Origin of the sequence: Acinetobacter pittii ANC 4050, from assembly GCF_000399685.1 — a bacterium.
Classification (GTDB): Bacteria; Pseudomonadota; Gammaproteobacteria; order Pseudomonadales; family Moraxellaceae; genus Acinetobacter; species Acinetobacter pittii_E.
Genome location: NZ_KB976987.1, coordinates 2,027,647 through 2,085,317 on the forward strand (window position 1 = coordinate 2,027,647; position 57,671 = coordinate 2,085,317).

Below are 57,671 nucleotides of genomic sequence, written 5' to 3' on the forward strand. Positions count from 1 at the left end.
TAATCTGGGTCGTGAGCTGATCTTTTGTATTATTTAACTTGGTGTTGGTGTCCGTGATCTGGTTGCCCAAATCTTTCTTGGCATCATTCAAGTTCTTGTTGGTATCAGCAATCTGGTTACCCAAATCAGTTTTTGTATCATTAAACTTTTGATTTAAATTCGTAATATTTTGGGTATTTTGATTAACACGGCCATCCACATTTTTAAGCTGACGAACTGTAACCGCATCTGAGTCTGCTGACCCATCTTCAACATTGGTAACACGGCGCTCTTTTCCTGCGGAACCAACAGAGATCACACCATTAGACATAGATGCGTCGCGATTTGTAAGAAATGAATTTCCTTTAGCTTGGGTTGCAACAGCATCTTGACCAAGCGCAACACTATTTTCAGCTTCTACTCGGCTACGTGCACCTAACGCAACACCACCACTCACCATAGACTGAGCATTTTGGCCTACAGCAACAGCGTTTTCTTGATCAGCAATTGCACCACCACCAATTGCGGCTGAGTTTTTACCTGCAGCTTTAGCATTTTTACCAATAGCTGCTGCATTGTCACCCGTTGCTTGAGCACCACTACCAATTGCAGCTGAGCTATTTCCAGTTGCTTTCGCCCCTTCACCAGGATTATTGCCTGAACCAATTGCTGTTGAATTTATACCTGAAGCAAATGAGTTAATCCCCATTGCCGAAGCACCATCACCAGTAGCTTGTGCAACAGCACCAAATGCAGCTGCACCTTTACCAGAGGCATTTGACATGACACCAAATGCAGAGGAAGCATCACCAGTCGCTTTAGAAGTCATACCAAAAGCAGAAGAAAATGCACCTGTACCTACAGCCTGAACACCAACAGCTGTTGAACCATGATTGGCTTCTGTTGTCGGATATTGACCAGCTTTAAGTACACCACCCGTAATTTCAGTATAAGTTTTACTTAATTCAGCATCACGTGCGATTTTATCAACATCATCACCACCAATTGCTACAGATGAGTTACCACGGGCAATCACGTCTGCACCAATCGAAATAGACTGATCTCCAATTGCTTTGGTCTGATCACCAATCGCAATCGATTGATTACTATTGACCCCTTCAGCACCTTTAGTCGATGCGTTACGGCCAATAGCTACATCACCACGACCTACGGATTGGCTACTACTTCCCATTGAAATAGCACCAGAACCTGAAGCTTGTGCATTCCCACCTACTGCTACTGCATCACGCCCCCTTGCAGAAGCATTAACACCCACTGCAATAGAATTAAGTCCAGTAGCGCCATCATTTTCAAAGTTGCCGCCTTGCTGACCATAATCATTAATACTGACATAGTGGGTACGAGCAGCTTTTAGCTGACGAATTGTAGCGGCATCTGAATCAGCTGCACCATCCGCAACATTCTGAATACGGCGTTCATTACCAACATCACCAACAGACAATACACCAGTTGGTGCAGGTTTTTTAGTTAAAAAACTTGCGCCAGTTGCTTGAGTTGCCTTTGAATCTTTACCCAGAGCAATACTATTTTCTGCTTCTGAACGAGCCCCTTTGCCGATGGCAACCCCACCTTCATAAGCTGCTTCAGCTTGGTCACCAATTACAACGGCATTATCTTTTTGAGCTTTTGCCCCAGTACCAATTGCTACTGACTTTTTACCTTTTGACTCTGAAAAAGCACCAAGCGCTAAAGCATTTTCTTCTGTAGCAACAGCACCGCCACCAAATGCAATTGAATCTTTACCTGTGGCTTTCGTTGCCATTTTAGGTTGATAAGCTGCGCCAGCTTGCCCCGCCACAGCATCTGCATTTTCAATATCAGGTGAACCAATAGCAATTGAGCGATAACCTTCTGCTGTTGCAGAGTGGCCAATCGCTAATGACCCCTTACCTGTCGCTGCTGCTACGTTACCAATTGCTTGTGAAAAATCAGCAGTTGCAGCTGACTGACGCCCAACTGCAAGAGCAGTGTTTCCAGAAGATAATGCTCCAGTGCCAATGGCAACCCCTGAAATACCTTGAGTCGTTGCATAAGAACCAATTGCGGTTCCCAAGCCTTTCTCAACTACGGCTCCCGTACCAACACTCACAGATCCCCCTTGTTTAAGTGCTCCTGCATAAGGACCTGTTGTGTTGTTATATGGGTTATTACGGTTTGCAATATTTGAGCTTGTTCTATCTTGAGTTTGAGCTCCACAACCAATAGCAATATCTTTTGTATTTGCAGTATTAGCACCACCCTCACGACAAGAAGTAGTACCGGAAATAGAAGTTCCGGCCCCAAGTCCTCCCTCTGTATTTGTCGCTGCAAAAGCAGTAGCAGAAAAACTAATTGCTCCCACAAAAATAGCAGCCGATACATTTAAAGTTTTTGATTTAGTCTTTGTTTTACCTTTCGCAAGTTCAGATGTTGCAACCCATGCTCCGATCGAAGCATTCCAAACTACTTTATATACTTTATTCATAAAACTTCTCAGACAAATATCAAAAACAAGGACTCCTAAAAATGTTGTTAAAAAACATTTTTAGTTTTTTTGTGAGCGGAAAAAAGAGGCGGCATCCTAATGGAATAATTTTTTAAGGTAAATGTAGAGTTGGGGAAATTGAGCAAAAACGAGAAACATATCACAAAATAATAGAATTAATACAAATATTAAGCATTTGATTATTATTAAAAAAAGAGAAATAAAGACTAAAATGTATCTAAATGTTCATATTAAGTAACATTGGGTAACTATAGAATATATACTCTAAAAAATAAAAATTAATAACTATAAATTAGTTTATATAAATAATTTATTTTCCAATTAATATACAAATGCTCTTTTAATTAAAATATTCAATTTTATTTATTAATAAAAAATAAAAAGCTAACAATATATGCACTAGAGATGGTTTATTATCTCACCACATTAGAATATATACTCTAAAAATTATTAATTAAGTTTAAGCAAAATAATAAATTTTAAATACGCTATTTTAATGATTGTTATAAATTACCCAAACACATCTATAAACTTTTATCTTAGCATTAGCTACTTTCTTCTATAGCGTTTTTTTCATTCAATAAAAACTATTAAATAAGAACTCTAAGCACATGACTTTAATAAAAAATATAGATAAGATTATTAAATTTAGATGCTTTATTGATATCAAAATAATTTTATTGTTCAACTCTATTAAACCAATGATTTTCTTATTTTTTCAAAAAAAGTTGACTAAATTAGTCATTTTTTCCACATTTTCTCTAGTAAGGCCCTTGTAATTTTTAAAATACACATCACTATAAAAAACATGGCAACCTCGTTGTCACTCATTAGGAGTGCCCATGTCTGAACTTATTATGAATGAAAAAACTGACTTAGAGCCTCAGGTTCCAAGTGTATTACCACTTTTAGCGTTGCGCGATGTCGTGGTTTATCCACACATGCAAATTGCGTTATTCGTGGGTCGTGAAAAATCGATCAATGCAGTTGATGTGGCTCGTAACAGTGACAATTTAGTATTTGTAGTTGCGCAAAAAGATTCGCTTACAGAAGAAATTGATCACGATAACCTTTATCAGTACGGAACTGTCGCTAAGATTGTTCAAGTCGTAAATCATGAGAATGATGAAAACTGCATTAAAGTACTTATTGAAGGTTTACATCGCTCTAAACTTGAAAAAATTATCGATGAAGATAGTCATTTGACTGCTGAGCACAGCTTAAGTCCAATGACAATTAACGTAGATAAAGCTACTCAAGAAACTCGTTTGCAAGAGTTACGTACTTTATTTGCTCAATATGCTGAAGCAAAATTACGTAATGCGCGTGAACTTGTTGCTGCGGCTAATAAAATTGAAGACTTGCTACAACTCATGTTCTTCGTAGCAACACGTGTGCCTCTAAATATTGAAATTAAACAGAAGTTTTTAGAGTACGATGAGTTTGAAGCACATTTGCAAGAGCTGATGAACTACTTGGTAAATCAATCTGCAGAACAGCAAATTGAACAAACTTTGCATGACAGCGTAAAACGCCAAATGGAAAAAAACCAACGTGAATACTTTCTAAATGAAAAAATGAAAGTCATTCAACGTGAACTTTCCGACATGAATGGCGGTGCTGAAGATGACGTTGCTGAAATAGAGAAACGTCTTGCTGAAGCTGATTTACCTGAACACGTACGTAAAAAAGCTGAAGCTGAGTTCCGTAAGCTTAAAGCAATGCAACCTGCCTCTAGTGAAGCTGCTGTTGTACGTAACTATCTAGAAGTAATTTTAGATACGCCGTGGAATAAAGCGAGCAAAGTAAGTATTAACCTTGCGAAAGCACAGGAAATTCTCGATACCGATCACTACGGCTTAGATGACGTTAAAGATCGTATTGTTGAATACTTAGCTGTTCAGTCACGTGTTAAAAAGCTCAAAGGTCCGATTCTATGTTTAGTAGGCCCTCCGGGTGTAGGTAAAACTTCACTTGGTGAGTCTGTAGCGAAAGCAACAGGTCGTGAGTTTGTTCGTATGGCACTCGGTGGTGTACGTGACGAAGCTGAAATTCGTGGTCACCGTCGTACTTATATTGGTGCGATGCCAGGTAAAATCGTGCAATCTTTAACAAAAGTTGGCGTGAAGAACCCATTGTTCTTACTCGACGAAATTGACAAGATGGCGCAAGACTACCGTGGCGATCCTGCTTCTGCATTGCTTGAAGTATTAGATCCATCACAAAACAATAAGTTCAACGATCACTATTTAGATCTTGATCTTGACCTATCTGAAGTGATGTTTATCTGTACTGCAAACAGTATGAATATTCCAGAAGCATTGCTAGACCGTATGGAAGTGATTCGTCTACCGGGTTATACCGAAGATGAAAAAGTTAACATTGCTGAACGTTACCTTGTTCCAAAAGCAATTAAGAACAATGGACTACGTGCAAAAGAGTTAACAATCCATGAAGAAGCGATTCGTGACATTGTTCAACGCTACACACGTGAAGCTGGTGTACGTAATTTAGAACGTGAAGTGTCTAAAATTGCACGTAAGGTAGTAAAAGAAGCCGTAAGTAAAAAGTCTAAAAACTTACAGCTTGATGTGACTTCTGCCAATCTTCCAGAATACTTAGGTCCACACAAGTTTGACTTTGGTATTGCAGAAGATGAAGCTCAAGTAGGACGCGTCAATGGTCTAGCTTGGACATCTGTAGGTGGTGAATTACTTACTATTGAAGTTGCAGCTGTCAAAGGTAAAGGTAAATTCATTACGACCGGTTCACTCGGCGACGTTATGAAAGAATCTATTACTACCGCAATGACTTTAGTACGTACACGCGCTGATGAATTAGGTATTGAAGCTTCTCGTTTTGAAGAAACTGATGTACATGTTCACTTACCTGAAGGTGCAACACCAAAAGATGGTCCATCTGCTGGTTTAGCATTAACAACTGCGCTTGTATCAGCATTTACAGGTATTGCAATTCGTCCTGATATTGCAATGACTGGTGAAACAAGCTTAGGTGGTCGTGCAATGCGTATTGGTGGCTTAAAAGAAAAACTTCTTGCAGCACACCGCGGTGGAATCAAGCTTGTCTTTATTCCTCAAGATAACGTTCGTGACTTGGCAGAAATTCCTGCGAATGTTAAAGAAGGTTTGGAAATCAAAGCTGTGAAAAGTATTGATGACATCTTACCTTTAGCATTAGTTTCGATGCCAAAGCCTTTGCCTAAAACACCGATTGTGAAACCGGTGGAAGGTTCAAAAGCAGCACGTCACTAATTAAAAATAAAAAAGAGAGAGCTTCGGCTCTCTTTTTTTTGTTACACAATTTGATTGAAAAATATCCAACCATCCTCATAATAGGTATTAAGAGTATTTAATTACTTTAAGTATTCTTCGTTATCTCTTCTTTTATAGATAACCTTGTTTTTATTCTCTATGATCATCTGAACTCCAGACAGATGATCATTTGATCGCAGTCCAACACAGTTTTTTGGACTGCGTTTTTTATGCCTGTCTTTTAAGATCATCAGTTGCTTTCATTCCTCAGGTATAATGCGCCAGCTGTTTTTGAATGAATAGACAATATGAAAATTCGTATTCTGACCATTGGTCAAAAAATGCCTGCTTGGGTTCTTACTGGTTTTGAAGATTATTTCAAACGCATCCAACCTTTTGTTCAAACCCAAGTCATTGAACTGCCTATGGCCAAACGTAGTAAGAATGATTCAGAAGCAGATATTTTAAAATATTGCCAAGTTGAAGGTGAAAGTATTTTAAATGCTTTGAAACCGAATGAAACTTTAATTGCTCTAGAAGTTGGTGGTCGTGAACTCAGTACAGAAAAATTAGCTGAGACAATGAAACAGTGGATGCTTGAAGGTAATGATGTAGCTCTCGCAATTGGCGGCCCAGATGGTTTATCAGATCAAGTACGTAAAGCTGCCGCATGGCATTGGTCACTTTCAAAACTTACGATGCCTCACCCTTTGGTACGTGTTTTATTAATCGAGCAACTATATCGGGCGATGAGTATTAATCATAATCACCCTTATCATCGTGCATAAAAGGAACAAACGTTTCATTTTAAGAACAATCCGTTGAAATCTGGATACTTTTAACATGTCCTGATTTTGGCATAATAACTATTATTCTGCTTTTCAAATCAGGTGTAATGAAATGGAACTACAAACGCTTCCCGGATTGTTTATTTCCCATGGCTCGCCCATGCTTGCACTTGATCCGGAACAGGTGGGACCTGCTCTACACCGTTTAGGTATAAATTTGCCTATACCAAAAGCAATTATCGTGATGTCTGCTCACTGGGAAAGTAAAGCACTTGAAGTGAGCATTTCAACTCGTCCTGAAACGTGGCATGACTTCCGCGGATTTCCTAAAGAGTTATATGAAATTCGCTATAGTGCACCTGGCCAACCAGAACTTGCAGAAGAAATCTTAAAATTATTGGCAGATGCACACTTTGTTGCACATGCCAATAGTACACGTCCTCGTGATCATGGCGTATGGATGCCTCTATTACATATGTATCCTGATGCAGACATTCCCGTGGTTGAAATTTCTTTGCCATCAAATTTAAGTTCGCAAGAAATTTATCGTATAGGACAAACACTAGCCCCTTTACGTGATAAACAAATTTTACTCATTGGTTCGGGAAGTATTACTCATAATCTTGCAGAGTTATCTTGGCAAGGAGACCACTCTAAAGTTCCTGAATGGGCATCGACGTTTAGAAATACAGTAGTTAATAAACTTTCACATCAAGATTATGATGGCGTATTGGAATGGCAATCACTGCCGTATGTAAAACGCAATCACCCTAGTCTTGAACATTTTGCACCTTTGTTCTTTGCTATGGGGACAGGCAATCGTTTTACGATTGTTCATAGTAGCTTCACAATGGGTTCATTAGGAATGGACATTTATCGTTTTGATTAATTATTAGCAAATACCCGTTTTCGGGGTATACCATTATTTTTGTTGAAAATTCGAATAATTTACAAACTTATACATTTTAAAAACCGAAACAATCAAATGTTTACATTTTCTTTTTTTAAGAATGTTTTAAGCTTATTACTGTTGTTTTTTTACTTGAAGTTTTTAAATGAAAATTAAATATTTAATTCTTGCGTTGTTACCTTTTTCTTTGATGGCGTGTCAAACAGTTACTAATACTCCTGCTCCAATTGTATCTGAGCAACAACAAAACCTTGCAAGCACTTTAGGTGAATATGCATGGACTTATCAAAATGTAAAAGCTTCTAAGCCACTTATTCTTAACTTTAGTGCAGATGGTAAATTAGCAATCAATACAGGTTGTAATGGCCAAGGCGGTACTTGGAAAGTTGAAGGTAACCAACTTGTTACTTCAAATCTTGTTTCAACGATGATGGCTTGCCAAGATGATTTAATGAAACAAGAGCAACTTTCTACTAGCCTCTTTAATGAAGCGAAATTACCAATCGAAATTAGCAACAATAATGGTCAGGTGATTTTAAGCGTGACAGATAAAACTGGACAAAAGCACATTTTCCAAGGTCAAAAAGCAGTAAATACTCAAGCTTTAACAGACTACTCTTGGTCATATCAGCCTGAAAATACTAAAAAACCAATCGTTCTTAACTTTACAAATGACCGTTTATCTATCGCAACGGGTTGTAACCGCCAAGGAACAACTTGGAAAGTTGAAAACAATACCATCGTAACAGCTGACGTAATGTCGACGATGATGGCGTGTGAACCTGCTTTAATGAAACAGGAACAATTTTCTAGCAGCCTATTCCAAAAACGTGCAATTCCGTTTGAACTCAATACAACAAATGCTGATCAACCAACATTGACAGTGTCTGATGCTCAAGGCCAAAAATATACCTTTACTGGTAAAATGACACCTGAAGCAAAATATCAATCTGAAGGAAAAACTATTTTCCTTGAAGTAGCTCCACAAACTAAATCTTGTACGGGTGTTGCACCACAAACTTGTATGCAAGTTCGTGAAGTCAAATATGATGACAAAGGCGTTAAAACTTACGCTGACAAAAACTGGTCATTATATTACGGTCAAATCGAAGGTTTTGAACATAAACCAGATCAACGCGTAATTTTACGTGTAAAACGTTTTGACGTAAAAAACCCAGCAGCAGATCAATCTAGTCAAGCAGATGTATTAGATATGGTTGTAGAGCAAGAGTTAGTTAAGAAACCTAAAAAATAAGTTTTTAAACTAAAAAAATCCGATGCTTTTGCATCGGATTTTTTTATTTCTATATTTTAATAGATGCCTTGTGCAAGCATCGCGTCAGCAACTTTTACAAAGCCAGCAATATTGGCACCGTCTACATAATTCACAGTACCGTCTTCTTTGGTACCATATCTTACACAGTTAGCATGAATATTTTTCATAATTGCATGTAGACGCTCATCGACTTCAGCATGTGTCCAGCTTAAACGAATTGCATTCTGAGACATTTCTAAACCAGATGTTGCTACACCACCCGCATTTGAAGCTTTTCCTGGTGCATACAAAATTTTAGCTTCGATAAAGTGTTCAACTGCTTCAAGGGTAGACGGCATATTAGCCCCTTCAGCTACACAAACTACACCATTTGCAATAAGCGTTTTAGCATCTTCACCTGTTAATTCATTTTGTGTAGCACATGGTAAAGCAATATCAACAGGAATATGCCAAGGTGTTTTTCCTTCAAAATATTCAAAACCATGCTTAGAAGCAAACTCGGAAATACGACCACGTTTAATATTTTTCAGTTCCATGACTTCGGCAAGTAACTCATCTGTAAAACCATTTTTTACATAAACTGTGCCGTTTGAGTCCGACAAGGTAACCACTTTTGCCCCTAAGAACATGGCTTTCTCTGCTGCATATTGAGCAACATTACCAGAACCTGAAACTGAAACAGTTTTACCGGCAAAAGATTGTCCACGTGCTTTTAGCATTTCTTCTGCAAAATAAACCGTGCCATAGCCTGTAGCTTCTGGACGCATTAAGCTACCACCAAATGAAATACCCTTACCAGTAAAAACACAAGCGGTGTCGTTACTCAGCTTTTTCATCATGCCCGCCATATAACCGACTTCACGTGCACCCACGCCAATGTCACCCGCAGGGATATCCGTATTTGATCCTAAATGACGATAAAGCTCAATCATGAGTGCCTGACAGAATCGCATAATTTCAGCATCAGATTTACCTTTAGGGTTAAAATCTGAACCACCTTTACCACCGCCCATTGGTAAGGTAGTAAGTGAATTTTTAAAAGTCTGCTCAAAACCTAAAAATTTTAAAATAGATAGGTTGACCGATGGATGGAAACGCATACCACCTTTGAATGGACCAATTGCTGAATTGTATTGAACGCGGAAAGCACGGTTAACTTGAGTCTGACCTTGATCATCCATCCATGAAACGCGAAATTGAATCACACGTTCTGGCTCAACCAAACGTTCTAGCAATCCCTGCTCTGCATATTCTGGATTTTTTTCAATAAATGGCCACAAACTTGTCATCACTTCTTCGACAGCTTGCAAGAACTCAGGTTGATGCGGATCACGCGCTTGCACGTAATTCAGGAATTCATTCAGATTGTTGTATTTCAATGCACGGTCCTCAGCATAGTAATGAATTAAATTGGTGCAATACATTTTTAAATGCATCATTTAGCAGCAAAATATTAAATCCCTTTCCATCAATTTTAACAATACTTATTTTAAATTATTTTATTTACCTTAATTATCAAAAAGTTATTTTTAGAAAAACTACTTAAAAATAAGAAATATTAATTTATCTTTTCATTTTTATTGATCTATTATTGTGCAATATTAGCTACATTTTAGGTCAATCAAAAAGCCAATAAATTCGTTAAAATCCATTGACCTTACTTAGGTTTTTCTTCATTATCGCATCGTTTTAACCAAGCTATTTGCCCACTATGAATTCATCTATTTCTCTCATACGCGAGATTGATGCGTTATTGCCACAGACTCAGTGTGGTTTATGTGGACATCGTGATGGATGTCTACCCTACGCAAAGTCGATTGCTGAAGGTGAAGAAGCAAATAAATGTGTTCCAGGTGGCCAACCTGTAGCCGATGCACTCGCAAATCTATTAAATCGCCCTGTGTTAACCGCTGAAACTAGCGTATGGCCTGTACAAGCCGATGGCCGCCCACAGCGAATGAAAGCAATTATTCGTGAGGATGAATGTATTGGTTGCACCAAGTGTATTAGTGCTTGCCCTGTAGATGCTATTATTGGAAGTGGTAAGCTCATGCATACCATTTTGACGGATTTATGTACGGGTTGTGAGTTATGCATTCCACCTTGTCCAGTCGATTGCATTGATTTGGTCGAAGACACCCAAGCATTACCAAATGAACAACAGCGTATTGCTGAGCAAAATGACTTAAGACAACGTTATTACGCACACATTCAACGAGAAGAAAAGCGTCGTACTCACCGTAAAGGGCCTGTAGTACGTGCTGAAATTGATACCCAATTATTTGCTCAGTTTTCTCAGGCACTTGATGAAGTACCATCAATTGAACTCATCGAGAAACCCAAAGAAGTTGTATTGACTGATGCGAAAACTACAATTGAGTTAGCGAAAATTCGTACACAAATTAAGAAACTGGAAAAACAGCTCAGTGTTCGTGAAGATGCTAAAAAGCGTCTTCAACTTGAAGAACTGCAACAGCAACTCATGCAATTACAGGAGGTCTGAATGGCCGTCAAGAATATGACGAAAAAGCAGATTCAAATTTTCTTTGAACGTCTTCGCGAACAACGACCTTCACCTCAAACCGAATTAAAATATTCCTCTCCATTTGAGCTACTTATTGCAGTTATGTTGTCAGCTCAAGCGACCGACGTAAGTGTTAATAAAGCAACAGATAAGCTCTACCCCGTGGCGAATACCGCCGAGAAAATCTATAACTTAGGCGTAGATGGGTTAAAAGAATATATCAAGACAATTGGCCTCTATAACGCAAAAGCCGAAAATGTCATTAAAACCTGTAAGATTTTAATGGAGCAGTTTAACGGTGAAGTGCCAAGCAACAGAAAAGACTTAGAAGCTTTACCGGGTGTGGGGCGTAAAACAGCCAACGTGGTTTTAAATACAGCATTCGGACAACCGACTATGGCTGTCGATACCCATATTTTCCGTGTGGGGAATCGAACTGGTTTAGCAATAGGTAAAAATGTTCTTGAGGTTGAGCACCGTTTAGTAAAGGTCATTCCTAAAGAATTTATTATAGATGCACACCACTGGCTGATATTACATGGCCGTTACTGTTGTATTGCCCGTAAACCTAAATGTGCGGAATGTGTAGTTGCAGATGTCTGTAACTGGCCTGATCGCTTTGAATTTGGCGCACAAAAGCAAATTGCCATTAAAAATATTGAAGCTTAAAAATATGGTTGGGTATAGGGACATACCCAATCAAACTTACTTTAGACGCTTTTTCTCATTGCGCTCTTCTTTCGCTTGTTTTTGTACCTGTCTTAGCATTTTGTAGCTTTGAAAAGCCAAAAATATTAATAGTGCTAGACTCAGCAATACCACCAAAATCAATATGACTTTCATATTGTTCTCCTGCACTTAAGGAAAGAAAAGAGCCCTCACAAAGAGGGCTCATTATCACAAACAATATTAAATTATTTGTCTAAGATGTTGAACAAATCTTTTTGTACATCTTCAATTGTACGCAAACCATCAAGCTTGTCATAAGTTGGCGCATTTTCACCAGAAGCAGCACGGCCTTGGTAGAAACCAACCAATTGCTCTGTTTCAGTGTGATAAGACGCTAAACGCTTACGGATTGTTTCTTCTTGGTCATCTGGACGTTGAACAAGGTCTTCACCAGTTTCATCATCTTTACCTTCCACTTTAGGTGGATTGTATACAGTGTGATAAACACGACCAGAAGCTGGATGCTGACGACGACCAGAAAGACGTTTTACGATTTCTTCATCAGGAACATCAATTTCAATCACGTGATCGATGCTAATCCCTTCTTTTTCCAGAGCTTCAGCTTGTGGAATAGTACGTGGGAAACCATCGAAAATGCAGCCATTTGCACAGTCAGGTTGAGCAATACGTTCTTTTACTAAACCGATAATAAGTTCATCTGAAACCAAACCACCAGATTCCATTACACTTTTAGCTTTTAGACCTAATTCAGTACCTTCACGAATCGCAGCACGGAGCATATCACCGGTTGAAATTTGTGGGACATTGTAGCGCTTACAGATCAACTGAGCCTGAGTCCCTTTGCCTGCTCCAGGTGGTCCGAGTAAAATAATGCGCATAAAAAACATCCTCATTTAAAACAATGAATATGAAGTCCGGCAGAAAAAGTCTCGTTAATCTTCAATAGATCCTGCCTGACATCGAATTATAAGAAAGCCACAAACAAATGTATTGTACCAGCAATAAATCCGGTTACCCCACCTAGTACAATAAGAATCCATTCATCCTCCTGAAATGCAGGACGCAATAAATTCTGAAATTCTTTTGGTGTCAGTTCGCGAATACGCTCTTTAAACATTTGAAAAATCTTCTGTGCCCGGCTTGCGTTCAGTGCTGGGTCACATACGGGTCCCATCGTAATTTCAATTGAACGATCAATCAAGTCCGTCTTTAATCTTGCGTACTCTCTTGGCCCTAAAGAAAGCTGTAAAGAGGTGCGAACTAATGGTGTTTCCATGATTTCGTTAATATGACGCTTGACAATACGACGGGTTTTATCTTTACGCGGCCCATACATCATTTCGGTCATAATTGATTTTAACGTAATCAGATCTTCTGTAACCACACTAGAAAACACATCTGAAACTTCCTCTTGACGCTTCATAAAAGCACCTTGGACATTATAGGTCCCAATTCGAAGAACTGGTACAATCCAAGGAAACTTACGATCTTTTGTTAATCTAAAAATTTGTGGGTAACGAATATAATGCGGTTCAATTGGGTTAAATACCATCCAGATTGCGATCCAGTTGGTTAAAAAGCCCCAAATTGCAGCCCAAAATGGTACTGTCCAGTGCCATGGTACGACAAACCAAACCACCATTTGGAAAATACCAAAAAACATTCCAATGAGTGCACTAATATGCCAAATAAAGTTAATTTCTTTTTGACCAACCTTTAAGAACATACGTACCATTAAACGGCGATCACCTTCCATCTGGCTCACCACCATTTCACGCATGTTAACCAGTGACTCAACGTTCATGGTCAGCTCAGTCACTAATTCTTTTAACACACCCGGCAATTGTTTATGTGCTTGAGCATAAATACGGCGTTTAATTGAATAGGGTAAGTTTTCCCAAAGTACAGCATTACGGTCGATCATGACTTCATCAATGAGATGTTCAAGTTCAAAACCAACTTGTTCACCAATAATGCGTGCCATATCTTCAGGATCCATTGCTTCTAAAAATTCACGCAATGAACCTAATTTAGATAAAGTGTTATCGGTAATAATACCTGAGATACGTCCTGCTTTACGTGGCACGATACCTTGCCAACCTACTGGCAATGGTCCTAAATGGAATCCCCAAAACTTAATTGGGTAAAATACCATTTTTAAAGCCATCCACACATGTGCCCATGTGACAAAAGCCGTTACGGGAATAATACTCAAAACGGCCCAAAAATCAGGTCTGTGTAAAAAGATCTGCCACAATCCACTGACGTACTCTAACATGTAAGACTCTCGTATTTATTTGTGCTCTGCTTATGGCGAGTTAACGATAAACTGCTTTGTTTTATAAACCAAAACTTAGAGAATAAGAAAATTGAATTTGTGGTTTAGTATCTGCAGCAACATTTCCGTTCTGGTCCGTTAATTTTTCAGCCGCACCGATACCTACACTAAAAGTGCTAATTCTTTCCGAATTTAACCACACATAGGCCAAATCAACACCCGCACCTAAACGGGATTTAAAATCACCATCGACTTCTTTACTATCAAGATGCCCAGCATAGAAACCGATATAGTAACCATTTTTGTCTGTGCCAGTAAGATAATAAGGATATCTAAAACCAACTTGTCCACCGACAGTTTTGTCACCATTCAAAAATGCACCGGCTTTTGCATAAGCAATCCCATACGGGTTTACCCATTCACCATTAAGATGTAATAATTTTTGAGTAACTCCGGCACCCACATTCCAAGTAGATGCTTTATGATCTGCTAATTTTGCTTCTGGAAGAAACGAGTAGTCTTGAGCATAGGCCCAATTACTTACCGTCAAAACTGCAAGTAAGGGATAAATTTTTCTCATTATTTTCTCCATTTTCCCTAATCGTATGGTGAGAACAACCCTATTCTATTGAATGAGAGACTTTAACAGAATTATTTTGCTTCTTATATACAAGTATCTAGAATTTTGTTGTCTGCAAAGTCAAAAAGTATCTTATTAAAATACAATGAAACTTTGAAAATTATGCAATATTTTAAACGCTCTTGCGTTAGAATAAGCAGCTATTTTTCTTACCCTATGTCATTAAGTCGATCCTTATGAAGCAGCACTTTCCTTTAAAAGATATCCAGCAAGAAAAGCGCATTTATCGAGGACGAATCTTTTTTGCCGTAGGTCTTGTTATCGTTTGCTTATTAGTGCTGATTAGCCGATACGCTTATCTGCAAATTTTCCACTATGACGAATTCTCAACTGCATCCGACAAAAACCGAATTCGCTTGCAGCCACTTCCACCTGCTCGTGGTTATATCTATGACAGAAATGGTGTCTTACTGGCAGATAACTACCCTGTTTTTACAGCAACTTTAAGTAAAACAGACGTAGAAGATGTTGATGGCGTGGTTGAACAACTACAACCTATTTTGGATTTAACACAAGAAGATATTGACCGTTTTAAAAGTCGTATAAAAACTGCCCGTAAAACTGAACGTGTAGCAATTAAACTTAATTTGACTGAAGCAAATATTGCCAAATTTAGTGAAGCTAAATATAAATTTCCGGGTGTAAGAATTGAGACACAAATGACCCGTTATTATCCACATGGTGAATTATTTGCACATGTGATTGGTTATGTCGGGCGTATCAACGATAAAGAATTAAAAAGTATTGATAAAGACTTATATGCTGGAACCAACCTGATTGGAAAGATTGGTGTTGAAAGAAGCTATGAAGATTTACTGCACGGTACACCGGGTTATGAATCTGTTGAGGCAGATGCCCATAGCAACGTATTACGCCATTTAGGCCGTAAAGACCCTACCCGCGGTAATGACCTCTATTTATCTTTAGATTACGGTTTACAAGTTGTCGCATCTCAACAGCTTGCAGGTCGTCGTGGAGCTATTGTAGCCATCGACCCTCGTACTGGCGAAATTCTAGCATTAGTGTCTAGCCCAAGCTTCAACCCTAATTTGTTTGTGACAGGAATTAGCCATACTGACTATAGTTCACTGCGTGATAATTTAGATCAACCGCTTTATAACCGCGCTGTACAGGGTGTATATCCGCCCGGTTCTACCATTAAGCCAATGGAAGCTATGGGTGGTTTACACTACGGCATAGTGGACTGGTCAACGGCAATTTCTGACCCCGGTTATTTCCACCTACCAGGTGATTCACATAAATTCCGTGACTGGAAAAAATCTGGTCATGGCATCGTCAACATGCATAAAGCCATTATTATGTCATGTGATACCTATTTCTATATTCTTGCCCATCAAATGGGTATTGATCAAATGAACCAATGGATGCGTCAATTCGGGTTTGGTCAAAAAACAGGTGTCGATTTACCAAGTGAAAGTGAAGGTCTTTATCCAAATCCTGAATGGAAAATGCGTACGCGTAAAGCGAAATGGATGAAGGGGGAAACTATTTCAGTCAGTATTGGTCAAGGTGCTTTTACAGCCACTCCGATACAACTTGCCATGGCAACTGCGATTACGGCAAACCATGGTTCCCACGTTACGCCTCATGTTTTACGCGCAACTCATGGTGCAAAACCATTTACTGTGCGTAATGCACCTGATGGGAAAATTAACTTTAACGGAACCGACGAAGATTGGATTCAAATGCGCGATGCCATGATTGATGTAATTCAGTCAGGTACTGGTAGAGGTATTCGCACTCCTCTATATCAAATTGCAGGAAAAACAGGAACAGCACAGGTTAAGAGTATTGCGCAAGGTAAACGCTATAACGAAGCAGCCTTGAGCGAACGTCAGCTTGATCATGGTTTATTCGTTGGATTTGCCCCTGCCGATAAACCTGAAATCGCGATTGCCGTGATTTGGGAGAACGGCCGTCATGGTGGTTCTGCTGCACAACTTGCACGACCTGTATTTGATTACTGGCTATTAACGCGTAAGAAAAATCCGATTCGCCCAGCAAATCACCAAGTCAATGGTGGACTAATGACAGCAGGAATTAAACCTGGTGAACTGCCAAGCGGTGGGGAAAGTTCTAGTCCAGCACCAGTGACTTCAAACAAGCCTGCAGCAGCATCAACACCACAAACGATTCCTGCTCGTCCTGCTACCAATGAGGTCGATGAATAATGAAAAATCAATTACGCATTATTGGAGGCGAATGGAAAAGACGAGTACTTCCCTTCGCTAGCATTGATGGTTTACGTCCAACTCCGGATAGAGTACGTGAAACTCTGTTTAACTGGCTCATGTGGGATATCCAAAATGCTCAGGTTCTCGACATCTGTACAGGCTCTGGTGCATTAGGTTTTGAGGCATTGTCACGCGGGGCTGCTTCGGTTTATATGATTGAACCCGATAAGACGCAGGCAAAATTTTTAAAAGATAATATTGAACTCTTAAAAGCCCAAAACTGTCATTTGATTAATGCAACTGCTCAACAAGCTTTACCGCGTTTAAAAGAACAATTTGATGTGGTTTTTTTAGATCCACCTTATAGCCTTGATTTATGGCAAGAGCTATCTAACTTGGCCGAGCCACATATTAAAAAAAATGGATATATTTATGTTGAAGCTGACCGAGATTTATCTCAGCTTCATCTTCCTTCAACATGGCAACAGGTTAAAACAACAAAAGCTGGTACAGTTCACGCAGGGCTTTACCAAAAAATAAACCAATAAAAAGGTAGCGTTAAGCTACCTTTTTCGCTAAAAGCTTTAATTAACTCAAACCAATCACTGCAACAACTGCTGCACAGGCACCAACAATTTTTTTGCCATATGGCACATATCGTGTAAGCGCAGCACCCAATGCTAATCCACCACAATAAATTAAAGCCATAGCTGAAATCATACCAGTTACTAATGCCACGATATGCCCTGCGTGTGCTAACTCAACCCCATGAGCAATACCATGGAAGCTTGCAAGTAATGCCGCCGCTACAGGTAAAACCTTATTCGATTTTGTCCATAATGCAATTGCTGTAACCATTAAAGAAGCTACAATACCGTATTCAGCAACATTTGCAGGGACTAAACCTTGAGCACCTACTAAGAACCCTACAATTAAGGTCACGCTTAAAGTAATAACTCCAGCAATTTTCCACTGCTTAGCTGCTGACCACAATAAGACACCGAAACCCAAGGCCATGACTAAATGGTCTAGCCCAGTAAAGGGGTGAATAAAGCCTGCCATGAATCCTGAATGTACGTGATCATGTCCTGGATGGGCCATTGCAAGTGCTGGCAATAAAGCAAGTAACCCTATGCCCCATTTTTTTATGAAGTTCATAATGTCTCCTTAAGCTTTAAACAGCCCTTGTTTCTCAATAAATTGGATAATTTCCTCAAGACCATCTTGTGTTTTCATGTTTGAAAATAAGAATGGTTTTTCTCCGCGCATGCGTTTTGCATCTTGATCCATCACATCAAGATTTGCACCTACCATTGGCGCAAGGTCAGTTTTATTAATAATGAGTAAATCTGACTTGGTAATACCCGGCCCACCTTTACGAGGAATTTTTTCACCACCAGCCACATCAATCACATATAAAGTTAAATCAGAAAGTTCAGGGCTAAATGTCGCTGCCAAATTATCACCACCACTTTCAATGATAATGAGCTCTAATCCTTCGAATTTTTCACACAAATCATCAATTGCAGCCAAGTTAATTGAAGCATCTTCACGAATAGCTGTATGCGGGCAGCCACCAGTTTCTACCCCCACAATACGATCTGGTGACATCGCCTCATTGCGGGTTAAGAAGTTTGAATCTTCTTTGGTGTAAATATCATTTGTCACCACGGCCATATTGTATTTATTACGCAAGGCTAAACATAAATTAAGTGTAAGTGCTGTTTTACCCGAACCTACTGGTCCGCCAATTCCAACTCGTAATGGACTACGCTCTGTCATGATTTTTATCCTTTTTTCCTAAACTTAAGATCTGAATAACCGTGAATATTGTGTTTCGTGTTTCATACTCAGCATGGCATAACGAGGTAAAGCGCTGCTCAATTGCTCATCTTTGAGTTTCAAAGCTTTCTCTACCGCCTGCGGAACCAAACCATGCAAATGCCATAAAATTCTTTGTCCAGCCATTTGGCCTAATGGGACAGTTTTTACTGCTGCTAAAACCTGATTTTCTAACACAGTAAAGGTATAAGCCGTAAGTACATCCATGTCGTTGAGTTCGAGTCGGCCACAGAGCTGTGCATAGACTGGCACGAAACCAAATTGTTTTTTAACCTCAACTGTTTTCTTTAAAACATCTTTAATCCATGCATTTAAAGAAAATGCTAATTGCTGAGATTCAGCGAGCAGCTCTTTACTTTCTCGGCTGGCCTTATACAAATTTGCCCAAACCACGAACTCTTCTAAGTCATCATGATGCTGCATGAGACGTTTTAATATAGGCAACTCAAACCTCACCAACAGCATCTCAAGCACTTCTTCAAAGTAAGCAATCGCCGAGGTTTCATCATGTATTAAGCCAATATCAATGGCTGTTTCTACACCTTGTGAATAGCAATACGCTCCAACTGGCAATGCCGTAGAAGACAGTGTCAGTAATTGAAGTAATTGTGCGGCACTATGAATGGACATGGTGCAAAGCTTTAATTGGGCTTAAACGATGGTCATGACTATGCTGTGCATAGGCACCGCTTTCAGGTTCAAACGGATAATCAGTTTCTGTCACCGTAAGTCCTAGACCTTCTACCATTTCTGCAAGGACATGATCAGGCTCAAAATACAAAGCTGTAGGTGTCAACATTAATGGTACATGTCTATTACCTAAGTGATAGGCAGCTTTAAGCAAATCAAAATCGGTTTGAGCAGTGACTTGCATCAAACGCTCAGGCTTGGCATCAACACGCAATACATCACCTTCTTGCGTTGCAATATATGAGCCACTACGCAAAATACCAGTACGCGGTAAGTCAGCACCAATATCTACGCCACTTGTTAAAGCTGCCCGAAACCGTGATTTTTGACGTGTATCAAAAGTCAGTTCAACCGTTTCAAATGTCTGATCAGGAGAAATATCTTCAAGACGTTGGGTATAGATTTTCATTTAACTTCTCTCTCCTTATTTGTTTCTTTCACATCTAAAGTCATGAGGAAAATTACCTCGATGAAACTCATCAAAATAAGAAATAGCGCTGAGCCATGGGTAACACATCAGCAGGTTCACATGTTAATAACTCACCATCTGCCCTCACCTCATAAGTCTCAGGATGAACCTGCATAACCGGACAATATGTGTTGTGCTTCATATCAGCTTTGCTAATGGCACGAGTGTTTTTACATGGGCTAATTAACTTTTTAAGATTTAATTTTTCAGCAACTTTTTCATCGATTGCTGCTTGGGATAAAAAGGTAATACAGGTGTTATGTACACCACGTGGATAGGCGCCAAACATAGGACGATAATGCACGGGTTGAGGTGTCGGAATTGAAGCATTAATGTCACCCATCGGTGCCGCTGCAATCATGCCTCCTTTAATAATCATGGAGGGTTTCACGCCAAAAAAGGCAGGCTTCCATAACACCAAATCAGCAAGTTTCCCAACCTCAATCGAACCGATTTCATGACTTAAACCATGGGTAATGGCTGGGTTAATTGTATATTTGGCAATGTAGCGTTTAACGCGATTATTATCATGGAACTCATTATCACCCTCTAAAGGGCCACGTTGAATTTTCATTTTATGAGCAGTTTGCCAAGTACGTATAATCACTTCACCCACACGGCCCATCGCCTGAGAGTCAGAGGACATCATGGCAATCGCACCTAAATCTTGCAAAATATCTTCAGCGGCAATGGTTTCACGGCGAATACGGCTTTCCGCAAAAGCGATATCTTCAGCAATTGCCGGGTCTAAATGATGGCAAACCATGAGCATATCTAAATGCTCATCAATGGTATTAATCGTATAAGGTCGCGTTGGATTAGTAGAGGACGGTAATACATTACTTTGTCCGATTGCCTTTAAGATATCGGGTGCATGTCCACCACCCGCACCTTCGGTATGGTATGTATGAATTGTACGATCTTTAAATGCAGCCAGAGTCTCTTCTAAAAAACCACCTTCATTTAAAGTATCGGTATGAATAGCGACCTGCACATCAAACTCGTCTGCCACACTCAAGCAGTTATCAATGGCTGCCGGTGTTGAGCCCCAATCTTCATGTAGTTTTAACCCGATTACCCCAGCTTTAATTTGCTCACGAATTGGGTCTGGCAAACTCAAATTACCTTTGCCCAATAGACCAATATTCATAGGTAAATCATCAATGGCTTGCAACATGGTTGCAATATGCCAAGGCCCAGGAGTTACTGTCGTTGCCGAAGTTCCTGCCGCAGGTCCCGTACCGCCACCGACCATTGTTGTTGTACCCGACATAAGTGCAGTTTCAACTTGCTGCGGGCAAATCCAGTGAATATGAGTATCAATACCACCCGCCGTTAAAATTTGCCCTTCACCTGCAATCACTTCTGTTGCAGCGCCTAAAGGAATGGTAATGTCAGGTTGTATATCTGGATTTCCAGCTTTTCCTATTTTCCAGATGCGACCATTTTTTAAACCAACATCCGCCTTTACAATCCCCCACCAATCCACAATCAGGGCATTAGTAATGACTGTGTCAGCAACTTCATCAGCTAAAAGTTGAGATTGTCCCATTCCATCACGAATGACTTTGCCACCGCCAAATTTAACTTCTTCACCATAGGTCGTTAAGTCTTGCTCAACCTCAATAAAAAGCTCTGTATCAGCCAAGCGAATACGATCACCAACCGTTGGACCAAACATCTCAGCATATGCGCGACGTGACATTTTCATAACTTATTACTCATCTCTTTCATTATCGTTGTTATGTCTAGTCCAGCTTGCCCATGACTCGGCCTGCAAAACCATATACTTCTCGTTTACCCGCTAAAGCAACAAGTTCTACTTCCCGACTTTGTCCCGGTTCAAAACGTATTGCTGTGCCTGCCGCGATATTTAATCGAAAGCCTTTCGCTATTTCGCGATCAAACTGTAATGCATCATTTGCTTCATAAAAATGAAAATGCGACCCTACTTGAATCGGCCGATCGCCAATGTTGGCAACTACAACTTTTAAAGTTTGCCGTCCAACATTCAATTCAATATCAGTATCTGGAGTAATGATTTTACCGGGGATCATAAACGCTCCTTTTATACGATTGGTTGATGAACGGTGACTAATTTTAAACCATCAGGAAAAGTTGCCTCGACCTGAACCTCGGCAATCATTTCTGGCACACCATCCATCACATCTTCACGCTTTAATAAAGTTGTTCCGTAATGCATTAAGTCGCTCACCGTCATGCCATCTCGTGCGCCTTCCAGCAAAGCAGCAGAAATAAAAGCTATCGCTTCCGGATAATTCAGTTTCAAGCCACGAGCTTTACGACGCTCAGCAACTAAACCAGCGGTAAAAATAAGTAATTTATCTTTTTCTGTTGGATTGAGTTCCATATCTCTTTCCTAAATTGCATTTATATTCTTTAAGCAAAATGCATGCTCAAAAGCAGCATACGTGTTTTAACTGTTTTTTAAATACGCAATTTAACGTAACTTAGGTTTTCCAAATCCTTGGAAATTCTTCATCTAAATCAAACCAATAACGTCTTAATCTTGCTCTTATAGCCGCAAAAGCATCATGGCAATGTCGAACATCATTTCCCAAGAAACGCGCACAAACCACGTCGTCTAATAGTGTTAAAGTTACAGGTGCTTGCATACGCATCATTAATTCACGAATGAGTTCGAGCTGTTGTTCTAAATAAAATGAAGACCGATATTGCTCAGGCGGCACAGCCCAAAAGCTTCCCATCACGGCTTGATTATTCATACCTAAACATGAACGAAGCCAGCGATCTTCGCCTTCAAAAAAAAGTGTGTCTGCGACCAATAATTTTTGCTCTCGCCACAACTTAAATTGGTTGTGGTAGCTTCCCTGCATAAAACGCTCAGCACGTGCCTGCCGCCCCAGTACCAACATATCCCATCCAATAAAACTGGCAGCATGGTCAAGATGAACATGAGTTTCTGAGTGTGCTAGAGCCCCATCAAATAACATAGATTCCTGCGGAACCCACTCCAAAATAGACTGATTTCGTACATGAAGATGAATATGCTGAAAGGCCTGCTTTCCATTGGTTTTGTACCATTTTCCCGCACCTGGAGTAGTTACTACCGCATGAGCTTGATCTTTGGTTTCGATTTGAAAAGTAAGATGATCTCCCCCAGCAATACCAGCGGGTGGATGGACAATAATGGCGTGGCATATACCTGTTTTTTCAGGCCAGAGCATTTTTTGCACCCTTACAGGGCCATAATGCTTTCTATGATTCATTATGGTGCGTGAATTTTCAAAACAAAATCCGAGCTCTAATTGCGCATACCAAAATGGTGCTAAAGAGTTTTTTGAAAACGTTTGTACCTGATTCATTCTGGTTCATATGTTCAAAATAAGTGCTTAAACTTATAAGCAAAATACGCACCAAATATAAAAATAAGCCCAATGATAAAATTAGATACAATTTTTCGATTTTAATGAGTTAAAAAACCAGCAATGTCTAACATAAAACCACATCAATTCATGGAATTATTTATACAATAGCGCCCACCGTTGCTTCCATACTTGCTCTCCATGAAACTTTTTTTCGTGTTAACGCCACTTGTCTTTTTAACTGGGTGTATTTTTGGCCAATCTAGTGAGGTCAAACGTGCAGAGAAAATACTTCATAATTTTGAATGTAAAAATGTTGAGACAAGCCAGATTGCAACAAGTTCTATTAATTCTTATTACCAACAATCTTTAGCGGTAAGCAAAGAAAAAGCAACTTCATATGTAGAGAGCTACAAGAATGGTGAAGAACTATTCGACATGCCACTAGATGAAGTTTTAAAGCAACAATATCAACTTTATAAATCAGCCTGTGATTCTTTAGGTGGAGTTTCTTCTCAACCTTAATATATTGGGGTATCCATTAACTTTTTTCGTGGATACCTTGTTTTTCTTTTTAACCATTACTTCCCGATCAAAAATTACTCACTTTACCTTTTATTATAATTAAATTACATACTTAAACTTTTATTTAGCTCTTATATTTCATAGCCTGTTTACTTGTTTTTTATTTATTTTCCGAGGTTTAGATCATCATGAAAAAAACATTATTATCAGTAGCACTCTTAAGTATCCTCCTTGCCGCTTGTAGCAAAAATGAAAATAAAGCCGACACGACTCAAGCATCTACTCCTGCACAAACAACCGAAGCAAATAACAATGCTGTAGATAGCGCGCACACAGCGGAAAACTCACTCGATTGGGACGGCACATATAAAGGTACTCTCCCATGTGCAGACTGTGAAGGTATTAAAACTGAATTAGAACTTAAAGATGATAAAACCTACGAGCTGACTGAAACTTATATTGGTAAAGGTGATACGAATCCATTTGAAACCCATGGTACCTTTACTTTCGACAAAGATAATACGTCAGTCATTACCTTAGATGATAAAGGTCAAAACCGTAAATTCTTTATTGGTGAAAACACTGCAACTGCTTTAGACATGGAAGGTAAGAAAGTTGAAGGCTCTTTAGCTGAACACTATGTTTTGAAAAAATAATTTTTAATAATTAAAAAAAACCCGCTCATTTGAGCGGGTTTTTTGATGAATCAATTCTTAGTGAGCAGCGAATTGGTTCATTGTGTTTTTAGCATCGTCATGCGCTTTAAGAGCGTTGTCACCAGAGAAGATTTCTTTGTGATCATCACCGATGTCAGAACCCGCCATTGCTTGGTGTTTAACACAAGCGATGCCACCGCGGATTTCTTTACGTTGTACGCCAGCAACATAAGCCAACATACCTTCAGAACCGAAGTAACCTTGTGCAAGCTCATGAGTAGAAAGAGCCGCAGTGTGGTAAGTCGGAAGTGTGATCAAGTGATGGAACACACCTGCTTCGCGAGAAGCATCTGCTTGGAAAGTACGGATCTTGTCATCAGCATCAGCAGCTAATTCAGTGTTGTCATATTCAGCACTCATTAATTTAGCGCGGTCATATGCAGAAACGTCTTTACCTTCAGCAACCCAACGGTCGTAAGCTTGTTGACGGAAGTTTAAAGTCCAGTTGAATGATGGGCTGTTGTTATAAACAAGCTTAGCATTTGGAACAACTTCTTTAACACGGTTAACCATGTGTGCGATTTCTTCTACGTTTGGAGTCGCAGTTTCGATCCAAAGAAGGTCAGCACCATTTTGAAGGCTAGATACACAGTCAAGTACAACACGGTCAATTTGAGTGTCAGCACGGAACTGATATAAACCAGAAGGTAAACGCTTAGGACGGTGTAATTTACCATCACGCTTGATTAAGATTTCGTCTTCTTGAGCATCAGCGATGTCAATTTCTTGAGTATCTAAGTAGCTGATGTATTGAGAAGCAATGTCACCTGGCTCTTTAACCACTGGGATTTTTTGAGTCAAGTCAGCGCCTTCAGAGTCAGTACGTGCAACGATGATACCGTCATCAACACCCATTTCTAAGAATGCATAACGTAATGCATGGATCTTAGCGATGAAGTCTTCGTGTGGAACAGTTACTTTACCAGCTTGGTGACCACATTGTTTAGCATCAGATACTTGGTTTTCGATTTGAAGCGCACAAGCACCAGCTTCGATCATTTTCTTAGCAAGTAAGTAAGTTGCTTCTTCGTTACCGAAACCAGCATCGATGTCCGCAATAATTGGCACAACGTGAGTTTCAAAGTTGTCAATTTGAGCTGTGATTTCAGCTGCTTTAGCAGTATCACCAGCTTCTTGTGCTTTCTTAAGTGCACGGAATAAATCGTTTAATTCTTTTGCGTCAGCTTGACGTAAGAAAGTGTAGATTTCTTCGATCAATGCAGGAACAGAAGTTTTCTCGTGCATAGATTGGTCAGGAAGTGGACCAAATTCAGAACGAAGAGCAGCAACCATCCAACCAGAAAGGTAGATATAACGTTTGCTTGTAGTACCGAAATATTTTTTGTTCGCAATCATTTTTTGTTGTGCGATGAAACCATGCCAGCAACCTAATGATTGAGTGTATTTGCTTGAGTCAGCATCGTATTCAGCCATATCACGACGCATAATCGCAGCTGTATACTTAGCAATATCTAAACCAGTTTTGAAACGGTTTTGAAGTTGCATACGAGCAGCATCTTCTGGGCTAATGTCTGCCCAAGTGTTGCCGAATTTTGCTTTTAATTGACGTACTGCATCAATCGCTGTTTGATATGTAGTCATGATATTGTCCTGTATTCATTTTAGGATTTCATCGATCGAAGCCTAGAGTCACGTTACTTAAATTTCTTATGACACCAGCTGCTTCATCATGAGCACAGCTTAGACTTAGCCAATCAATTAATCCAATATCCTTTGTTAATCTTCAGTATTTATTTAAAAAATATACCAATAAATCGATATTATAGATAAAACCAAAAACCTTAACACTCTGTTTATAAAAATAAAATTATCCTAAAGGAGTATAGAGTTTTATTCTAAAAACTTAGTAAGTCTTATTTTTATACAATTTTTGGAGATTTTCCACTCATTTTTAAATCTAAAAGTCAATTGTAAATTAGGCTATTTTTGCCAATGTAAAAAGTCAATTGATATGCTAGAAATTGAAGATATCTTCATAAATAAAGTGAATTTATATTTATTGACTTTGAAATAAGACAAATACAATAAACATATGGCCTTAAAGCCCTTCTCTCTCCTACTTAATTCCTACAAAAAATGTCGCTTTTCTCATCATTTTTTCACACAATAGTTATTAAATATGGCATAATTTGAAACAATTTCAGGGTTTTATTTTCGGTATTTTTTTTATGAATCTGGAGCGAGTAGATCTTAATCTATTAATATATCTTGATGTACTTCTTCGTGAAAAAAATGTTACACGCGCAGCCGAACAGCTTGGGGTAACTCAGCCTGCAATGAGTAATATTTTACGTCGTTTACGTAATTTATTTAATGATCCGCTTCTTATTCGTTCTTCTGAAGGGATGACTCCAACAGAACGTGCACTTGAATTACAACCTCGTATTCGTGATGCCCTTTCTGATCTTTCCATGATTTTGGAACCCCGCACCGAATTCCGCCCTTATACCAGTAACCGCGTTTTCCGCATTATGACATCTGACTATGCCGAGGCAACTTTAGTCCCGCGCCTTGTCAAAGCTCTACGCTCTGAAGCTCCAAATGTTGTACTCGACTTTCTTACACCAAGTGATGTGTCTTATAGAGATATGGAACAAGGTAAAGTTGATCTTGCGATTAATAGATTTAATGAAATACCGCAAAGTTTCCACCAAGTTTTAGTTTGGCGTGATAGTTTCAGCTGTATTCTTAACGACAAACACCCTGCTGTAACTCATTTGAACCTAAAAAGTTATTTAGATGCACAACATATCTGGGTTTCTAAAACAGGTATGGGCGTAGGTTTTGGTGTAAATCCAGACAAACAAGGCGGTTTAGGCTGGATTGATCAGGCATTAGAACGTATTGGTCAACGTCGTAAAATTTCTGTATTTACCCGTCACTACCAAATGCCGGCATTACTTGCTCAAAATGTTGACTTGATTGCCACCCTTCCAACTCGGATGGCGCGCCTACAAACTCAAAATCCTAAACTGGTTATAAAGGATCCTCCTTTTTATATTCCAGAATTTGAACTCAAAATGGCTTGGTGTCCGTTATTACATCATCATCCTGCTCATCGCTGGTTGCGCCAACTTATTTTATTTGTTGCTCGTCAAATGATTGAAGAAGAAAACCGTGAATTTCTAACCAACAATTCACAATTTTCTCACTATTAAATAAATTTTAATTTAATTGTCGATTTTAGACATTATCTTCAAGCGCTGAGCAATCAATCTGATTACCTCAGCGCTTTTTTGTGTTAAAACATAGTCATAATAATGATGAACCTCGGGTGATTTGTGAGTCTCTTTCAAAATATCATTATCATCGCACTGCTCATCATCGCAGCAGGCTTTTTATCTTTAACTGAAATTGCCTTGGCTGGTGCCAGAAAAGTAAAGTTAAAGATTTTAGCCGAAGCTGGCGAAGAACGTGCCCAACAAGTACTTGATCTACAAGAACAATCTGCTGACTTTTTTGCAGCTTCTCAAATTGGCCTAAATGCTGTTGCAATTTTAGGCGGTATTTTAGGTGAAGCTGCTTTTCGTCCCTTTTTTGTCACATTAGTTGACCGTTTTTATGAAGGTCCTTGGACACAGACCATTGGTTTTGCCCTCTCCTTCACCTTAGTAACTTCTCTATTTATTTTATTCGCCGATCTCATGCCAAAGCGCCTGGCCATGATTGCACCTGAAAAAATTGCGATTAGCGTTATCAACCCAATTCAAGTTTTTATTAAGGTGTGTAAGCCCTTAGCTTGGGGAATAAATGCAATTGCCAACTTGCTATTTCGTTTGTTTAAAGTGAATACAACACGAGAAGATAATATTACTTTTGATGATATTTCAGCAGTTATGGATGCAGGTGCACAAGCTGGCGTACTTCAAAAACAAGAACATCACTTTATTGAGAACGTTTTTGAACTAGAAGAACGTACTGTACCATCAAGCATGACTACACGCGAAAACGTCGTTTATTTCACCTTAAATGAACATGAAGACAGTATTCGTCAAAAATTAGCAGAATATCCTTATTCAAAATTTTTAGTATGTAATGAAAATATTGATCAGGTCATTGGTTATGTTGATGCTAAAGATTTCTTGGTGCGTATTCTAAACAATCAATCTCCAACACAATTGAATGAAACAACCATTCGTACTGTCCTGATGATTCCTGACACCCTAACTCTCTCGGAATTACTTGATCGTTTCCGCTCTACAAAAGAGAAATTTGCGGTAGTCATAAATGAATATGCACTCGTTGTAGGGGTAATCACCTTGAGTGACATTATGATTACAGTTATGGGGGATTGGGTTACTCCTATCGAAGAAGAGCAACAAATCATTAAACGTGATAATAACTCTTGGTTAATTGATGGCAGCACACCGATTGATGACCTAAGACATGCACTTGAAATTGATGAAATGCCTGATGAAGAAAATTATGAGACGCTTGCAGGCTTCATGATGTATCGCTTACGCAAAATTCCACGTCCAGCAGATTTTGTAGAATTTGGTGGATATAAATTTGAAGTTGTCGATGTTGACCATTTTAAAATTGACCAACTCCTTGTTACTCGAATTTTAGAACAAGCCGAAGTACACTCATCAATTGATGAAAATTAAATTATATTAATTTAAATACCCCATGATTTTAGATGGGGTATTTTTTTAATCTAAATAAATTTTTTAAATATATGTAATAATTATTTTAGATCTATTTATTCAATTTGCTCTTTTAATTTAAAAGTATTATTATTTTACTTAACACCCTTATTAAAGCTTAAATACTGAAAAATAATAGAATAATCTATACATCTCAATGACTACAAAAAGATTAAGTCCCCTTTATATTGTAAATAAGCTTGTATATCTTGACTTAAAGTATAGTTTTAAATGGTTCTTCTTCTCATTTCACTCATCAAAACATATATAATTAAAAAAAATGCCATATAATTTTTATTTTTATATTACCTTTATGTCATTTTATAATAGTATTTATTTATTATAATACCATTATAATGTTAATATATATGTTCAGTATTTCGCCTATATATACCCTTTTAAATGAATATATATTAACCAAATAAACTAAATATATTATTTGTCTTTTTAATAAAAATTAATAAGAATAACCAAGGTCAGAGTTTTGAATAAACTTGTTCAGTAAAACTATAGGCAAAGGATTGATTGTATGCTGACATTACTTGGTGTTGGCATGATTTTGTGCTTCATGTACTTAATCATGTCCAAACGTTTAAGCCCTATTATTGCTTTAATTCTCATCCCATTTATTTTTTCTCTCATTGCCTGGGGCCTAGGTCATTATTTTGAAAGTTTGAGTCATATTGAACTCAAAGGTCTCAGTGAGATGATGCTTGATGGCATCAAAAAATTAGCGCCAACTGGCGTAATGCTTTTATTCGCAATTTTATATTTTGCCTTAATGATCGATGCAGGTCTCTTCGATCCACCAGTCAAATGGATTTTGAAAAAAGTTAAAGGTGATCCTTTAAAAATTACATTAGGAACCGTGTTCTTAACCACCATGGTTTCTTTAGATGGTGATGGTTCAACCACCTATATGATTTGTGTGGCAGCAATGCTTCCACTTTATCAACGTTTAGGGATGAACACCCTAATCATGACAGCTCTTATGCTACTCTGTAGTGGTGTGATGAACTTAACGCCATGGGGTGGTCCGACTGCTCGTGCTGCGAGTGCCCTTCAAGTTGATCCGAGCCATATTTTCGTACCAATGATCCTTCCTATGGTTATTAGTATTGGCTGGTTATTCTTCTTGGCATACCTATATGGTCGCTATGAACAAAAACGTTTAGGTGTGATTGAGCTTGAAACTCATCATGGTGACAATATTACAGTATCTAAAGATCCTGAAGCGACGCGCCCACATTTACGTAAAGTGAATATGGTGTTGACCATTATTCTCATGATTGCATTAATCAAAGGCATTTTGCCGATGTCAGTGTTATTCATGCTAGCGTTCTGTATTGCAATGCTCATTAACTACCCTAATGTTGATATGCAGAAAAAACGTATTGCAATGCATGCAGATAGCGTTTTAGCTGTGGTAGGCTTAATTTTCGCTGCGGGTATTTTCACAGGTATTTTATCTGGTACAGGTATGGTTGAGGCGATGTCTAAAGAGTTCGTCGCAATGATTCCTCCAAGTATGGGTCCATACCTTGCACCGATCACTGCTTTAGTCAGCATGCCATTGACCTTCTTTATGTCAAATGATGCATTCTTCTATGGTGTACTACCAATTCTTGCTGAAGCTGCTTCACATTATGGTATTAGTGCAGAAGCGATTGCTCGTGCATCAATTGTAGGTCAACCTGTACACTTGCTATCACCTCTTGTTCCATCAACCTATTTGTTATGTGGTCTTGCTAAAGTCGATTTTGCCGACCATCAAAAGTTCACTTTAAAGTGGGCATTCATAACTTGTATGGTATTAATGGGTACTGCTTTAGTGATTGGTGTTTTCCCACTCTTTAGCACGCTTTAATTATTCATATGCAATAAAAAGCCCCAAACGGGGCTTTTTTTATTTCTGTACATATTCAATTAAGTGATCTAACACAATGTGAAAATGCAAGGTAATGTCTTCTTCTAAAATTTTATAAGCATTATCAAACTGAACCATTGGCCAACCTTCTTTCCAAAATGGAAAAATATTGTGTAGACCTTCAGTCACGATCGCATCTTCACGACTAATCGCTTGAGCAACTTGAGCTAAAACCTGAGCGGTTTCTGCACCATCAATAGCTAAATAATCAATACCACGTGCTTTAAAAATACGGATACGGTCTTTTTTATAACGAATCTTTTTTGCCTGACCTGAATTCAAGCCTAATGCCAGCGTAGCAGCTTCTACAAACTTTTCTTCAAAGTTTGCATTCAATGCAACTAAAGCCTGTTTATGTGCTTCTTGACGCCCAGCTTTCCCCCCATTACGGATAATCTCATTTGCTTCCGTATCCAGCTTATCTTTTTTCATAGACTGTAAAATGTCTAAAATTTCGATATCGCTTAAAGATTCAGGAGATTGCTCAATCATGGGAGTCCTAATACACAAAAATAAAAAAACATTGTCTCATAAAAGCGATATCAAAGCAGAATAAAATTTTAAATAGCCTATTATCTTGACTATTTTTATAGTTCTAACTTCATAGACTACACTCATAAAATCAAATAATTCTTTGGTTATAATTTTATTATTTGCCAAATTAATTTTACCCTGATAATATTATTTTACCCAGATAAAAATATACGGCTAAAATGAATACTAAAATCACCTATACTGCTTTTAGTGGAAGCACGCTTATTGCGAGTGACTCCCTAATTGAACTTGCAAAAAAACTTAAAGATCTTCCGAAAACAATGGAAAATATTCTGATTTTTAATGATCAAACAGGTCAACAAATTGATCTTGATCTTTCTGGTTCGGAACAAGAATTTCAACAGCGTTATGCTGAACCGGAAGAAATTAAAAAAGTTGGACGACCTAAACTTGGAGTAATTTCGCGTGAAATCACTTTACAGAAAAAACATTGGGATTGGTTGGATCAACAAAGTGCGAGTGCATCAGCAATAATTCGCAAGTTAATTGATAAAGAATTAAATAACCCAAATTCTGAAGGTAATATTATGCTCGCTAAACAAGCCATCGACCGTTTTATGTCTGCTATGTTGGGTAATATGCCAAATTATGAGGAAGCAACACGCGCCTTATACCAAGGTGAGCGAGATGTATTTTTAAAGATGATTCAGAGCTATCCTAAAGATTTGAGAGAATATTTAACTTTAAAAACTCAAAATATTTTCTAAACCCAATAAAAAAACCCGCTTACGCGGGTTTTTTCAAAATCAATTCAGTCTATTAAAGACGGACTAATTCCACAACTTTTTCAACTGCTTCTTCAACGGTTTCAGCAGTAACTTCTGTATCTGTGCCATCCACAGCCGTAGTGATAACCACAACACCTGTCTCACGCAATAACGTGATTTGCTCAGCAGTTAAGTTGGCTTTTGCAATCGCAACTACACCTTGTTGGATCAATAAACTTTCTAAAACTTGAGCTTTCTCGATTAATTGTGCAGAAATCCCAATCACCGCAGGTTTTTGACCTAAACGCGCAGCACGATCTTCAGCTGTTACAGGATTGCTATGCGCAGTCCATTCAACAGCTGCTTCAACCATACCCGCACCAACAGTCACGTTGCTTAAGCGATCAATAAAGATGAATGAGCCTGTATAACGAGAATCTTGATATTGATCAAATACAACCGGCGCATCAAACTCAACCACAACATCTGCAATTGCATTTAACTCAAGCTCTTCAACGTGAGTATGTTCAAGCGTATTCACATTCACACGATAGTGAATATTAGTGACTTTGGCAGGAACAGTCTGAGTACCAATCTTAACGTTGTACAACTTACCTTTCACCAGCGGATGTTCATTCATCCATACCACTGAAGCGCGAACACTACGCGAAATTAATGGTTGCTCGCCAGCACGTACCAAAACGTTACCACGGCTAATATCAATTTCATCATTCAACGTTAATGTAACCGCTTGACCTGCTACAGCTTGCTCAAGGTTTCCATCAAAAGTAACGATTTCTTTAACTGTTGAACGCTTACCTGATGGAAGTGCAACAATCTCATCACCAACGTTGATTTCACCTAAAGCAATCGTACCCGCAAAACCACGGAAATCGAGGTTTGGGCGATTTACATACTGAACCGGGAAACGGAATTCGTGTTTATTCGATTCACGACTAATTTCCACCGATTCAAGAATGCTCATCAAGGTTTGACCTTTGTACCAAGGCGTATGAGCTGATGGATTTACAACGTTATCGCCATTTAAAGCAGAAATTGGTACAAACTGAATATTGGCTGGACGACGATCGCCCAACTGGCTTACGAAAGCATCATATTCAATCTGAATTTCAGTGAAACGTTCAGGTGAATATTCAACTAAGTCCATTTTATTAATGGCCACAACAATATTCTTAATACCCAGTAAACTTGCAATAAACGTATGACGACGAGTTTGAGTTTGCACACCATAACGCGCATCAATCAAGATAATTGCAAGATCAGCAGTTGACGCACCTGTTGCCATGTTACGTGTATATTGTTCATGCCCTGGGGTATCAGCAATAATAAACTTACGCTTTTCTGTTGAGAAATAACGGTAAGCTACGTCAATGGTAATACCTTGTTCACGTTCTGCTTGCAGGCCATCTACCAGTAATGCCAAATCTGGTGCATCACCCGTAGTTCCTACTTTTTTACTGTCACGTGTTACCGCTTGCAATTGATCTTCATAAATCAATTTTGAATCGTAAAGTAAACGCCCAATAAGCGTACTTTTACCATCATCTACGTTACCGCAAGTCAAAAAGCGTAGAAGGTCTTTTTGTTCGTGTTGCTTTAAATAGGCCAAGATATCTTGACTGATTAATTCTGATTGATGAGACATTGCTCAAACTCCACAAATTTAGAAATTGTCTTAGAAATAGCCTTCTTGCTTTTTCTTTTCCATTGAGCCCGCTTCATCATGGTCAATCATACGACCTTGACGCTCAGAACTCGTGGCTAAAAGCATCTCTTGGATAATTTCAGGTAACGTATCTGCTTCAGACTCAACTGCACCAGTCAATGGATAACAGCCAAGCGTACGGAAACGTACAGACTTCATCTGTGGAACTTCACCCTCTTTTAAACGCATACGTTCATCATCAACCATGATTAACGTACCGCTACGCTCTACTACTGGACGAACAGCAGAGAAATAAAGAGGAACGATTTGAATATTTTCTAAATAGATATATTGCCAGATATCTAACTCAGTCCAGTTAGATAAAGGGAATACACGAATACTTTCACCTTTATTCACTTTACCATTGTAAAGGTTCCAAAGTTCAGGACGCTGGTTTTTAGGGTCCCAACGGTGTTTACTATCACGGAATGAATACACACGCTCTTTCGCACGTGATTTTTCTTCATCACGGCGCGCACCACCAAAAGCAGCATCAAATTGATATTTATCCAAAGCCTGTTTTAAAGCTTGGGTTTTCATGATATCGGTATATTTTGAACTACCATGATCAAATGGGTTGATTCCTGCTTCACGACCTTCTTTGTTCTGATGAACAATTAAGTCAAAACCATGAGTTTTTGCCATGTTATCGCGAAACGCGATCATGTCTTTAAACTTCCAGCCCGTATCTACATGTAATAATGGGAATGGAAGTTTAGCCGGATAAAATGCTTTTAAAGCAAGATGAAGCATAACAGCCGAGTCTTTACCAATCGAGTAAAGCATGACTGGGTTTTCAAATTCCGCAGCAACCTCACGAATAATGTGAATACTTTCAGCTTCAAGTTGCTTGAGATGTGTGAGTCTTGATTCAGTCATGAACACGTCCTTCTCTATCCATTTTGCCCATAAAATCTAGAAGCGGTATTAAACCACCACCTAGAAGACCATGTGGAGGAACGAGTGCCATAACAACTCCAATTTTTCGTGATAAATAATCCAACCACAAGCCTTTATATGGCTTATAGCATTAGTTATGCATTATAGTGATTTAAAACCGATTCCTTTTGCTTGTTTTTTCATATTGATATTCGATTTAATCATATACATATAATATGCTGATTCACTTGCATAACTTCACAATCGTAGCTTGCGCAATTAACTTAAGCAAATTACGTTCTAGGCTTTATTTTCTCTAAAAAATCATAAAAAAAGAGAAGCATTAAAGCTTCTCTTTTTAAACATAATTTAATCTTAGAAACCAAACATTTTACGTTCTAATGGAATTTCAATACCGATAGAGGCACCTGCATCATTGCCTTCCAAATCAGAATCACTTACCCAACCATTAATTTTTAATGGAAGATCAGGTTTGATGAAATGTGTCCAAGTTAAATCAAGTGCTTTAATTTCATCATCTTTAGGAAATACTTTATTGATTGCCAAATTAGATTGGTTAACTTTAACTACCATAGCACGACCACTTAAACGGTTCATGACATCAAAGCGGATATCACCACCCACTGAATACATTTGTCCGTCACCCCCCATCGCGTGTCCTAACGGGAAACCATGTTGATAATAACCATCTTTATAAATGTAATGATTATAAGAAATGCCTTTTACATCACCATTGGTTCGTGTGTCAGCCCATTCCGCATAAAGTTGATATGGCATGTCATTATAGCTTGATGAATAATCCACACCAGCTAAGTACATTTTCTTAGAAGGAAGTAGTCCAGCTTCATCTTCACCTACATATTGACCATAAATGCCAACAGGGGTATTTATAAGAGATTGTAGATTTAAACGAGCATCAAAACCTGCGATTTGGTTAGATCTATCTTCAGCTGCGTCATAAACATTATCATTACCCTTGATCGCATTCCATAAAGAATCCCAACTTTCAGAGCGCCCTTCACCACCCCATTGTAAAGTTCGAGAAGCACCTAGCTCTAAATAGGGTAATGGCTGTGCAGTTATGCGTAGACCTAATAATTTAGCATCTGGAATTGCTTTATAATCATCTAATTGACCAGCAAATGCTTGATATTGCCAAGGTCCAATCCAAGACAACCATTTTGTTTCAAAAGCATTTTGTACAGCACGTTGTGCAGTCACACCATAAACTGGGCGACTCGCATCACCACGAATTAAGCTGCCATCGTGTCCTGGTCCCCACCATGTTGGAATTTGACCTGCAACTACCCACTGATTCCAAAGTTTACCAGCGACATATGAACCTTCAACATTAACGTCTTGTCCATTATCAATTTGCGGATCTTTTTCTGCATTTACACGGATTTTTGCATCCCAGTTTTCGCCACCGGCATTAAACTCTAACGAACCTTGATATTGAGCTTTTTGATTATCACCAAATGCTTGAGGAATATTTTTTATATCAGTTTCAGCAAAAGCACCCACTTTAACTGTGCTGTTATCTGCTTTTAATGCATTAAGAACTGAGTTAATAACTTTTTGTTGAGCTGGATGAGATACTTTTGCCTGAGAAAGTGCTCGCTGTATTTCATCACCACTTAATGGCCAAGTTGAGGTGCTGATATTAATAACACCTTGTTGGTTCAACCAATTTAAGTCAGTACGTAAGTCTTCATTATTTAGCACTAAACCTTGTGCAAAAATAGCGGATGAAGCGGTTGCCAATATTGCGATCGAAAGTGTTCTTTTTAGAAACATGCCAGCACAATTCTCAAAGTTATTTATGAGCAACACCTTAAATTTTTTATCACAAATTTGCAATTGTTAAACTGTGCAATTACATTTTTTAACGCTATTTTAAGATACGTATAAGTAGGTAAGTTTCTAGATATAAATGGTAATAAAAAAGGCAGTATAAATACTGCCTTTTGTACCTCAGAAGATTAACCTTCTTTACGGCGCATATGCGGGAATAAAATTACATCGCGGATACTTGGGGCGTCAGCAAATAACATAACCAAACGGTCGATACCGATACCTTCACCTGCTGTTGGAGGTAAACCATATTCAAGCGCTTCTACAAACTCTGCATCATAATGCATTGCTTCATCATCACCTGCGTCTTTTTCCGCTACCTGAGCTTGGAAACGTTCAGCCTGATCAATCGGATCATTTAACTCGCTAAAGCCATTTGCTAATTCACGACCACCAATGAAGAATTCAAAACGATCTGTAACATGTGGATTGTCATCATTACGGCGAGCCAATGGAGAAGTTTCCGCTGGATAATCAGTAATAAATGTTGGTTGACGAAGTTTAGTCTCAACAGTTTCCTCAAATACGATCGTTTGAAGCTTACCTAAACCAAAACCAGGCTTAACTTCTTCTTTCAACTCTTCACGGATAAATTTTGCAAGAAACTCGCGGTCACCTACATTTTCAGGCGTGAACTGCGGATTATTCTCTAAGATCGCATCGAACATAGAGATTTTCTTGAATGGACCTTTAAAGCTAAACACTTCACCTTGATAAGGAACATCAGTTGTACCTAGAATATCCAAAGCCAACTTTTCAAGCATATTTTCAGTCAATGCCATTAAGTCTTTATAATCAGCATATGCCTGATAAAACTCGATCATCGTAAATTCAGGGTTATGACGTGTTGATACCCCTTCATTACGGAAGTTACGGTTGATTTCAAAAACACGTTCGAAACCACCAACAACCAAACGCTTCAAATAAAGCTCAGGTGCAATACGCAAGAATAAAGGCATATCCAAAGCATTATGATGTGTTTCGAATGGACGTGCAGAAGCCCCACCTGGAATCACATGCATCATTGGCGTTTCAACTTCCATGAAACGTTCGTTGTTTAAAAATGCTCGAATACCTGCAACAACTTTGGCACGAATTTCAAAAGTTTTACGTGTTTCTTCATTCACAATTAAGTCAAGGTAACGTTTACGGTACTTAACTTCTGTGTCATTTAAGCCATGAAATTTATCTGGTAACGGACGAAGAGATTTTGTAAGCAGTTCAAAACCTTCAAGGTGAACATATAAGTCCCCTTTGCCTGAACGTCCGATATAACCTTCGGCAGCAATGATGTCACCAAGATCCAAACCTTTAATGGTTTCAAGAATATCTTTTGGTAAACCTTTACGGTCAACATATAACTGAATACGACCTGTCATATCTTGGATTACCATGAAAGAACCACGGTTTAACATGACACGACCAGCCACTTTTACATAGACATGCTCAGCGCTTTCAATTTGTTCTTTCGACTGATCTTTAAATTGTTCTTGTAGATCAGCAGCGTAATGTTCACGCTTAAAAGTGTTCGGCCAAGGGCTCTTTCCAGTTTCCTTCGCAACATCTTGGATTTGCTTTAATTTGGCATGACGCTGTGCAATTAAATCGTTTTCGGAAATAGTTGGTTCAGAAGTCGATTGAGCGTTTTGTTGCGTCATCTCTGCCTCGATTAAGTAAAAATGAAGTGGCATAGCTTAACAGATTGCAGGAGTTTTTCGAATGATTTCAATCAAACAAAAATGAAAAAAGACAATTTATGGAAAAGAGCAGTACTTTTTAAAGACAAAATGACTTAGACCAATCGCTAAGATCATTTTTTAAAGCATTTAGTAAAATATAAAAAAATCCAAATAACCTCGATATTCAAAGGCCCTATTTGCCTTTTATTTTATCAATGAGATTGTGTCGTAAATAATGAAAATTCTATTTTTACATGGCTTGGATTCTTCTCGTGAATCGACAAAGTTCCACGCCATTTTGCATCCACATAAGTTTTGTATTGATGTTGACTACCGCAACTTAAGTTATGCGTCTGTTGAGTACTTTTATCATCAAGCTATTCAAACCATCAAACCGGATCTACTGGTTGGCCACAGCCTTGGAGGGTATTGGGCCTTAAAAACTGCCGCTCAACATAAATTAGCTGTGATTGTAGCGAATCCAAGTCTTACGCCGAGTTTTCGATCTGACTACCCTCAACTGTCAGAAGAAGAGCTCACCCTCTCTAATCCTAAAATGGCCTATTTAGAATTAGGAGATGAGCAACTTGATATGTATCAGGTTCAACAAAAACTTGCACCTTACATGAATATTGAAACGTTTGAGGGCGGACATCATCGCTTGGCCTATCCTTCTCGTATCAATGATTTGATTATGAAAATTTATAAAAAATATTTGGCTTAAATTAATGCAGATAGCTTACTTTTCTTCTGCTAATTTCTTGATTACCTCAAAACCTTGAACGAAGCCACTTTTCAACATACCCATATATTCAGGTAAGGTGGCTAATTCGACTTTTAAAGTAGTTACATTATCGTGCTGACTCAAAAAATATTTTTCTAATGAACCACTCCAGCCTTTGACTTCTTCACTTTCTAAATCTTCCTTACCGTCCTTAATCATTCCTAAATGTTTAAAAATCAAGATTTCCGGCTTTTTCACTTCTTCAATAGTGGAAACCATGCCATTGCCTTCGCCATCTAAGAAATAAGTTTTACCACCGATTTGCCAATCGGTACGCATTGACGAATCCGGGGCAAAAAATTTTGTCCAAGCATTATATGTTTCGCTATTCCAAAGTAATCCCCATACTTTCTCTATAGGCGCTTCAATTTCTACTTCGTATTCTAAATTTTCCATATTTTACTTCCCTGAATTATTCCGTTTTATGATGTCGACTTTTAATTTTCGCGTTTAATAATGACATCTGTTGACTTTTTATTTGTTGTTATTTAGCGTTGTTATTATATAAATCTTTTAAATGATCAGGCACTTTTTATTTTTCAGCACGTCCATAAGTAAAAGCAAGTTTAAAATTAACGTTAAGAATGCATTACTTATTATTAGTTTATGTTGAAGTTTTGCCTAAATAACCGCTTATTTGTCCTAACCTGCCATTCATCTTTGCTTACGAATGATTAAACTCCCTTATTTGCTTTACATTAAATGTAGAACTGCGTAAAAATTTGATATCCGATCAAAGGCACATTGGTTATTATTGACCGGATCGTGGTTACATTATTAATAGATGGAATAGTTTTACTGAAAGGCAGCTTTAAGCAAACTTATCAGTGCGGAGAGTCTCATGAAAAAATATCAATGTATCGTTTGTGGATGGATTTACGATGAAGCAGAGGGTTGGCCACAAGACGGCATTGCAGCTGGAACAAAATGGGAAGATATCCCTGATGACTGGACTTGCCCTGATTGCGGCGTTTCAAAAGCTGACTTCGAAATGATCGAAATCTAATGATTTAAATTAAAAGGCCATGATTGACATGGTCTTTTTTACGAATATTACCAATCACCGTATTAAATAAACAATTCTAACTCTGGAGAGAAAAATGCATCCTATCGTCATTATCGGATCAGGCATGGCGGGTTATACCTTAGCACGTGAATTTCGTAAGCTTAGCCCAGAGCAAGAACTTGTGATGATTTGTGCGGATGATGCAGTGAATTATGCAAAACCAACATTATCAAATGCATTTGCAGGTAAAAAAGCACCTGAACAAATTGCTTTAGGTGATGCTGCTAAAATGGGTACTCAACTCAATATGCGTATTGAGCCTTTCACTTTTGTAAAAGAAATTTTAGCTGAACGACATGAGCTTGTTCTTGAGAAAGATGGAGTAACTTCAAATCAACCATATTCAAAATTGATTTTAGCGGTTGGTGCTAACCCAATTCGACTTGCAATTGCGGGTGATGGTAGTGATGACATCCATGTTGTGAACTCACTCATTGATTACCGTGCTTTCCGTGAAAATCTAGCTCAACGTAAAGACAAACGTGTTGTTATTTTAGGTGCTGGTTTAATTGGTTGTGAATTTGCCAATGACTTACTTCACAGTGAATATGACATTACTGTTATTGATTTAGCACCTCAACCATTAGGTCGCTTGTTGCCAAGTCATGTTGCTTCTGCATTCCAGCAAAACCTCGAAGAAGCTGGTGTTAAATTTGCGTTAGGTACAACCGTTGAAAAAGTCAGCAAAATTAATAATGGCGAAGATTATGCAGTTACGCTCGCGAACGGCCAAACTTTAGTTGCTGACATCGTTCTTTCAGCCATTGGATTACAGCCAAATATTTCACTTGCTAAAAGCGCAGATATTCAAACAAGCCGTGGCATTATTACCAATAGTTTGCTTGAAACAAATCAAGCCGATATTTATGCGATTGGCGATTGTGCAGAAGTAAATGGCACCCTACTTCCATATGTAATGCCGATTATGCAGCAGGCTCGTGCTCTTGCTAAAACCCTAAGTGGACAACAAACTGCCGTGCATTACCCTGCTATGCCAGTAGCAGTAAAAACTCCAGCGGCTCCACTTACCGTTTTACCGGCACCAGTTGATGTAGAAGTAAACTGGGAAACAGAAGAGTTCGACGATGGTATGCTTGCTAAAGCAATTGACAATGAAGGAACATTGCGTGGTTTCGTATTGTTAGGTGCAACAGCAGGTAAACAACGCTTAACATTAACAAAGCTTGTTCCAGATCTTATTCCAGCCCAAGCATAAGGTTTGAATCAGGAATACTCTTTTGTGAGTATTCCTTTAAGGAATGAATAACATGAATAGCGCCTTACAGTTTAACGTTTCGCCGTACACATCTTTCATGCAAGAGACCAAAGTCAATTTAGGCAATGGTATTGAACTACATGTAGAAGTGGGTGGAAAGCCGGAACATCCAACCATTTTGCTCATTATGGGTCTTGGGGCTCAAATGCTTTTTTGGCCGGATTTCTTCTGTAAATCACTCATTGACCAAGGTTTTCGTGTTATTCGTTTTGATAACCGTGATATCGGCCTTTCTTCAAAAGTACGTCATGAAGGTAAGCGATTAAATACGGTTAAGTTAATGGGCCGCTTTGCACTCGGGTTAAGTAATCAAGGCGCACCGTATACACTGCATGATATGGCAGATGACGTATCCATGCTCATTGATCGTTTAGGTGTGACTAAAACCCATGTCATTGGCGCATCGATGGGTGGGATGATTGCTCAAATTCTTGCAGCAAAATATCCTGAAAAGGTTGAGAAATTGGGGCTCATGTTTACCAGTAATAATCAGCCTTTTTTACCACCTCCTTTTCCGAAACAACTTTTGAGTTTAATTGGCAAACCCGAGTCACGTGACGAAGATGGTATTGTTAATCACAGTTTAAAATTATTTCAATTGATTGGTTCACCTGGTTACGTCAACCAGATTGAAGCAATGCAAACTGCACGCAAACTTTATCAACGTAGCTATTATCCTGCTGGTGTACTTCAACAGTTTTTAGCAATATTATGTACAGGCTCCTTACTTCAACTGGACCGTGAAATTAAGCAACCCGCATTAGTCTTACATGGCTCTCGTGATCGCTTACTTCCACCTAGTCATGGTAAGGCTGTAGCAAAAGCAATTTCCGGTGCTAAGTTTGAATTAATTGATGGAATGGGGCATGATATCCCTGCACATTTTATTCCACAGCTTAGCGGTTTATTTGCGCATCATTTTAAATCATCATACTAGGACACTATGGCTGCATTACCCTCACTAAGACAGCTATCATATTTAGTTACGTTGTCGGAAACTTTGCATTTTACTGAAGCAGCACGCCGCTCTTTTGTCACGCAATCGACGTTATCAGGCGGCATCATGGAGCTTGAACGATTGTTAGGTGGCGTTCTGGTAGAGCGTGACCGTCAGAATGTGCGTTTAACACCCTTGGGTGAACAAGTCGTTGCTCGTGCCCGTGTACTACTAGCAGATGCTCAAGATTTAATGCGTTTGAGCCGTGAAATGAGTGAACCGTTAACAGGTGATTTGCATTTGGGCGTTATCCCAACCATTGCGCCTTTTATCTTGACACGGTTACTTGATGAAGTGCATCAGCAGTTACCTAAAATTCAATTGCATCTGCATGAAGCTCAAAGTGAAAAAATTGTAGAGCGTCTAGAACACGGTAATCTAGACATGATTGTTCTTGCTCTACCATTTGATACTAGAGGCCTAAAAGTCGCTGAAATCTCGAAAGAAAACTTGTACCTTGTGTGTAGTAAACAAGATGCAAATGCTTTACAAGCAAACTCTTTAGATGATCTTGATTTATCAAGATTAATTTTGCTTGAAGAAGGTCACTGTTTACGTGACCACGTTTTAAGTGCCTGCCCTATCGGTGAACGTAAAAACGACAACCGTTTAAAAGCAAGCTCTTTACCAACTTTGGTTGAAATGGTTTCTTCTGATTTAGGCTTTACGCTTTTACCAGGAATTGCAATTGATAACAGTATGATCAAGTTTAATGATCAAATTACTGCAAAACCAATTGAAGATGCCCCGAGTCGGACTTTAGCGTTAGTTACTCGTAAAAGCACACCGCTACAAAGTGAATTCGATGTGTTACTGCAAATTATGCAGAAAATAACGACAAACTTACATGAATAAAAAAAGGAGTCTTCGGACTCCTTTTTGTTTTACTGAGCTGTAAGCGATGCCCACTTAAACACCCAAGCAGAAGGCATATTCAAACTATTATCGGCAATAATTTTTTCTCTAATAATTTGTGCGATAGCATAGTCATTGGCTGGGTCTATCATAACTCGTATTCCTTTAGTGGTTGAACTAGTGACGACCTTATAGCCTTTTGCTTCAAGTTGAGATTGAACCCGGTTGGCTTTATTTTGATTAGCTGCTAATGCAACCTGAACCATCCACTTTTTTTCACCATTTTCTAAAATTTCTTTAGCGATTGCAGCATCAAGTTGTTTTTTATTTTCAGAATTTTTCTTTTCTTCTAACTTCTTTGTGTGAACATCTTCAGTTTTCTTTTGGGCTAAAAACTCATCTTGCTTTTGTTTTCTTTTCTGGATAGTTATTGCTTTATTGTTTACTTCACTCTTTTTATTTTTATCATTAAAAGCTGGGACAAAGTACGGATATATGGCTTGGTCATTAAATCTTTGAAAGACAATGATACCCCCATAACACTTCTGCTCTGCGTAAGCGGTCACTGGCATTATCCCCAAAAGTATTTTAAAAAGTAAACTTCTAATAAAGCATTGCATTTTATTCATTTACCAAAGTTAAGTATATTTAATGCGGCGTATTAAAGTAGATTTCACATGATTTGTATATTTTTAAAATTCAATGTTTTATGCTAAAAATCACATATTTTAAAAACATCTTGCTGTTCTTCAAATTATTATCGTTTATCCAACAACCATTTAGAAATACTAAGTAAATTAGATTGAATTTCAGTGAATTAAAAAGCCGACAAAATGTCGGCTTTTTAATGAGAGTTAAAAGTTCATTATTTAATAATTTCTAATAGTGCCCTTTGAGCATTATGTAGTTTTTCACCTTCTGCTGGCTCAGCACGTACCCAAGTACCATCTGACTGCAATAACCAAGCTTGCTGATTATCTTGCAAATAGTTCACGAGTCCTTGTTGATAAATACGCTTTTTCAATGCAGGATCTTCGACAGGGAAACATGCTTCAACGCGGTTAAATAAATTGCGATCCATCCAGTCTGCGCTTGAGCAGTAAATACGTGCATCCCCATTATTACTGAAGTAGTAAACGCGAGTATGCTCAAGGAAACGGCCTACAATTGAACGTACACGAATATTTTCTGATAAGTTAGGTAAACCCGGACGTAAACAGCAAATAGAACGAATAATCAGGTCAATTTGAACACCTGCTTGAGATGCTTCATATAATTTATTGATCAATTGAACTTCCGTTAAGGCATTCACTTTCACAATAATTTGAGCTTTACGCCCAGCCTTAGCATTGGCAATTTCTTCATCAATGAAGTTGATGAGCTGAGCATGTAAGGTAAATGGCGCATGTAATAGCTTTTTCAATTTCGCCATTTTGCCCATACCTGTGAGTTCTTGGAATATGCGGTGCACGTCTTCACACAGATCTTTATCAGTCGTCATGAGACCATAATCGGTATAAATTCGAGCATTCATCGCATGGTAGTTACCTGTTCCTAAATGAACATAACGCACCAGTTTGTTGTTTTCACGGCGTACCACCATAATCATTTTGGCGTGAGTTTTATAACCTACGATACCGTAAACAACGACAGCCCCCGCTTCTTGTAAAACGTTCGCTACTTCAATATTGGACTCTTCATCAAAGCGAGCGCGCAATTCAATCACTGCAGTCACTTCTTTTCCATTACGCGCAGCTTCCGCCAAAATCTGTACAATTTCAGAATCAGCGCCACTACGGTAAAGTGTTTGCTTGATTGCCAACACTTGGGGATCGCGAGCAGATTCACGAAGTAGCTGAATGACGGGAGCGAAAGATTCAAATGGATGATGAAGCAAAATATCTTGCTTCTGCATTGCAGAGAAAATGCTCTCGGTCTTTTTAAACACTTTAGGCACAACTGGCGTATGCGAGTCATAACGCAAATGAGGGCGTTTAAAATTTGAAACCAAACGAGCCAAGTTTACAGGACCATCAACTTTGTATAATTGCTCATCGGTTAAATCAAATTCTTCCAATAAGTACTCATAAATATGCTGTGGACAGTTATGAGTCACTTCTAAGCGAACCGCACGACCGAAACGTCGAGAACTTAATTCACCTTTTAAAGCTTTTGCTAAATCTTCAACATCTTCATTTAATGCCAAGTCAGCATTACGTGTAACACGGAATTGATAACAACCAGTTGCAGTCATTCCAGGGAATAAATCTGACACATGCTCATGGATAATGGCAGATAGCATAACGTGATGTTCTTTACCACCTGTTAACTCATCTGGCAGTCGAACCACGCGAGGTAATGAACGTGGTGCTGGTACCACAGCTAAATCAATTTGACGACCGAAAGCATCTTTACCTTCTAATGTCACAATAAAGTTCAAGCTTTTATTGACGAGACGTGGGAACGGATGCGCTGGATCTAAGCTAATTGGCGTTAATACAGGTGCAACTTGCTCTTGGAAATATTTCTTAATCCAAGCCGACTGTGCTGGCGTTAACTCACCACGACGGAGGAAGCAAATATCTTCTTCACGTAACTTAGGTAAGATTTCCTCATTTAAAATACGATATTGACGTTCAATCGCAGCATGAGCAGTTTCAGAGATTTTTTGTAGGACTTGTCGTGGCGTCAATCCATCAGGGCTACGACTTTCATTGCCTAGAGAAAATTGCTCCATTACCCCCGCAACACGAATTTCAAAGAATTCATCGAGATTGCGTGAAAAAATAAGCAAGAAATTCATTCGCTCAAGTAATGGATGTAAAGGGTCTACCGCTTGCTCCAATACACGCAAATGGAAGTCAAGAATAGACAATTCACGATTTATATAACGGTCATTATAACTATATTCTGTTGGGGTCGTCGGTGTAATCGCTGTATTCATGTCTAACTCAATTCTCTATCCAGCCAAAATCTCTATAAAACAGTATGCTGCAAAAATATGACAATTTGGTAAAAACTAAAAAATTTACACATCTTTAAACATCATCATTCAGGAATCTGGGTGCTATTCATATAACGTAAAATAACGCGTTTTCTATATTGTAGTTTACGATCGTTGCGGTGATCTTGGTAATATTTCGGGTCAGGCAATAAAGCGGCTAAAAAAGCAGCTTGTTCGCGCGTTAAGCTTTTAGCACTTTTACCATAATAATATTGTGCAGCTGCTTCAACACCATAACGATTTTTGCCAAACTCAACAGAGTTCATATACACCTCAAGAATTCGGCGTTTTGACCACATTCGCTCCATCATCCATGTTGCGATAGTTTCTTGGCCTTTACGAATAAACGAACGCTTGTTGTATAAAAATAAGTTCTTTGCAAGTTGCTGAGACACAGTAGACCCACCCGCAACCACTTCACCTTTTTCATTATTACGCTCTAGAGCAAAACGAATACCATCCCAGTCAAAGCCATGATGATAAATAAACTTTGCGTCTTCTCCTGCTAAAATCGCATGTTTGAAATTGTCGCTAATATCATCATAGTCAAGCCATTCATGAATAATCGGCTCCGATGTATCTGACCAATAATCTAATCGCATAAACATGGTGGTATCGACTTCATGTGTACGCCACCAAACTAAACTTGAGAAAATCCAAAGCTGAATAAGGAGAATTGCCCCAATAAAAATTAACAACACGCGAACAATAAAAGCTTTCATGTTCGTCCTGATCTCCTGTATTCAACTTTTTTCATGTTAAGCTGTTAAGCATGTTCATATATAACAAAAGCATAGCATGACTCAATATCAGCCTCCGCACATTAATCGTAAACTCAATGTACAAACTTGGTGGCTGACCGCCCTATTGATCTTGATTAATGTAGGTTTGTTTGTCTGGCAAATTGCGACTGGTGTCGATATTAGCGACCCAGCCATGAAAGATGCTATTCATTGGGGTGCAGATTTTACACCACTTACTTTTACTGGGCAGCCCGAACGCTTATTTACCAGCATGTTTTTTCATTTTGGTCTTGTTCACCTCATGCTTAACATGTGGGCTCTCTATATTTTCGGTAATGTTGCTGAGTCACTATTTGGTCGCTTCTATTTTATAGGCATGTATTTACTTGCTGGCTTATTCGGTAGTCTTTTAAGTAGTTATATGACGATTCAAAATGGACATGAATTACTGCAACATTTCGATCAAAGCTTACTGCCTCATGTTAGTGCAGGTGCTTCGGGTGCCGTGATGGGATTAGGTGCTGCGTTAACCGTTCTTTCCTTATTTCCACCGCTTCCACATCAAGCCTACATACTCGATAAAAAAGCATTATTAATGATTATGGCCATCAACCTTGTTTTTGGTTTTGTCGCAACGGGTATTAATAATGCCGCGCATATTGGCGGCATGATTATTGGCGCATTCCTTGCGCTAATGTGGTACTTAAGCTATGTCAGCAAGTTAAAAACTATACTTAAAATTTTAGGCTTATTAGGCGCAGTAATTATTACAGGTGGTTTCTATATGTACTGTGTACAAATCAATACACCTTTACTTCCGCTATGGCATGAAATCATTATCCAGAATCCTGACATTATTCCTTAACCTACAATTGATTTAACTCTCTTAAACTTTGTAAAGGCGGTAAATTACAGAGATAACCTAATCGATAACGACCAATTAGGGCACAAATCAGCATCATGCCAAGAGGTAAAATCAGCCATATTTCAATATGCCACTGTAGGACCATATTCATTTTATAACTTGCAATCGCACTAATCACTTCTGCAAAACAGCAGGCAACTATGCCTGCTAACAGACCTAAGAAACCAATCTCAAAACTAAGCATTTTCTTCATTTTATTTTTAGATAAACCAAATGAACGCAGTAAAGCAACCTCACGGCGTCGCTCGTCCATTAACAAGTTTAAGCATGCAATCAGTACCAATATTCCAGAAAAACCGACTAATGCTGCCAGTACAGTTACTATTTTGACCAAAACATTCATTAACCGTTTTACTTCATCTAAAATTCGGTCAACATCAATAAATACAGTATTGGAAAACTGCTGAATAATATTGATCATCTTTGGCTGATCTTGCTTAGGCACATAAAAACTGCCTAAATAACTTCCAGCATTTTCATCTAAAGTTTTAGGTGAAAAAATAAAGAAAAAGTTAGGGCTAAAACTTTCCCACTCTACACTCCGATAATTCACAACTTTGGCTTGCAAGGTCCCTTCTGGCAGACTAAAGGTAAGTTTGTCTCCAATTTGGATTCCTAAACTTTCGGCAGTCTTACTTTCGACTGAAACCTGCCCCACACCATTAAACTGAGCTTGACCACTTGTAATGACATTGTCATTTGGTAATAGATTTGATTGAGTCAAATTCAATTCACGGCGCAAAGAATTATTTTGCTTTATCGCCTCTTCTGAAAAAGGTACATCATTTTTAGCCAGCAATCGGCCACGAATATTTGGATATAACGGGGTGCTTTGCCAACCATGTTGCTTTAACTGTTGCTCAAAGGCTTTTAAATCGAATGGAGGTAATCCATAAACAAATTGATTCGGTGTTCCTTCCGGAAGTTGTTGTTGCCAACGCTCCAATAAATCTGTTCTTAATACACTGAGGACTGTAATGAGACTTAAGCCTAAAGCCAATGCAGTAATTTGTAAGGCACTTTGCGATGGAGAACGAATATAAAAAGACAAACGATTTTTCAGCTTTTTTAAGCTGCGAAGCAATAGCCAAACAACGGTATAAAGCAAAATACAAAGAACAATAATGGCAGCCAAAACCAGAATACTGAGCATTAAGTTTTCACTCAACACTAAACTAAAAACAATCAGGCTACTAATGCCAGCAAAAAACATAAAGAATAAAGATTTTCGAGATTTGGCTTGCTCGCGAATAACGCGAATTGGAGGTGTATTTAAAAGTTCCCAAATGCTTGGCAAAATAAATCCAAGCAGTACGATCACACTCGTAAAAATAGCAATGGGTAAAGGTCCAACTAAAAGTGGTATGACCGAAAAACTTAGCTCTAATTGAGGAATTAATTGCAGCATAAGCTGGAGCAGGCCATAACCCATGATTAAACCTAATAGACTGCCCAACACAATTGAAATCGCACTGACAACACTAAGTAATCCAATATATGCCCATAAGATTTGGAACTTACTGGCTCCTAAGCATCTGATCAGCGCAATATGATCTTGGTTTTGTTGCACATAACGTTGACTCGTTAGAGCGATGGCAATCCCACACAACAAAATCGTTAAAATATTGGCTAATTGCAAAAAGGTATCTAGGTTTTCAAGCGGGCGTAATAATCTACTATTTGATTCGCTTGCATCACGTAAACGCAAACCTGTCGTTTCATCTGCTTCTTTAGAAGGTTGATGCTGTTGCTTAAATTGCTTTGAAAATGTCTGAACCTGTTCAGGGCTACCTGCCATTAACAGTCGATAATCGATTCTACTGCCTGTTTGAATTGCATGCGTTTTAGCAATATCAGCTTGATGAATAATGACGGTAGGTGAAAAACCTGAAAAACCGAGTTCCTGATTTGAATCACGCACAATCACGCCACTAAAGTGGAAGCTACCGTCAGCAATAGAAACAACATCTCCTCTTTTTACTTTTAATAAGTCCGCAGCTCTTTGACTTAGCCAAACTTCACCAGATTGAATCGCTTGAGTTTTTGGTGCAATTTCAAGCTGTCCTCTTAGTGGAAAATCAGGTTCTATTGCTTTTACATTGACCATGACAAACTGATCTTGGGTATGCGCCATCGAGCTAAATATGGTGACATTGGTTTGTTTTAAACCAAGCTGCTCTGCCTTTTTTTTCCACGGCTGTTCGATCGGCTCGTTATTCGACAGAACCAAATCCGCACCCAGCATTTGTGAAGCTTGCAGACTTACTGCCTGCTTGACTTGGTTATTACTAAACTTCAGGGCAGTTGTTGCACTGATCGCAAGCGATAGAGCAATAATGAGTAGATATAATCCACCTGTTCGAAAACTTTGTAGTAAAAGTGGTTTGAGAAGATTACGCATCATTTAACCACCCTGTACTGTCTTTAATCGGCCGTCATCTAACTCGACATGACGCTGACAAAGGGTTGCTAAATTACGATCATGGGTTACCAAAATTAGAGTGGTACCTAGCTCTCGGTTTAAATCAAAGAGTAAGCTTTCAATTTCTTGTGCCGTCTGACCATCTAGGTTTCCAGTCGGTTCATCCGCAAAAATAATTTGTGGTTCTGCAATAAGAGCTCGTGCAATTGCCACACGTTGCTGTTCGCCTCCAGATAAGACTTTAGGCGTTTGTTCAACCTGTCGACCAAGTCCTACTCGATGCAACCAATCTAAAGCTTTTTTCTCTGCAGTTTTATAATCAAAATCTTTACGTAATCGTAAGGGTAACATCACATTTTCAAGCGCACTCAACTGAGGCAAAAGTTGAAAAGACTGAAATACGAAACCAATATGCTGCATTCGGATTTGAGCACGCTGTTCCTCTGTTAACTGATGAACAGCTTGACCACATAACCAGACTTCCCCTTCAGACGGTTGATCTAAAGTCGCCAAAATTCCCAATAAGGTTGACTTACCTGAGCCAGAACGTCCCGTAATTGCTACCTGTTCCCCTTCAAAAATCTCTAAATCGATATCTTTTAAAATCGTAAACTGATTTTGGTTAATCTGAATAGTTTGTGTAACTTGATGGGCAGCAATGATGGGTTGTGGCATGATGTGAAAAGTCCTATGTATTCAAAATCAGGGTCGAAGTACAAATGTATAAATCTTTTTTGATTGGTTCTAAAAGCATCATGCTCATCTCATTAAGTATGCTGCCCATGCTTGTATCGGCGAAAACTATTTTAATTTTAGGAGATAGTATTAGTGCCGGTTACGGAATTGATCCCAAACAAGGTTGGGTACAATTACTGCAAAAACGCTTAGACCAACAGTATCCCAAACAACACAAAGTGGTCAATGCAAGTGTGAGTGGAGAAACGACCAGCGGCGCTTTAGCTCGATTACCTAAGTTATTACAGACTTATAAACCCAATGTAGTCGTGATTGAATTAGGCGGGAATGATGGCTTGCGTGGTCAACCGCCTCAAATGATTCAAAAAAATCTGGATCAGCTCATTCAATTAAGCCAAAAACAAAAAGCCAAAGTTATTCTTTTTGGTATGAAAATTCCGCCAAATTATGGGGCTGCGTATAGCAAGGCTTTTGAAAATAACTATAAAGTTGTCAGCCAAAAATATCAGGTGAAATTACTTCCGTTTTTTCTAGAGGGTGTTGCTGGTCAAAAACAGCTTATGCAAAATGACTTGATTCATCCAAATGCTCAAGCACAGTCACAATTACTTAATTTAGCTTATCCATATATAAAAGGTGCCCTATAGACACCTTTTAATTTTAAATATTTTATTTTGTTCAGAAATCAAAGAAAGTAACTTCACCAGTTTCTAGTGAATATTCTGCACCAACAACAATCAACTCACCTTTCGCAATTAAGTTTTCAAGTACACTTGAACCATGACGTAATTGATTGACCGAAGCAAAAACGTTTGAACGTACCGCATGACACGATAATTTTTTCAAATCATTTTTCAAATCAGTTTGCATTAAAATTTCAACTGATGGGCGAACACGGTTCACAATCGACATTAAGTTAGATGATGGCGGTTGATCAGGGTTCATCAACGTATCAATTGTTGCTTGAATCGCGCCACAATGACTATGTCCTAATACGACGACAACCGGACAGTCATAGCGCTCTGCCGCGAACTCAACACTACCGACTTGTGAAGGCGCAACCACATTACCAGCAACACGAATTACAAATAAGTCACCAAGACCTTGATCAAATACCATTTCTGCTGGAACACGAGAATCTGAGCAACCTAATACAATCGCAAACGGATTTTGATCCTTTGCCATTTCAGCGCGTTCATGATGCGATAAGGTTTTTGCAAGGGAAGTATTTCCATTTACAAATCGTTGATTACCAGCTTTCAGACGATCTAAAACTTCTTGCGCAGTAGGCATTTTATATTTCCATTGTTTTTTCAAGGTTAGAAATCATTTTAATGTGTCAAAATTTGAATGTCACTGACAAAAAATAAATCCTTTGTCATGAAAAAAATGAAAAGTACGTCATCTTATTTAATGTAGGTTTTACGGCCAATTCCCTGCTGTTTAGCGAAAAAATAGACATACTTTGGTCCTCGTATTGACTATAATTTTCTTCATTCCAAACATTTGGCAAATGACTCATTGGCAAAGTTTTTCAATAATTTTTCAAACTCGCTTAAGCATCAAGGATGAAATCTATGGCAAGGCTGTCCACATCAATTAAAGCCTCTATGAAAAAAACTGCTACTGCCCTGACTTTGGCTTGTAGCGTATTGTCAGTCATGAGCATTTCTCAAGTGCAGGCAGCCGATAATATTGATGTCAGCTTTCAAACAATATTACAACAAGAGCGTAGCTGGGCCGGACTACAAAGCAAAAGTCTAAAGGTCGGTGATATCACTTGGTCATATAGTGAAGGTGGCTCTAGCACAAAGCCAACTTTACTACTCATTCATGGTTTAGCGGGCAGTCGTGATAACTGGAACCGAGTAGCTCGTTATCTCACCACAAATTACCATGTCATTATTCCTGATTTACCGGGTAGCGGTGAAACTATCGTTTCTCAAGACTTCGACTATTCGGTCCCAAATCTTGCAGAAAAATTACGTCGATTTGTTGAAGCTGCAAATTTAAAAGGTCCAATCCACATTGCAGGACATTCACTCGGCGGATCTATTGCCCTACTTTATGCTGGACAATATCCATTTGAAACCAAAAGTCTATTCTTGGTTGATAGTGGCGGTATTTTCCGTTCTGCAAATACAATTTATCTCAGAGATCCAACCTATCTAAAACAACTTTTAGTATCTAAAAAAGGCGACTTTAATTATTTATTAAAACAAACCATGTTTAATCCTCCATTTATTCCTAAAGAATTTTTGCAAGCTCAAGAAAAATTGATGATTAATCAGGCGCCTCAAACACAAAAACTGGTTGATCAACTGATTGCACTTAATAAGGTTTATACGCCAGATTCATTTGCCGTACTTACCAAAACAATTGATGCACCGACGCTCATTTTATGGGGTAAGCAAGATAAAATTATTAATGTAGAAGTCGCAAATGAACTGAAACGGCTTTTAAAGAAGGCTGAGCCTCCCGTTATTTTGGAAAACGTAGGCCATATGCCAATATTGGAAGCTGAACAGTTGGTCATTCAACAATATGTACCGTTTTTATTGAAAGTAGAAGCAAACCAGTCTTTAAAAACGACTACACCTTAAATAAAACTTTTAATTTGTGAGACCTTATGTCTACCCAACCCCTCATTGAAAAACTTATTGAAGCTCATCTAGATTTTTTAGATGAGCAATTTGCTCAGACTCAGGTGATTCAACAAGAGTTTGAGCAGTTTTATCATTGGTTGGGAAGTCGGCAATTACAACACATTTGGACTTTTGAACCGATTCAACAGCTGATTCAAAAGCAGATTTTAGACACGCCTGCTTCTGATTTTCTGATTGAACAAATTGCTGAACATATTCGCTTTGCTTTGATTCATCCTGCAAATGACACAACAACTGTTGAAGACGTTATTCCTGTTTTAACGATTGACCGAATTGCACAGTACGTTGCAAGTAAGGAAGAGCACCGTAAAAAGCTGATTAAAACGATTGTGAATAACCCTGCCTTTTCAGCCTTGCTCACGCAACTAATTCAGCAAACAATGCATGATTATTTAGATGAATCTATGTCAAAGCGTGTACCAGGTGTAGGTCGTTTTATGAAAATGGGGAAATCTGTTCTAGAAACAGTAACTGATTCAAATCTGGACGATACGATTAATCATTATTTGCAAAAGAATATTTTAAAACTGAGCCAGATGAGTGAGCGGGTTTTAAATCAACATTTTGACAATGATAAACTCTACCATTTTCAGGCAAATATTTGGCATAAAGTTAAAACAATGCCGCTGTCTGTTTTAAAAAATTATGTAGAAGTTCAAGATCTAACCAAAACAGTAGGTTTAGGACATGAAATCTGGGACCACATTCGTCAAACCGATTATTTAAAACAACAAGTACATGATGGCATTTACACTTGGTATGTTCGTAATCAGGAACGTAATTTTCACTTGTTACTTCGTGACCTCAATATTGACGAAAGTTTAGTGAAGCATGAACTGACTGCATTGCTTGTACCCGTACTACAACAATTAGTCACAACCGGCCATTTAAGACGCCGTGCCCGTGTTTACCTAGAAAAGTTTTATTATTCTGAAAAAGCATTAGATATCTTAAATAACAAAGGCGCTTAAAGCGCCTTTGTTATTTAATTATTTAAAATTTATAAATAATACCTAAATTATAACGACGTCCGTCTAAGACATAATTATAAGTTGCTACATCAATGTCTTTATCAAATAAGTTATAGATGCCTGCCGCAACTTGGATTTTGTCAGTCGGTTTATAGTTCATACCAACATCAACCAGTCCATAAGCAGGCTTTCCTTCAGCCATTGAGGTACGGCTTAAATATTCAGAAGTTTTGCTACGGAAATTCAAGCGACTCCACATATTGACTAAGTCATTAACTTGCCAATCTAAAGTGGTATTAAACATATGTTCCGGCATTTCATTTAAAGGTTGACCTTTAAATTGACCACTTTTTTGTTCAGTATCGGTATACGTATAATTGGCATTCATTTTTAAATCTGGTGAAATCAACCAACCAAATGTCGCTTCAACACCTCTCATATTGGCTTTATCTACATTTGTGCGTTGACTCACAAAATCAAAATCTAGACCTAACCACTTACACTCGCGAGCACCTGCATCTCCTGAGCACGTTCTAACTTCTGTAATTTTATCTTTAAATTCACTATTAAAAATCGTTAAGCCAGCATTCAAGTTATCTAAATTATCCCACGCGAATGACAGCTCATAGTTAGTACTTTTCTCTGGTTTTAAATTTGGATTACCAACAATCACTCCAGCAGAACTGCTACCACCTGTAGCTTGCCCCCATTCGGCTACGGTCGCTCGTAGTGCAGGTGTTTTATAACCTGTTGATACGCCGCCTTTAATAATCCAGTTATCATTTAAAGTCCATACACCATATACTTTAGGACTGAAATGATCTCCAAATTTTTCATCCTGATCCATTCGTAATGACATTGTTAAAGTGAAAGGATCAATAATATTCCATGCATCTTCTGCAAATAACGCCCAGCTATAACGATCTAAATTAGAAACAGGTTGTGAGCCACCCACTTTTAACTGGTTACCTAAATCGTCTAATTCTTCTTTTAAATAGCTTCCGCCCACGCTAAGCGCATGATTTGCGAGTGTGATCTGGTTAAGCGTATTAAATGTAGTATTTACAGCTTCCATATTTCTAGATGGATTCTTATTTTCTTCGCGCTGAATATAAGAATGAGTCTTTACAGGACCGATGTCACCACGATGCGTTAAGCTATATTCTGTACGGTAATAGTCTGTTAATGAATCTGCTGGTGGATTACGTCCAGTTTGAATTGGTGAAACTGTTTTACCTATTGTGGCATTACGATTTTGGATAGAACGCTGGTATTCAAGCTCAATGGTATGTTGATCATTAGGAGTCAAACTTAAAGTCGCCCCTCCTGCACGAATTTTTTGTTTGTGGTAACCACCAATAATTTCATCTTCATCTCTTTGTGAAAATGTACCATTGGCTTTTAATCCAAGTAAATTCTTAATTAATGGCCCCGATACATAAGTATTAGCTTGGTAAAGATTTCCAGATTTATTATTTTCTTGAATTGTTGTGTCTAACTTAACCGAACTGTTCCAAACATCTGCAACTTTTTTAGTGATGATATTAATCACACCCCCCATGGCATCTGACCCATATAGACCAGACATTGGACCACGAATAACCTCAATACGTTCGATACTTTCGATTCCCGGTAACCAACCTTGCTCAATACCTGAATTATCACTATTTGGTCGCACAGAACGTGTATTTACTTTCTTACCATCGACCATAATAACGGTATATGCACTTCCCATTCCCCGAATACTGATATCAGATGAGCTTCCACCACCTGTAACAACCACACCAGGTACATCTTTAAGTGCATCAGTTACATCACGATATGCTTTTTTATTAATTTCATCTTGAGTTAAAACAGAAATAGAAGCTGCTGCTTTTTTTATATTTTGTTCAAAACCACTTGCTGTTACGACAATTTTTTCTAATTGTGCCACTTCACTTTCTTTTTTATTTTTTATGGAAGAATCAACTAAAATATTTTCACTTTCAGCAGCATAAGCCACAGGAAACATTACTGTAAGTACCGAAATTGATAATACAGATTGGAAAATACTCTTCGTCATACCCTACTCCAACAGATTAAATTATGAATAAATATTAAGTTTTGCTTAAACAAATGTAACAAATTTAAATACAAAAATAAATAATATTGATAATTATTTTCAATTACAAGACCATAAAAAAACCTCATTGCGAGGCTTTTTTATTTCACTTTTCAAATAATTTGATTATTTGAAATAAGCACCTTCTGCTTGCGTATGGTCAGTTTGGTCAACCACACGTTGAAGTTCAGGAATGTTCTCTCTTAGAGTGGTTTCTACACCTTGTTTCAAGGTAACGTCAATTGCTGAACAGCCTTGGCAACCGCCACCAAATTTTAATACAGCAGTTAAACCATGTTCTGGGTCATCTTGTACTTCTACCAAGCTACAATTTCCGCCATGCCCTGCAAGACCTGGGTTAATTTCTGCTTGAAGAATGTAAGTAATACGTTCTTCAATCGAAGCATCTGGACCAACACGTGGAACTTTAGAATTTGGAGCACGGAAAGTGAGCTGACCACCAAAACGGTCTTTGTTGTAATCGATTACGGCATCTAAAAGAT

Annotated in this window: 53 protein-coding genes and 1 pseudogene (1 of these 54 running past the window's edge); 24 read left to right on the forward strand and 30 right to left on the reverse strand. The window is 38.5% G+C overall.

What is annotated here, in order from left to right; genetic code table 11:
- Window positions 1-2,464 (reverse strand): ESPR-type extended signal peptide-containing protein (locus tag F931_RS13365; protein WP_016141870.1); only part of this gene is annotated, 2,464 nt, incomplete at its 3' end.
- Window positions 2,465-3,327: 863 nt separating this feature from the next.
- On the opposite strand from F931_RS13365, the gene lon reads away from it, so the two are divergent.
- From lon to hslJ, 4 genes are all read left to right on the forward strand, one after another.
- Window positions 3,328-5,757: an endopeptidase La gene (gene lon / locus F931_RS13370; RefSeq protein ID WP_016141871.1), complete on the forward strand. Its 2,430-nt coding sequence runs from the start codon at window positions 3,328-3,330 to the stop codon at window positions 5,755-5,757.
- A 308-nt stretch (window positions 5,758-6,065) separates the two neighbouring features.
- Complete coding sequence (rlmH, locus tag F931_RS13375; protein WP_016141872.1) at window positions 6,066-6,545, forward strand: 23S rRNA (pseudouridine(1915)-N(3))-methyltransferase RlmH; 480 nt, start codon at window positions 6,066-6,068, stop codon at window positions 6,543-6,545.
- Between the two features lie 112 nt (window positions 6,546-6,657).
- Window positions 6,658-7,434 (forward strand): DODA-type extradiol aromatic ring-opening family dioxygenase, encoded by a 777-nt coding sequence (locus F931_RS13380; protein ID WP_016141873.1) that lies wholly within the window; start codon window positions 6,658-6,660, stop codon window positions 7,432-7,434.
- Window positions 7,435-7,600: 166 nt separating this feature from the next.
- Window positions 7,601-8,710, forward strand: a complete 1,110-nt coding sequence (hslJ, locus tag F931_RS13385) for an META and DUF4377 domain-containing protein (protein WP_016141874.1) — start codon at window positions 7,601-7,603, stop codon at window positions 8,708-8,710.
- Between the two features lie 56 nt (window positions 8,711-8,766).
- Here hslJ and gdhA read toward each other — a convergent pair whose 3' ends face one another.
- The gene (gene gdhA, locus F931_RS13390; protein ID WP_016141875.1) at window positions 8,767-10,170 is read right to left on the reverse strand and encodes an NADP-specific glutamate dehydrogenase; all 1,404 of its coding nucleotides are present in this window, start codon (window positions 10,168-10,170) and stop codon (window positions 8,767-8,769) included.
- Between the two features lie 272 nt (window positions 10,171-10,442).
- On the opposite strand from gdhA, the gene rnfB reads away from it, so the two are divergent.
- Together rnfB and nth are read left to right on the forward strand one after the other, a co-directional pair.
- Window positions 10,443-11,234 (forward strand): RnfABCDGE type electron transport complex subunit B, encoded by a 792-nt coding sequence (gene rnfB / locus F931_RS13395; protein ID WP_016141876.1) that lies wholly within the window; start codon window positions 10,443-10,445, stop codon window positions 11,232-11,234.
- On the forward strand, window positions 11,235-11,924 hold the full coding sequence (gene nth / locus F931_RS13400; protein WP_016141877.1) for an endonuclease III: 690 nt from the start codon (window positions 11,235-11,237) through the stop codon (window positions 11,922-11,924).
- A gap of 36 nt (window positions 11,925-11,960) precedes the next feature.
- Here nth and F931_RS22110 read toward each other — a convergent pair whose 3' ends face one another.
- From F931_RS22110 to F931_RS13415, 4 genes are all read right to left on the reverse strand, one after another.
- Window positions 11,961-12,098, reverse strand: coding sequence for a hypothetical protein (locus F931_RS22110; RefSeq protein WP_334311806.1), 138 nt, complete (start codon window positions 12,096-12,098; stop codon window positions 11,961-11,963).
- 71 nt (window positions 12,099-12,169) lie between these two features.
- Entirely contained in the window at window positions 12,170-12,823 is a 654-nt protein-coding gene (adk, locus tag F931_RS13405) for an adenylate kinase (protein WP_002117671.1), read from the reverse strand.
- An 86-nt stretch (window positions 12,824-12,909) separates the two neighbouring features.
- On the reverse strand, window positions 12,910-14,223 hold the full coding sequence (locus F931_RS13410; protein ID WP_016141879.1) for a DUF445 domain-containing protein: 1,314 nt from the start codon (window positions 14,221-14,223) through the stop codon (window positions 12,910-12,912).
- A 61-nt stretch (window positions 14,224-14,284) separates the two neighbouring features.
- Window positions 14,285-14,803: a hypothetical protein gene (locus F931_RS13415; RefSeq protein ID WP_016141880.1), complete on the reverse strand. Its 519-nt coding sequence runs from the start codon at window positions 14,801-14,803 to the stop codon at window positions 14,285-14,287.
- A gap of 236 nt (window positions 14,804-15,039) precedes the next feature.
- Between F931_RS13415 and mrdA the strand changes: the two genes are divergently transcribed.
- Window positions 15,040-17,055, forward strand: a complete 2,016-nt coding sequence (mrdA, locus tag F931_RS13420; protein ID WP_016141881.1) for a penicillin-binding protein 2 — start codon at window positions 15,040-15,042, stop codon at window positions 17,053-17,055.
- Window positions 17,055-17,606 (forward strand): 16S rRNA (guanine(966)-N(2))-methyltransferase RsmD, encoded by a 552-nt coding sequence (rsmD, locus tag F931_RS13425; RefSeq protein WP_016141882.1) that lies wholly within the window; start codon window positions 17,055-17,057, stop codon window positions 17,604-17,606. The genes mrdA and rsmD overlap by 1 nt, the downstream gene beginning before the upstream one ends.
- 40 nt (window positions 17,607-17,646) lie before the next feature.
- On the opposite strand, the gene ureJ is transcribed toward rsmD, so the two are convergent.
- The 8 genes from ureJ to F931_RS13465 all read right to left on the reverse strand — a co-directional run bounded on the left by ureJ (window position 17,647) and on the right by F931_RS13465 (window position 23,406).
- Entirely contained in the window at window positions 17,647-18,216 is a 570-nt protein-coding gene (gene ureJ / locus F931_RS13430) for a HupE/UreJ family protein (protein WP_016141883.1), read from the reverse strand.
- A gap of 9 nt (window positions 18,217-18,225) precedes the next feature.
- Window positions 18,226-18,840 carry an urease accessory protein UreG gene (gene ureG, locus F931_RS13435; protein ID WP_002117800.1) on the reverse strand — a complete coding sequence of 205 codons (615 nt, stop codon included), beginning with the start codon at window positions 18,838-18,840 and terminating at the stop codon, window positions 18,226-18,228.
- Window positions 18,841-18,864: 24 nt separating this feature from the next.
- Window positions 18,865-19,530, reverse strand: a complete 666-nt coding sequence (gene ureF, locus F931_RS13440; protein WP_016141884.1) for an urease accessory protein UreF — start codon at window positions 19,528-19,530, stop codon at window positions 18,865-18,867.
- The gene (gene ureE, locus F931_RS13445) at window positions 19,517-19,999 is read right to left on the reverse strand and encodes an urease accessory protein UreE (RefSeq protein ID WP_016141885.1); all 483 of its coding nucleotides are present in this window, start codon (window positions 19,997-19,999) and stop codon (window positions 19,517-19,519) included. Before ureE ends, ureF begins: the two co-directional genes overlap by 14 nt.
- 70 nt (window positions 20,000-20,069) lie before the next feature.
- Entirely contained in the window at window positions 20,070-21,770 is a 1,701-nt protein-coding gene (gene ureC / locus F931_RS13450; RefSeq protein WP_016141886.1) for an urease subunit alpha, read from the reverse strand.
- 37 nt (window positions 21,771-21,807) lie between these two features.
- On the reverse strand, window positions 21,808-22,116 hold the full coding sequence (gene ureB / locus F931_RS13455) for an urease subunit beta (RefSeq protein ID WP_016141887.1): 309 nt from the start codon (window positions 22,114-22,116) through the stop codon (window positions 21,808-21,810).
- A gap of 11 nt (window positions 22,117-22,127) precedes the next feature.
- Window positions 22,128-22,430: an urease subunit gamma gene (gene ureA / locus F931_RS13460; RefSeq protein ID WP_016141888.1), complete on the reverse strand. Its 303-nt coding sequence runs from the start codon at window positions 22,428-22,430 to the stop codon at window positions 22,128-22,130.
- Between the two features lie 100 nt (window positions 22,431-22,530).
- Window positions 22,531-23,406 carry an urease accessory protein UreD gene (locus tag F931_RS13465; RefSeq protein WP_025470359.1) on the reverse strand — a complete coding sequence of 292 codons (876 nt, stop codon included), beginning with the start codon at window positions 23,404-23,406 and terminating at the stop codon, window positions 22,531-22,533.
- A gap of 201 nt (window positions 23,407-23,607) precedes the next feature.
- On the opposite strand from F931_RS13465, the gene F931_RS13470 reads away from it, so the two are divergent.
- Together F931_RS13470 and cutF are read left to right on the forward strand one after the other, a co-directional pair.
- On the forward strand, window positions 23,608-23,931 hold the full coding sequence (locus tag F931_RS13470) for a hypothetical protein (protein WP_005070594.1): 324 nt from the start codon (window positions 23,608-23,610) through the stop codon (window positions 23,929-23,931).
- 188 nt (window positions 23,932-24,119) lie between these two features.
- A complete protein-coding gene (cutF, locus tag F931_RS13475; protein ID WP_016141890.1) occupies window positions 24,120-24,587 on the forward strand; it encodes a copper resistance protein NlpE in 468 nt (155 codons plus the stop codon).
- Window positions 24,588-24,644: 57 nt separating this feature from the next.
- Here cutF and aceA read toward each other — a convergent pair whose 3' ends face one another.
- The gene (aceA, locus tag F931_RS13480) at window positions 24,645-26,249 is read right to left on the reverse strand and encodes an isocitrate lyase (RefSeq protein ID WP_016141891.1); all 1,605 of its coding nucleotides are present in this window, start codon (window positions 26,247-26,249) and stop codon (window positions 24,645-24,647) included.
- A 587-nt stretch (window positions 26,250-26,836) separates the two neighbouring features.
- On the opposite strand from aceA, the gene nahR reads away from it, so the two are divergent.
- The 3 genes from nahR (at window position 26,837) to citN (ending at window position 31,181) form a co-directional block, all read left to right on the forward strand.
- Entirely contained in the window at window positions 26,837-27,826 is a 990-nt protein-coding gene (gene nahR / locus F931_RS13485) for a LysR family transcriptional regulator (RefSeq protein WP_004703082.1), read from the forward strand.
- 123 nt (window positions 27,827-27,949) lie between these two features.
- Window positions 27,950-29,275 (forward strand): polyamine export protein PaeA, encoded by a 1,326-nt coding sequence (ytfL, locus tag F931_RS13490; protein WP_016141892.1) that lies wholly within the window; start codon window positions 27,950-27,952, stop codon window positions 29,273-29,275.
- A gap of 568 nt (window positions 29,276-29,843) precedes the next feature.
- Window positions 29,844-31,181, forward strand: a complete 1,338-nt coding sequence (gene citN, locus F931_RS13495) for a CitMHS family transporter (RefSeq protein WP_016141893.1) — start codon at window positions 29,844-29,846, stop codon at window positions 31,179-31,181.
- A 39-nt stretch (window positions 31,182-31,220) separates the two neighbouring features.
- Here the strand turns inward: citN and F931_RS13500 are convergent, their stop codons facing one another.
- Entirely contained in the window at window positions 31,221-31,733 is a 513-nt protein-coding gene (locus tag F931_RS13500) for a hypothetical protein (protein WP_016141894.1), read from the reverse strand.
- 221 nt (window positions 31,734-31,954) lie between these two features.
- On the opposite strand from F931_RS13500, the gene F931_RS13505 reads away from it, so the two are divergent.
- On the forward strand, window positions 31,955-32,503 hold the full coding sequence (locus F931_RS13505; RefSeq protein ID WP_016141895.1) for a DUF2239 family protein: 549 nt from the start codon (window positions 31,955-31,957) through the stop codon (window positions 32,501-32,503).
- Window positions 32,504-32,555: 52 nt separating this feature from the next.
- Here the strand turns inward: F931_RS13505 and cysN are convergent, their stop codons facing one another.
- From cysN to lysS, 5 genes are all read right to left on the reverse strand, one after another.
- Window positions 32,556-34,169 carry a sulfate adenylyltransferase subunit CysN gene (cysN, locus tag F931_RS13510; protein ID WP_016141896.1) on the reverse strand — a complete coding sequence of 538 codons (1,614 nt, stop codon included), beginning with the start codon at window positions 34,167-34,169 and terminating at the stop codon, window positions 32,556-32,558.
- 30 nt (window positions 34,170-34,199) lie between these two features.
- Complete coding sequence (cysD, locus tag F931_RS13515; RefSeq protein ID WP_000140408.1) at window positions 34,200-35,108, reverse strand: sulfate adenylyltransferase subunit CysD; 909 nt, start codon at window positions 35,106-35,108, stop codon at window positions 34,200-34,202.
- Entirely contained in the window at window positions 35,101-35,232 is a 132-nt protein-coding gene (locus tag F931_RS22115) for a hypothetical protein (protein ID WP_080649498.1), read from the reverse strand. Before F931_RS22115 ends, cysD begins: the two co-directional genes overlap by 8 nt.
- A gap of 251 nt (window positions 35,233-35,483) precedes the next feature.
- Window positions 35,484-36,926: a capsule assembly Wzi family protein gene (locus F931_RS13520; RefSeq protein WP_016141898.1), complete on the reverse strand. Its 1,443-nt coding sequence runs from the start codon at window positions 36,924-36,926 to the stop codon at window positions 35,484-35,486.
- A gap of 185 nt (window positions 36,927-37,111) precedes the next feature.
- The gene (lysS, locus tag F931_RS13525; protein ID WP_002117806.1) at window positions 37,112-38,641 is read right to left on the reverse strand and encodes a lysine--tRNA ligase; all 1,530 of its coding nucleotides are present in this window, start codon (window positions 38,639-38,641) and stop codon (window positions 37,112-37,114) included.
- A gap of 256 nt (window positions 38,642-38,897) precedes the next feature.
- On the opposite strand from lysS, the gene F931_RS13530 reads away from it, so the two are divergent.
- Complete coding sequence (locus F931_RS13530) at window positions 38,898-39,386, forward strand: YqiA/YcfP family alpha/beta fold hydrolase (protein ID WP_016141899.1); 489 nt, start codon at window positions 38,898-38,900, stop codon at window positions 39,384-39,386.
- 15 nt (window positions 39,387-39,401) lie between these two features.
- Here the strand turns inward: F931_RS13530 and F931_RS13535 are convergent, their stop codons facing one another.
- Window positions 39,402-39,842 carry an SRPBCC family protein gene (locus tag F931_RS13535; protein ID WP_016141900.1) on the reverse strand — a complete coding sequence of 147 codons (441 nt, stop codon included), beginning with the start codon at window positions 39,840-39,842 and terminating at the stop codon, window positions 39,402-39,404.
- Window positions 39,843-40,287: 445 nt separating this feature from the next.
- On the opposite strand from F931_RS13535, the gene rubA reads away from it, so the two are divergent.
- The 4 genes from rubA to oxyR all read left to right on the forward strand — a co-directional run bounded on the left by rubA (window position 40,288) and on the right by oxyR (window position 43,640).
- A complete protein-coding gene (gene rubA / locus F931_RS13540) occupies window positions 40,288-40,452 on the forward strand; it encodes a rubredoxin RubA (RefSeq protein WP_000760495.1) in 165 nt (54 codons plus the stop codon).
- Window positions 40,453-40,546: 94 nt separating this feature from the next.
- Window positions 40,547-41,728 (forward strand): rubredoxin reductase RubB, encoded by a 1,182-nt coding sequence (gene rubB / locus F931_RS13545; protein ID WP_016141901.1) that lies wholly within the window; start codon window positions 40,547-40,549, stop codon window positions 41,726-41,728.
- Between the two features lie 52 nt (window positions 41,729-41,780).
- The gene (gene estB, locus F931_RS13550) at window positions 41,781-42,725 is read left to right on the forward strand and encodes an esterase EstB (RefSeq protein WP_016141902.1); all 945 of its coding nucleotides are present in this window, start codon (window positions 41,781-41,783) and stop codon (window positions 42,723-42,725) included.
- 6 nt (window positions 42,726-42,731) lie between these two features.
- Window positions 42,732-43,640 carry a LysR family transcriptional regulator OxyR gene (gene oxyR / locus F931_RS13555; RefSeq protein ID WP_016141903.1) on the forward strand — a complete coding sequence of 303 codons (909 nt, stop codon included), beginning with the start codon at window positions 42,732-42,734 and terminating at the stop codon, window positions 43,638-43,640.
- Between the two features lie 29 nt (window positions 43,641-43,669).
- Here oxyR and F931_RS13560 read toward each other — a convergent pair whose 3' ends face one another.
- On the reverse strand, window positions 43,670-44,260 hold the full coding sequence (locus F931_RS13560) for an SPOR domain-containing protein (protein WP_025470360.1): 591 nt from the start codon (window positions 44,258-44,260) through the stop codon (window positions 43,670-43,672).
- Between the two features lie 57 nt (window positions 44,261-44,317).
- Here F931_RS13560 and F931_RS22120 point away from each other — a divergent pair.
- Window positions 44,318-44,446 (forward strand): annotated as a pseudogene (locus tag F931_RS22120) (hypothetical protein).
- A gap of 59 nt (window positions 44,447-44,505) precedes the next feature.
- Here F931_RS22120 and ppk1 read toward each other — a convergent pair.
- Both ppk1 and mtgA read right to left on the reverse strand, forming a co-directional pair.
- On the reverse strand, window positions 44,506-46,584 hold the full coding sequence (gene ppk1 / locus F931_RS13565; RefSeq protein ID WP_016141905.1) for a polyphosphate kinase 1: 2,079 nt from the start codon (window positions 46,582-46,584) through the stop codon (window positions 44,506-44,508).
- A gap of 104 nt (window positions 46,585-46,688) precedes the next feature.
- Window positions 46,689-47,366, reverse strand: a complete 678-nt coding sequence (mtgA, locus tag F931_RS13570) for a monofunctional biosynthetic peptidoglycan transglycosylase (RefSeq protein ID WP_016141906.1) — start codon at window positions 47,364-47,366, stop codon at window positions 46,689-46,691.
- Window positions 47,367-47,442: 76 nt separating this feature from the next.
- Between mtgA and aarA the strand changes: the two genes are divergently transcribed.
- Entirely contained in the window at window positions 47,443-48,252 is an 810-nt protein-coding gene (gene aarA, locus F931_RS13575) for a rhomboid family intramembrane serine protease (protein ID WP_016141907.1), read from the forward strand.
- Between the two features lies 1 nt (window position 48,253).
- On the opposite strand, the gene F931_RS13580 is transcribed toward aarA, so the two are convergent.
- Window positions 48,254-50,713, reverse strand: a complete 2,460-nt coding sequence (locus tag F931_RS13580; protein ID WP_025470361.1) for an ABC transporter permease — start codon at window positions 50,711-50,713, stop codon at window positions 48,254-48,256.
- A gap of 3 nt (window positions 50,714-50,716) precedes the next feature.
- Complete coding sequence (gene ybbA, locus F931_RS13585; RefSeq protein WP_016141909.1) at window positions 50,717-51,409, reverse strand: ABC transporter ATP-binding protein; 693 nt, start codon at window positions 51,407-51,409, stop codon at window positions 50,717-50,719.
- Between the two features lie 44 nt (window positions 51,410-51,453).
- On the opposite strand from ybbA, the gene tesA reads away from it, so the two are divergent.
- Entirely contained in the window at window positions 51,454-52,077 is a 624-nt protein-coding gene (gene tesA / locus F931_RS13590; protein ID WP_016141910.1) for an arylesterase, read from the forward strand.
- 31 nt (window positions 52,078-52,108) lie between these two features.
- Here the strand turns inward: tesA and cynT are convergent, their stop codons facing one another.
- Complete coding sequence (cynT, locus tag F931_RS13595; protein WP_016141911.1) at window positions 52,109-52,723, reverse strand: carbonic anhydrase; 615 nt, start codon at window positions 52,721-52,723, stop codon at window positions 52,109-52,111.
- Window positions 52,724-53,007: 284 nt separating this feature from the next.
- Between cynT and F931_RS13600 the strand changes: the two genes are divergently transcribed.
- Together F931_RS13600 and F931_RS13605 are read left to right on the forward strand one after the other, a co-directional pair.
- Window positions 53,008-54,033, forward strand: coding sequence for an alpha/beta fold hydrolase (locus F931_RS13600; protein ID WP_016141912.1), 1,026 nt, complete (start codon window positions 53,008-53,010; stop codon window positions 54,031-54,033).
- 26 nt (window positions 54,034-54,059) lie between these two features.
- A complete protein-coding gene (locus F931_RS13605) occupies window positions 54,060-55,067 on the forward strand; it encodes a hypothetical protein (RefSeq protein ID WP_016141913.1) in 1,008 nt (335 codons plus the stop codon).
- 22 nt (window positions 55,068-55,089) lie between these two features.
- Here F931_RS13605 and F931_RS13610 read toward each other — a convergent pair whose 3' ends face one another.
- Entirely contained in the window at window positions 55,090-57,129 is a 2,040-nt protein-coding gene (locus F931_RS13610) for a ligand-gated channel protein (RefSeq protein WP_016141914.1), read from the reverse strand.
- A gap of 165 nt (window positions 57,130-57,294) precedes the next feature.
- On the reverse strand, window positions 57,295-57,671 hold the 3' portion of the coding sequence (gene nfuA / locus F931_RS13615) for a Fe-S biogenesis protein NfuA (RefSeq protein ID WP_002117617.1). It continues 262 nt past the right edge of the window; 377 of the gene's 639 nt are visible here — the last part of the coding sequence; its start codon lies beyond the right edge, outside the window; it ends in the stop codon at window positions 57,295-57,297.

Excerpts from the sequence above, each read along its gene's own strand:
- F931_RS13560 (WP_025470360.1), bottom strand. The coding sequence starts at position 44,260 with ATGCAATGCTTTATTAGAAGTTTACTTTTTAAAATACTTTTGGGGATA.
- aarA (WP_016141907.1), top strand. The coding sequence starts at position 47,443 with ATGACTCAATATCAGCCTCCGCACATTAATCGTAAACTCAATGTACAA.
- F931_RS13580 (WP_025470361.1), bottom strand. The coding sequence starts at position 50,713 with ATGCGTAATCTTCTCAAACCACTTTTACTACAAAGTTTTCGAACAGGT.
- F931_RS13530 (WP_016141899.1), top strand. The coding sequence starts at position 38,898 with ATGAAAATTCTATTTTTACATGGCTTGGATTCTTCTCGTGAATCGACA.
- estB (WP_016141902.1), top strand. The coding sequence starts at position 41,781 with ATGAATAGCGCCTTACAGTTTAACGTTTCGCCGTACACATCTTTCATG.
- cysN (WP_016141896.1), bottom strand. The coding sequence starts at position 34,169 with ATGTCTCATCAATCAGAATTAATCAGTCAAGATATCTTGGCCTATTTA.
- nth (WP_016141877.1), top strand. The coding sequence starts at position 11,235 with ATGGCCGTCAAGAATATGACGAAAAAGCAGATTCAAATTTTCTTTGAA.
- nahR (WP_004703082.1), top strand. The coding sequence starts at position 26,837 with ATGAATCTGGAGCGAGTAGATCTTAATCTATTAATATATCTTGATGTA.
- ureF (WP_016141884.1), bottom strand. The coding sequence starts at position 19,530 with ATGTCCATTCATAGTGCCGCACAATTACTTCAATTACTGACACTGTCT.
- rnfB (WP_016141876.1), top strand. The coding sequence starts at position 10,443 with ATGAATTCATCTATTTCTCTCATACGCGAGATTGATGCGTTATTGCCA.
- rubB (WP_016141901.1), top strand. The coding sequence starts at position 40,547 with ATGCATCCTATCGTCATTATCGGATCAGGCATGGCGGGTTATACCTTA.
- ureA (WP_016141888.1), bottom strand. The coding sequence starts at position 22,430 with ATGGAACTCAATCCAACAGAAAAAGATAAATTACTTATTTTTACCGCT.
- cutF (WP_016141890.1), top strand. The coding sequence starts at position 24,120 with ATGAAAAAAACATTATTATCAGTAGCACTCTTAAGTATCCTCCTTGCC.
- F931_RS13380 (WP_016141873.1), top strand. The coding sequence starts at position 6,658 with ATGGAACTACAAACGCTTCCCGGATTGTTTATTTCCCATGGCTCGCCC.
- mtgA (WP_016141906.1), bottom strand. The coding sequence starts at position 47,366 with ATGAAAGCTTTTATTGTTCGCGTGTTGTTAATTTTTATTGGGGCAATT.
- oxyR (WP_016141903.1), top strand. The coding sequence starts at position 42,732 with ATGGCTGCATTACCCTCACTAAGACAGCTATCATATTTAGTTACGTTG.
- F931_RS13605 (WP_016141913.1), top strand. The coding sequence starts at position 54,060 with ATGTCTACCCAACCCCTCATTGAAAAACTTATTGAAGCTCATCTAGAT.
- F931_RS13410 (WP_016141879.1), bottom strand. The coding sequence starts at position 14,223 with ATGTTAGAGTACGTCAGTGGATTGTGGCAGATCTTTTTACACAGACCT.
- ppk1 (WP_016141905.1), bottom strand. The coding sequence starts at position 46,584 with ATGAATACAGCGATTACACCGACGACCCCAACAGAATATAGTTATAAT.
- cynT (WP_016141911.1), bottom strand. The coding sequence starts at position 52,723 with ATGCCTACTGCGCAAGAAGTTTTAGATCGTCTGAAAGCTGGTAATCAA.
- rlmH (WP_016141872.1), top strand. The coding sequence starts at position 6,066 with ATGAAAATTCGTATTCTGACCATTGGTCAAAAAATGCCTGCTTGGGTT.
- lysS (WP_002117806.1), bottom strand. The coding sequence starts at position 38,641 with ATGACGCAACAAAACGCTCAATCGACTTCTGAACCAACTATTTCCGAA.
- F931_RS13470 (WP_005070594.1), top strand. The coding sequence starts at position 23,608 with ATGAAACTTTTTTTCGTGTTAACGCCACTTGTCTTTTTAACTGGGTGT.
- hslJ (WP_016141874.1), top strand. The coding sequence starts at position 7,601 with ATGAAAATTAAATATTTAATTCTTGCGTTGTTACCTTTTTCTTTGATG.
- ureJ (WP_016141883.1), bottom strand. The coding sequence starts at position 18,216 with ATGAACTTCATAAAAAAATGGGGCATAGGGTTACTTGCTTTATTGCCA.
- ureC (WP_016141886.1), bottom strand. The coding sequence starts at position 21,770 with ATGAAAATGTCACGTCGCGCATATGCTGAGATGTTTGGTCCAACGGTT.
- aceA (WP_016141891.1), bottom strand. The coding sequence starts at position 26,249 with ATGACTACATATCAAACAGCGATTGATGCAGTACGTCAATTAAAAGCA.
- F931_RS13520 (WP_016141898.1), bottom strand. The coding sequence starts at position 36,926 with ATGTTTCTAAAAAGAACACTTTCGATCGCAATATTGGCAACCGCTTCA.
- F931_RS13500 (WP_016141894.1), bottom strand. The coding sequence starts at position 31,733 with ATGATTGAGCAATCTCCTGAATCTTTAAGCGATATCGAAATTTTAGAC.
- gdhA (WP_016141875.1), bottom strand. The coding sequence starts at position 10,170 with ATGATGCATTTAAAAATGTATTGCACCAATTTAATTCATTACTATGCT.
- ureB (WP_016141887.1), bottom strand. The coding sequence starts at position 22,116 with ATGATCCCCGGTAAAATCATTACTCCAGATACTGATATTGAATTGAAT.
- lon (WP_016141871.1), top strand. The coding sequence starts at position 3,328 with ATGTCTGAACTTATTATGAATGAAAAAACTGACTTAGAGCCTCAGGTT.
- F931_RS13600 (WP_016141912.1), top strand. The coding sequence starts at position 53,008 with ATGGCAAGGCTGTCCACATCAATTAAAGCCTCTATGAAAAAAACTGCT.
- F931_RS13465 (WP_025470359.1), bottom strand. The coding sequence starts at position 23,406 with ATGAATCAGGTACAAACGTTTTCAAAAAACTCTTTAGCACCATTTTGG.
- rsmD (WP_016141882.1), top strand. The coding sequence starts at position 17,055 with ATGAAAAATCAATTACGCATTATTGGAGGCGAATGGAAAAGACGAGTA.
- rubA (WP_000760495.1), top strand. The coding sequence starts at position 40,288 with ATGAAAAAATATCAATGTATCGTTTGTGGATGGATTTACGATGAAGCA.
- F931_RS13505 (WP_016141895.1), top strand. The coding sequence starts at position 31,955 with ATGAATACTAAAATCACCTATACTGCTTTTAGTGGAAGCACGCTTATT.
- citN (WP_016141893.1), top strand. The coding sequence starts at position 29,844 with ATGCTGACATTACTTGGTGTTGGCATGATTTTGTGCTTCATGTACTTA.
- F931_RS22110 (WP_334311806.1), bottom strand. The coding sequence starts at position 12,098 with ATGAAAGTCATATTGATTTTGGTGGTATTGCTGAGTCTAGCACTATTA.
- cysD (WP_000140408.1), bottom strand. The coding sequence starts at position 35,108 with ATGACTGAATCAAGACTCACACATCTCAAGCAACTTGAAGCTGAAAGT.
- ureG (WP_002117800.1), bottom strand. The coding sequence starts at position 18,840 with ATGACAGAGCGTAGTCCATTACGAGTTGGAATTGGCGGACCAGTAGGT.
- tesA (WP_016141910.1), top strand. The coding sequence starts at position 51,454 with ATGTATAAATCTTTTTTGATTGGTTCTAAAAGCATCATGCTCATCTCA.
- ureE (WP_016141885.1), bottom strand. The coding sequence starts at position 19,999 with ATGAAAATCTATACCCAACGTCTTGAAGATATTTCTCCTGATCAGACA.
- mrdA (WP_016141881.1), top strand. The coding sequence starts at position 15,040 with ATGAAGCAGCACTTTCCTTTAAAAGATATCCAGCAAGAAAAGCGCATT.
- F931_RS13610 (WP_016141914.1), bottom strand. The coding sequence starts at position 57,129 with ATGACGAAGAGTATTTTCCAATCTGTATTATCAATTTCGGTACTTACA.
- F931_RS13535 (WP_016141900.1), bottom strand. The coding sequence starts at position 39,842 with ATGGAAAATTTAGAATACGAAGTAGAAATTGAAGCGCCTATAGAGAAA.
- F931_RS13415 (WP_016141880.1), bottom strand. The coding sequence starts at position 14,803 with ATGAGAAAAATTTATCCCTTACTTGCAGTTTTGACGGTAAGTAATTGG.
- adk (WP_002117671.1), bottom strand. The coding sequence starts at position 12,823 with ATGCGCATTATTTTACTCGGACCACCTGGAGCAGGCAAAGGGACTCAG.
- ybbA (WP_016141909.1), bottom strand. The coding sequence starts at position 51,409 with ATGCCACAACCCATCATTGCTGCCCATCAAGTTACACAAACTATTCAG.